The sequence below is a fragment of the Lutimaribacter degradans genome, from assembly GCF_023703375.1.
Taxonomy (GTDB): Bacteria; Pseudomonadota; Alphaproteobacteria; order Rhodobacterales; family Rhodobacteraceae; genus Lutimaribacter; species Lutimaribacter degradans.
Genome location: NZ_JAMQGO010000016.1, coordinates 1 through 56804 on the forward strand (window position 1 = coordinate 1; position 56804 = coordinate 56804).

The 56804-nt window shown below is 60.6% G+C and carries 38 protein-coding genes and 7 pseudogenes; 28 read left to right on the forward strand and 17 right to left on the reverse strand.

Going from position 1 to position 56804, the window contains the following annotated elements; translation table 11 throughout:
* The 13 genes and pseudogenes from M8744_RS16340 to M8744_RS16400 form a co-directional block, all read left to right on the forward strand.
* A partial coding sequence (locus tag M8744_RS16340; protein WP_251412376.1) for an adenosylhomocysteinase occupies window positions 1-211 on the forward strand: 211 nt, incomplete at its 5' end.
* Between the two features lie 11 nt (window positions 212-222).
* Window positions 223-1215: an adenosine kinase gene (locus M8744_RS16345; RefSeq protein WP_251419756.1), complete on the forward strand. Its 993-nt coding sequence runs from the start codon at window positions 223-225 to the stop codon at window positions 1213-1215.
* A gap of 87 nt (window positions 1216-1302) precedes the next feature.
* Window positions 1303-1548: pseudogene (gene glyA, locus M8744_RS16350) on the forward strand (serine hydroxymethyltransferase); the annotation flags it as partial.
* A 7-nt stretch (window positions 1549-1555) separates the two neighbouring features.
* Window positions 1556-2188 (forward strand): annotated as a pseudogene (locus tag M8744_RS16355) (IS6 family transposase); the annotation flags it as partial.
* 96 nt (window positions 2189-2284) lie between these two features.
* On the forward strand, window positions 2285-2539 hold the full coding sequence (locus M8744_RS16360; RefSeq protein WP_251419758.1) for an AAA family ATPase: 255 nt from the start codon (window positions 2285-2287) through the stop codon (window positions 2537-2539).
* A gap of 95 nt (window positions 2540-2634) precedes the next feature.
* Window positions 2635-5181 carry an MFS transporter gene (locus M8744_RS16365; protein ID WP_251419760.1) on the forward strand — a complete coding sequence of 849 codons (2547 nt, stop codon included), beginning with the start codon at window positions 2635-2637 and terminating at the stop codon, window positions 5179-5181.
* A gap of 20 nt (window positions 5182-5201) precedes the next feature.
* Window positions 5202-6722 carry a glutamate-cysteine ligase family protein gene (locus M8744_RS16370; RefSeq protein ID WP_251419762.1) on the forward strand — a complete coding sequence of 507 codons (1521 nt, stop codon included), beginning with the start codon at window positions 5202-5204 and terminating at the stop codon, window positions 6720-6722.
* A 114-nt stretch (window positions 6723-6836) separates the two neighbouring features.
* Window positions 6837-9065, forward strand: coding sequence for an ATP-binding cassette domain-containing protein (locus tag M8744_RS16375; RefSeq protein ID WP_251419764.1), 2229 nt, complete (start codon window positions 6837-6839; stop codon window positions 9063-9065).
* Window positions 9066-9217: 152 nt separating this feature from the next.
* Window positions 9218-9649 (forward strand): ATP-binding protein, encoded by a 432-nt coding sequence (locus M8744_RS16380; RefSeq protein WP_251419766.1) that lies wholly within the window; start codon window positions 9218-9220, stop codon window positions 9647-9649.
* 235 nt (window positions 9650-9884) lie between these two features.
* A pseudogene (locus tag M8744_RS16385) lies at window positions 9885-10594 on the forward strand (IS256 family transposase); the annotation flags it as partial.
* A 1-nt stretch (window position 10595) separates the two neighbouring features.
* Window positions 10596-11018: an STAS domain-containing protein gene (locus M8744_RS16390; protein ID WP_251419770.1), complete on the forward strand. Its 423-nt coding sequence runs from the start codon at window positions 10596-10598 to the stop codon at window positions 11016-11018.
* A 26-nt stretch (window positions 11019-11044) separates the two neighbouring features.
* The gene (locus M8744_RS16395) at window positions 11045-13102 is read left to right on the forward strand and encodes a SpoIIE family protein phosphatase (RefSeq protein WP_251419772.1); all 2058 of its coding nucleotides are present in this window, start codon (window positions 11045-11047) and stop codon (window positions 13100-13102) included.
* Window positions 13103-13193: 91 nt separating this feature from the next.
* Window positions 13194-14342, forward strand: coding sequence for an ABC transporter substrate-binding protein (locus M8744_RS16400; protein ID WP_251419773.1), 1149 nt, complete (start codon window positions 13194-13196; stop codon window positions 14340-14342).
* Between the two features lie 12 nt (window positions 14343-14354).
* Here the strand turns inward: M8744_RS16400 and M8744_RS16405 are convergent, their stop codons facing one another.
* The 3 genes and pseudogenes from M8744_RS16405 to M8744_RS16415 form a co-directional block, all read right to left on the reverse strand.
* Window positions 14355-15110, reverse strand: coding sequence for a hypothetical protein (locus M8744_RS16405; protein WP_251419775.1), 756 nt, complete (start codon window positions 15108-15110; stop codon window positions 14355-14357).
* 268 nt (window positions 15111-15378) lie between these two features.
* A pseudogene (locus M8744_RS16410) lies at window positions 15379-15559 on the reverse strand (IS6 family transposase); the annotation flags it as partial.
* Window positions 15560-15629: 70 nt separating this feature from the next.
* Window positions 15630-16211 (reverse strand): TetR/AcrR family transcriptional regulator, encoded by a 582-nt coding sequence (locus M8744_RS16415; RefSeq protein ID WP_251419777.1) that lies wholly within the window; start codon window positions 16209-16211, stop codon window positions 15630-15632.
* Window positions 16212-16380: 169 nt separating this feature from the next.
* Here M8744_RS16415 and M8744_RS16420 point away from each other — a divergent pair, with 169 nt between their 5' ends.
* The 5 genes from M8744_RS16420 to M8744_RS16435 all read left to right on the forward strand — a co-directional run bounded on the left by M8744_RS16420 (window position 16381) and on the right by M8744_RS16435 (window position 25582).
* Entirely contained in the window at window positions 16381-17481 is a 1101-nt protein-coding gene (locus tag M8744_RS16420; protein WP_251419779.1) for an efflux RND transporter periplasmic adaptor subunit, read from the forward strand.
* A complete protein-coding gene (locus M8744_RS16425; RefSeq protein WP_251419781.1) occupies window positions 17478-20567 on the forward strand; it encodes an efflux RND transporter permease subunit in 3090 nt (1029 codons plus the stop codon). The genes M8744_RS16420 and M8744_RS16425 overlap by 4 nt, the downstream gene beginning before the upstream one ends.
* A gap of 902 nt (window positions 20568-21469) precedes the next feature.
* Window positions 21470-23173 carry a circadian clock protein KaiC gene (gene kaiC / locus M8744_RS16430; RefSeq protein ID WP_251419782.1) on the forward strand — a complete coding sequence of 568 codons (1704 nt, stop codon included), beginning with the start codon at window positions 21470-21472 and terminating at the stop codon, window positions 23171-23173.
* Entirely contained in the window at window positions 23163-23444 is a 282-nt protein-coding gene (locus tag M8744_RS17840) for a circadian clock KaiB family protein (protein WP_252409475.1), read from the forward strand. Before kaiC ends, M8744_RS17840 begins: the two co-directional genes overlap by 11 nt.
* Window positions 23445-23446: 2 nt before the next feature.
* Window positions 23447-25582, forward strand: coding sequence for a hybrid sensor histidine kinase/response regulator (locus tag M8744_RS16435; protein WP_251419785.1), 2136 nt, complete (start codon window positions 23447-23449; stop codon window positions 25580-25582).
* A gap of 153 nt (window positions 25583-25735) precedes the next feature.
* Here the strand turns inward: M8744_RS16435 and M8744_RS16440 are convergent, their stop codons facing one another.
* From M8744_RS16440 to M8744_RS16450, 3 genes are all read right to left on the reverse strand, one after another.
* Window positions 25736-28750: a PAS domain S-box protein gene (locus M8744_RS16440; protein WP_251419788.1), complete on the reverse strand. Its 3015-nt coding sequence runs from the start codon at window positions 28748-28750 to the stop codon at window positions 25736-25738.
* 468 nt (window positions 28751-29218) lie between these two features.
* On the reverse strand, window positions 29219-29551 hold the full coding sequence (locus M8744_RS16445) for an EF-hand domain-containing protein (RefSeq protein ID WP_251419791.1): 333 nt from the start codon (window positions 29549-29551) through the stop codon (window positions 29219-29221).
* A gap of 719 nt (window positions 29552-30270) precedes the next feature.
* Window positions 30271-31608, reverse strand: a complete 1338-nt coding sequence (locus M8744_RS16450) for an ATP-grasp domain-containing protein (RefSeq protein WP_251419793.1) — start codon at window positions 31606-31608, stop codon at window positions 30271-30273.
* Between the two features lie 250 nt (window positions 31609-31858).
* Between M8744_RS16450 and M8744_RS16455 the strand changes: the two are divergent.
* Both M8744_RS16455 and M8744_RS16460 read left to right on the forward strand, forming a co-directional pair.
* Window positions 31859-32254, forward strand: a pseudogene (locus M8744_RS16455) (ectoine synthase).
* 278 nt (window positions 32255-32532) lie between these two features.
* The gene (locus M8744_RS16460; protein ID WP_251419795.1) at window positions 32533-33423 is read left to right on the forward strand and encodes a zinc-binding metallopeptidase family protein; all 891 of its coding nucleotides are present in this window, start codon (window positions 32533-32535) and stop codon (window positions 33421-33423) included.
* 278 nt (window positions 33424-33701) lie between these two features.
* Here M8744_RS16460 and M8744_RS16465 read toward each other — a convergent pair.
* From M8744_RS16465 to M8744_RS16475, 3 genes and pseudogenes are all read right to left on the reverse strand, one after another.
* Window positions 33702-34022 (reverse strand): annotated as a pseudogene (locus M8744_RS16465) (DDE-type integrase/transposase/recombinase); the annotation flags it as partial.
* Window positions 34023-34052: 30 nt separating this feature from the next.
* A complete protein-coding gene (locus M8744_RS16470; protein ID WP_251419796.1) occupies window positions 34053-34595 on the reverse strand; it encodes a GAF domain-containing protein in 543 nt (180 codons plus the stop codon).
* Window positions 34596-34858: 263 nt separating this feature from the next.
* Window positions 34859-36235 (reverse strand): OmpA family protein, encoded by a 1377-nt coding sequence (locus M8744_RS16475; RefSeq protein WP_251419797.1) that lies wholly within the window; start codon window positions 36233-36235, stop codon window positions 34859-34861.
* Window positions 36236-36953: 718 nt separating this feature from the next.
* Here M8744_RS16475 and M8744_RS16480 point away from each other — a divergent pair.
* Window positions 36954-37958, forward strand: coding sequence for a hypothetical protein (locus M8744_RS16480; protein ID WP_251419799.1), 1005 nt, complete (start codon window positions 36954-36956; stop codon window positions 37956-37958).
* A gap of 266 nt (window positions 37959-38224) precedes the next feature.
* Here the strand turns inward: M8744_RS16480 and M8744_RS16485 are convergent, their stop codons facing one another.
* Window positions 38225-38884 carry a hypothetical protein gene (locus tag M8744_RS16485; protein ID WP_251419801.1) on the reverse strand — a complete coding sequence of 220 codons (660 nt, stop codon included), beginning with the start codon at window positions 38882-38884 and terminating at the stop codon, window positions 38225-38227.
* Between the two features lie 356 nt (window positions 38885-39240).
* Here M8744_RS16485 and M8744_RS16490 point away from each other — a divergent pair, with 356 nt between their 5' ends.
* Window positions 39241-40239 carry a hypothetical protein gene (locus tag M8744_RS16490; RefSeq protein WP_251419803.1) on the forward strand — a complete coding sequence of 333 codons (999 nt, stop codon included), beginning with the start codon at window positions 39241-39243 and terminating at the stop codon, window positions 40237-40239.
* A gap of 358 nt (window positions 40240-40597) precedes the next feature.
* Window positions 40598-42082 carry a phospholipase D-like domain-containing protein gene (locus tag M8744_RS16495; protein WP_251419805.1) on the forward strand — a complete coding sequence of 495 codons (1485 nt, stop codon included), beginning with the start codon at window positions 40598-40600 and terminating at the stop codon, window positions 42080-42082.
* Window positions 42083-42110: 28 nt separating this feature from the next.
* On the opposite strand, the gene M8744_RS16500 is transcribed toward M8744_RS16495, so the two are convergent.
* Both M8744_RS16500 and M8744_RS16505 read right to left on the reverse strand, forming a co-directional pair.
* On the reverse strand, window positions 42111-43775 hold the full coding sequence (locus M8744_RS16500; RefSeq protein ID WP_251419806.1) for a mechanosensitive ion channel family protein: 1665 nt from the start codon (window positions 43773-43775) through the stop codon (window positions 42111-42113).
* A gap of 212 nt (window positions 43776-43987) precedes the next feature.
* Window positions 43988-44185, reverse strand: coding sequence for a CsbD family protein (locus M8744_RS16505; protein ID WP_251419808.1), 198 nt, complete (start codon window positions 44183-44185; stop codon window positions 43988-43990).
* 350 nt (window positions 44186-44535) lie between these two features.
* Here M8744_RS16505 and M8744_RS16510 point away from each other — a divergent pair, with 350 nt between their 5' ends.
* Window positions 44536-45549, forward strand: coding sequence for a PRC-barrel domain-containing protein (locus M8744_RS16510; protein WP_251419809.1), 1014 nt, complete (start codon window positions 44536-44538; stop codon window positions 45547-45549).
* Window positions 45550-45681: 132 nt separating this feature from the next.
* Here M8744_RS16510 and M8744_RS16515 read toward each other — a convergent pair whose 3' ends face one another.
* The 3 genes from M8744_RS16515 to M8744_RS16525 all read right to left on the reverse strand — a co-directional run bounded on the left by M8744_RS16515 (window position 45682) and on the right by M8744_RS16525 (window position 51809).
* Window positions 45682-46041, reverse strand: a complete 360-nt coding sequence (locus M8744_RS16515) for a PRC-barrel domain-containing protein (RefSeq protein WP_251419810.1) — start codon at window positions 46039-46041, stop codon at window positions 45682-45684.
* A 184-nt stretch (window positions 46042-46225) separates the two neighbouring features.
* A complete protein-coding gene (locus M8744_RS16520) occupies window positions 46226-47371 on the reverse strand; it encodes an extracellular catalytic domain type 1 short-chain-length polyhydroxyalkanoate depolymerase (RefSeq protein ID WP_251419811.1) in 1146 nt (381 codons plus the stop codon).
* Between the two features lie 124 nt (window positions 47372-47495).
* Window positions 47496-51809 carry a CheR family methyltransferase gene (locus tag M8744_RS16525; RefSeq protein ID WP_251419813.1) on the reverse strand — a complete coding sequence of 1438 codons (4314 nt, stop codon included), beginning with the start codon at window positions 51807-51809 and terminating at the stop codon, window positions 47496-47498.
* A gap of 601 nt (window positions 51810-52410) precedes the next feature.
* Here M8744_RS16525 and M8744_RS16530 point away from each other — a divergent pair.
* The 4 genes from M8744_RS16530 (at window position 52411) to M8744_RS16545 (ending at window position 54965) form a co-directional block, all read left to right on the forward strand.
* Window positions 52411-53373: a hypothetical protein gene (locus tag M8744_RS16530; RefSeq protein WP_251419815.1), complete on the forward strand. Its 963-nt coding sequence runs from the start codon at window positions 52411-52413 to the stop codon at window positions 53371-53373.
* A 164-nt stretch (window positions 53374-53537) separates the two neighbouring features.
* On the forward strand, window positions 53538-53735 hold the full coding sequence (locus M8744_RS16535) for a hypothetical protein (protein ID WP_251419816.1): 198 nt from the start codon (window positions 53538-53540) through the stop codon (window positions 53733-53735).
* Window positions 53736-53811: 76 nt separating this feature from the next.
* A complete protein-coding gene (locus M8744_RS16540; protein ID WP_251419818.1) occupies window positions 53812-54300 on the forward strand; it encodes a YciE/YciF ferroxidase family protein in 489 nt (162 codons plus the stop codon).
* A 170-nt stretch (window positions 54301-54470) separates the two neighbouring features.
* On the forward strand, window positions 54471-54965 hold the full coding sequence (locus M8744_RS16545; protein WP_251419820.1) for a sigma-70 family RNA polymerase sigma factor: 495 nt from the start codon (window positions 54471-54473) through the stop codon (window positions 54963-54965).
* Window positions 54966-55153: 188 nt separating this feature from the next.
* Here the strand turns inward: M8744_RS16545 and M8744_RS16550 are convergent, their stop codons facing one another.
* Window positions 55154-56641: an SLC13 family permease gene (locus M8744_RS16550; protein ID WP_251419822.1), complete on the reverse strand. Its 1488-nt coding sequence runs from the start codon at window positions 56639-56641 to the stop codon at window positions 55154-55156.
* A 77-nt stretch (window positions 56642-56718) separates the two neighbouring features.
* Window positions 56719-56804: pseudogene (locus tag M8744_RS16555) on the reverse strand (IS5/IS1182 family transposase); the annotation flags it as partial.

Sequence of the window (56804 nt, forward strand, 5' to 3'; positions counted from 1 at the left end):
CAACCAGGTCCTGGCGCAGATCGAGTTGTGGACCAAGGGCGAGGACTACGGAAACAAGGTCTACATCCTGCCCAAGCACCTGGATGAAAAGGTTGCTCGCCTGCACCTGGATCGGATCGGGGTCAAGCTGTCGTCGCTCTCGGCCGAGCAGGCCGAGTATATCGGCGTAACGCCCGAGGGACCGTTCAAGCCTGAGCATTACCGCTATTGAGGGAGGCCAAGATGAGCAAACGCACACCGCATATCGTGGGACTGGGCAATGCCTTGGTCGATGTCGTCGCCGCCGTACCGCCCGAGGTGGTCACCCGCCACGGGCTGACGCCGGGCGGGATGCACCTGGTCGAGGCCGAGGCCGCCCATGCCCTGTTCGATGACGTCGGACCGGGCGTGCGTCAGTCTGGCGGCTCGGTGGCCAATACCATCGCGCATCTGGCCGAAACGCCGGTGCAGGGCACCTACATCGGCAAGGTTGCCGATGACGATCTTGGCAAGACGTTCCTCGAGGAAATGGTGGGGCTCGACCTGGCAGCACCGGTCGCGGTTGCCCGGAATGACGATCACGGGACCGGCCGCTGCGTGGTGCTTGTCACCCCCGACGGCGAACGCACGATGAGCACTTATCTCGGCGCGGCGACCACGTTGATGCCTTTTGAGGCGCGCGCGGCGCTGCCGGCGGATTTCGACATCCTTTTCATCGAGGGCTATATCTGGGACGCGCCGCATGGCGCGGCGGTGATCGAAACGCTGGCGCAAATGGCCAAGGCGGCCGGGGCCACCGTGGCGCTGACGCCATCGGATGCAGGTTGCGTGAAGCGAAACATCGAGGTGATGCGCAACACGGTCTCGCGCTATGTCGACGTCCTGATCGGCAATCATGTCGAGATCGGCGCGCTGGCAGGACGCGACGGCACCGAGGCAGCGCTGGACTGGGCCATGTCCAAGGTCGCCATCGCCGCGGTAACCGAGCACGAGAAGGGCTCCTGGGTTGCCGACGCCGATGGTCGGCACCACGTGCCCGCGGCACCCGTCGCGCGGGTGGTCGACACCACCGGCGCGGGCGACGCCTATGCCAGCGGCTTTCTGGCCGGGCTGGCCCAAGGGCATTCGGTGGACCGCGCCGGGGGAACGGGCGCGCGACTGGCGGCCAGCGTGCTGGGCCATTACGGCGCGCGCGACGGCGCAGCGGCCCGCGCCATAGCTCTTCCGGCTGCCTGAACCGACCGCGAGACTGGCCGGGGCGTTACCATTGCTCCGGCCCGCCGCCGCGCCCACACACAGCCGGCCCTGCGGGAGGATACAACCGTGACGTTGCAATCCCCTGCTGAAACCTTCTTCACCGAAAGCCTTTCCTCGTGCGACCCCGAGCTTTTCCAGTCGATAAACGACGAGCTGGTGCGCCAGCGCCACGAGATCGAGCTGATCGCCTCTGAAAACATCGTGAGCGCCGCCATGATGGAGGCGGGGATTTCGGTGATGACGAACAAGTATGCCGAAGGCTATCCCGGGCGGCGCTACCATGGCGGCTGCCAGTTCGTCGACGTGGCCGAAATCTGGCCATCGCTTTGCGCTCAGCACGGCGGATTCCGAGGATCTTCTCGCCGATCGGGGGGTGATGGTCAGCCGGGAGACCCTCCGGAAATGGGTGAACCGATTTGGCTGTCACTTTGCCGATTGGATCAGGCGCGACAGTCCGACGGCGGTCGACAAATGGCACCTGGATGAGGTCGTCATCCCGATCAACGGCAGAAAATACCGGCTCTGGCGGGCGGTCGACGCGAACGGCGACGTGCCTGATATTCTCGTTCAGCCACAACGCAACGCCAAGGCTGCAAAACGGTTTCCGGCAAGGCTGATCGGCCGGTTCGGTGTGCCCCGTGTCATGATCACGGACAAGTTGCGCAGCTATTTCAAGCCGATCCGGGACCTGGCACCGGGCGCGGATCATCGCGCGCACAAGGGCTTGAACAATCGGATCTAGGGATCACACAAGCCAACACGAAAACGCGAGAAATTGATGGGGCGGTTCAAATCGCCCCGACAGGCACAGAGATTTCTGGCAACACATGATCAAATGACATCGTTTTTCGCCCACGACGCTATCAACTCTCCGCCATCTCATACCGCCACGCCAGGGCCGATGCTTTCGACCTCTGTCTGGAGAGGCCATGCCGCCGAAATGACCGCCTGACAGGCAGAGGTCGCGCTCCTCTCAAATAGGTGAAAACAAGTTGGCAATCCCCGTAAAACTGCTGCTCGGTGCGCCTAAGGGTGATCGGCCGAGCTAATGTCCGAGGCCACCTACATGGAGGCCAAAACCATTCACCGGCTGCTCGAGTTCGATCCCACGGCCTTCCGATTCAAGCGTAACGATGAAAACCCGTTGGACTGTGATTTGGTGGTCAATGATGAAAGCTCGGTGATTGGCGTTGCTATTGCAATCGCTCCTGAAGGCGGTGACGAGCGCGGCGGCAATGCTGATCGTGGGCGACATCGGCCTGTTACCGGCTCGGCGCTTGAAAGGGGATGCGTCAGCCACTAATGTCTTGGGAATCAATAAAGTTCTTGTGAGATTATGGCCATCACAACCCTGATCATTGGTCTTCGGGGCGCGCGGTTACAAGGTGGGCCGGTGCGGTGCTGACCAATGTCCGCGGGTCATCGCGGCGCCTGTTGAATGGCGCTGCCATCGTGCTGGGCAGCCTTTTCCTGCTTCTTGTTTCGCTGACTGCCAGTGCGTTTCTCAGTTTTTCCGCGCTGGAGCGCGCGCAGATGGAGCTGTTGTCACAGGAATACAACATGGCCGGACGCGAGGCTGCGGCACAGATAGAGGAGGGCCTGCGGTTCGGGCGCCCCCTCGCGCAGTTTCTTGGGCTGGATACTATCCTTGACGACCTGCGCGCCATGCCCGGAGTGGCCGCCGCTGGCCTAACCGATGCGGATGGAGTGCCGCTGGGAGAGTGGGCGCTGAATCCTGTCGTGGAGCAGGACGCGAACTTACAGGCGGCGGTGCGCGAGCTTCGGGCTGCCGGCGCAGGGGCGACGGAACGCGCGCGCTCTGCTGAGCCGATCATCGCAGGTGCACGGCGCTACTTTCTGACACCATTGCATGGTCGGGATGATGCACTGGCGGGTGTCCTGATTGTTGCCGTACCGCTGGCAGAGCTTTCTGCGGCGCTCGACCGGGCCGTGAGCGATGCGGTGGGCGCGATGCTCGTCATTAGTGGTGTCGCGGCCGGTCTGCTGGCGGTCGCGGCGGGAAATTTGCGCAGCGCCATGCTTCGGCGCAGCTCGGGCCAAGCGGTGGCGCGGTGGCGCTGGATGCTGTTGCCTCTTGTCGTGCTTCTATCGGCGCAGACCGCCTATGCCGCCTTCATTTTGCAGATCATGCGTGCGGATCTGGCGGCGGCGGCCGAGACGGGCGCGGCGCGAATCGTTGAGCGCGGTGGTGATGATCTGGATCAGTTGCTGTCATTGGGTCTGACGTTCGACCGGATGCCCGGCCTGGAGGACCGGATGTCCGGGGAGCTGGCGCTCAACAGCGCGGTCGAAAGGCTCGTTCTTGAGGATGCTTCGGGGACCGTACGGATGCAGGTGGAGCGCGTGCCCGATGATGAGCCAGGTTGGCTGGCCGCAAGGATGCCGGTGCCGCAGGCCGGTGTTATCACCCGCGAACTGACAGGCCCTGACGGCAATCCGGCGGGCCGCCTGCGCGCGCGGATCGACAACAGGTCGATCGCCGCGGGTCTAGCCGAACAGGTGATCAGGATGCTGACGGTAGCGGCGACCTCCGCCTTCGTGATGATCGAGCTGTTCATCCTGCTGCAGATCGTGTTGCGTCCGGCAGTTGCCCCTCCCGGCGGCGCGTCGGCCATGCCCGGGGCCGCCGCGCGCGCCAGTCATGAACACGCATCGCCCGTCCCCGAGGCGCGGGACGCGGTTGATAAGGGGCCGCTGCATCTGGTGGCGCGGCCGGTGATGTTCGCCTTCGTGCTGTCCTGGGCGCTGCCATTGTCCTTTCTGCCGCTCAAGATGCGCAGCTTGGGTGGGCAGCTTTGGGGCCTGCCGGAAGATCTGGTGTTGGCGTTGCCCATCTCTGCCGAGATGGGCGCGGCCCTGGCAATGGCGATCCTGGCCGGTCGGCTGGCCGACCGTGTCGGTTGGTCTTGGCCGTTTCTGTTCGGTCTCGCCCTGTCGGTTCTGGGTGGTGTGGCAGCGGCGTTGGCGCCGGACAGCGCCAGCTTTATCCTTGCGCGCGCGGTGACTGGGCTGGGATACGGGTTGGCCTGGATGGGACTGCAGGCCTTCGTCGTGCAGAGTTGCGGCCCGCAGCGGCGCGGTCAGGCGCTGGCCAATTTGATGGCGGGGATCCTCGCGGGATTCATCGTTGGTACGGCTATCGGGGGCATCCTGGCGGAACAGTTCGGCCGCGATCTTGTGCTGCTGGCAACAGGTGTGGCGGTTCTGGCCCCTCTGGCCGTTGCGCTGGTGACGTTGCGCCCGTTTCTGCGCGTGGGAGCGCCCCGGAACGCCACACCATCGGCAGCTGCGGACGGTCCGGGAGGCGCAGCCACGCCGGGTGGCTGGACGCTGCTCCTCCGCAGTCCGGAATACATGGGGGTGCTCATGCTGTCGGTCGTACCGTTCTCCATTGCGCAGGTGGGGCTTTTGTATTTCGCGGTACCGCTGCATCTGGACCGTATCGGGGCTGCGGCGGCCGATGCCGGACGCATTCTGATGGTTTACGGCGTTGTCGTGATTCTTTTCGGCCCGATGTTGAGCCGGGTGATCGACCAGAGTCGGCTGAAGGCACCCATCGTCGTCGCGGGCGGTCTGGTCGGCGGTCTGGGCCTAACCCTGCTACTGGTCGATATGGGTCTGGTCGGGATCTTCCTGGCCGCCGCGCTGTTGAGCCTTTCCAGTACCCTGATCGAACCGGCGCGCGCCGCCCTCGTCATGCGGCTGCCGGCGGTGCAGGCGGCTGGTCCAGCCTCGGCACTGGGGCTGCAGCGCGCGGCGGACAAGCTGGGCCAGATGGTAGGGCCTGTGGCGATCGCGGTGATTCTGCCCGCTGCCGACATGATGGACCGGGTCGCGGGGCTGGGGCTCGGTTTCGCCGCCGCCAGCCTGCTATTGGCGGCGGTGGTCATGGTGCGCCATCCCAAGCGCAGCACAGGCACATGACTGACCCCAAGGCGCATCCCTTGCCCTCGCTCGGCGTCGAGATCGAAATGCCCGTGATCGACGACAGCGGTGCCACAGGCATGGTGGATGAACGGTACTTCACCGCCCTGCAGGCTCGGCGCGGCGCCGACGCAAGAGCGGAAGTCCTGGGCGCGCGCACCGTTGCGATCAGCTCCCCGCTGGCGGTGAACGGCGTGGACAATGGCTGGAACCTTCTGGAGACCGCGCATGCGCCGGTGCCGGCTGGACGGGGCGGATTGACGGTGTTGGCGCGGCGCATGCGTGATGACATGGTCGATGTCGGCGCCGCGCTGGCCGTGCAGGGGTTACGACTGACCTCGCTGGCACAGCATCCCACCGCAGGCTGCGGGGCGGAGTTGTATCGCAGGGCGGTAGCGCCCAAACCGGTTTACGACTATCTCACCGCGCGGCGCGGCTGGACTCATGCCGCCGGAATCGACGCCAAGGCCCAGAACGGCCCCACCACCGGCGCGCAGCCGGATGGCGCGGTGACGGCGCTGAATCTGATGCTGGCCGCGGCTCCCGCATTCATCGCGCTGTTCGCCAACAGCCCGTTCGAGAACGGTCGGCGCAGCGGGTTTATGGAAACGCGCATGACGCTGTGGCCCCGCATGGTCGCCAGCAGCCGCTTTCCCTCCGATGGCGCGCGGGTCGGGCTTCCCCCGCGCTGGTTCACGTCGCTGGGGGATTACTTCGCGTGGACCTTTGCGCCGGGTACCGTGATGCAGGCGGTTCCGGCCGGAAGCGGCAGCTACAAGGGCAGCACCGCGCTGTTCGAACCCGGCGACGGGCGGATGAATGCAATGCGTTTTCTTTCCGGGGGACCGGTTACGAGCAGGGCGGTAGAGGCCGGCAAAAGGATCCTGATCACGCCGACCGCGGCGCATTTCGAGTTTCTGCAGTGGTCGAACTTTCTGGATTTTCGGCTGCGCTTCGCCTTTGCTCCGCCCGGACCCCGCGCAGAGCAGATAAGCACAGCCCTTGCTGACCCTGTCCGCTTCCTGCCGCTTTTTCGTGACCATGCCAGCAATCTGTATATTGAGAACCGATGCGCCGGTGCCACTTTTGCCGACGCCGATCTGGCCGCCAGGGCGCCACACGCTGTGCAGGCGAGCTGCATGATCGCGCCTCTGGCTCTGCAGGCCGGGCTAATGGCCGCGGCGCCCCTTGAGGGCGCCGCGTTCTGCGCCCGCTGGCCGGTGGCGCGGGTGGCGCGGCTGCGCACACAGGCGATCCGCGCGGGCCTGACGCCGGATCCATCGGGGGATCGGTCAGGCTTGGCGACCACGCTGCGCGCCTTCTGCCGCGAGGTTCTGGACCTGGCCCGCGTAAACCTTCCCACCGCCGACCAAGGGCATCTAGCCTATGCTGACTGGGTGCTCGACACGGGTCTGACCGGCGCGCAGCGGGCGATAGATCATCGCGCGGAGCTGGGCCGCGCTGGCGAAGGGGCGGCGGGGCTTCAGCGGCTGGCCCGCGCCCGTGAGGCAGTGCCGCCGCCACCCCCGAATGACGGATGAACCGGTAATCGTGGCGGCGCCGACCGGGCGCGCGTGAAAAGATAGCTTGCCACGGGCCAGTAGTTGGCGGAAAAGTTGCGGAAAAACAGGGTAAAAAAGGAGCAGAAGAGCAGCATGGCGGCAGGTTCCACGGAGTCGGCGTTGCAGGCGGCAGATCTGCGTGGCACAGACCGCCCGCAGGAGCCGGGGCCGTTCACCATTCTCGCCGCATTGTGGCGCGTCCTGCGCCCGGAACTGCGTGTCCACAGGAAAGAGGTTCTGCAAGATCTTGGGCTGGCCCTCGCCGCCGGGGTGTCGGGGCTAGCCGGGCCCTATCTGATGTATCTGTTTCTACGGGCGGCGCTGCGCGACGATGCGGTGGCGCCGGTGCCGGCGCTCGCGCTTGGTGCAGTGGCATCCTATGCAATCTACGCCGTGCTGCGATCCGTCCACAACAACCACGCGCTGAAGACCGCCGAGGCGATTATCCTGACGCTAAAGCTGCGGCTGGTGCGTGCGGTAATGCGCAAGCCTCTGGCCTTCCTGGATGCGGCGCGGCAGGCGCAGCTGACGGCTATGCTGGCTACCGATCTCGACAAGTTGGCCACGAAGCTGCGCCAGAATGCAGGGCCGATGCTGACCGCCGCGCTTCTGGGGGTCGGCATACTGCTGGCGCTGATTGCGCTGGATTGGCGGCTGGGTCTGCTGGTCGCGGGGTTGAGCCTCGTCTACCTGGTTGGTGTGCTGTCGATCCATCGCGCGACCGTCCGCGCAGACTGGGTAGATTCCGAGGCCGACACCCGGCAGCAGCATATCCTGCGCGACATGCTGGACGGGGCGCGCGACATCCGGCTCTATCAAATCCAGCATCTGCACGAGGCGCGTTTTGCTGACTCCGCCGAAACCGTGCGACAGCGCGATGTTCGCTTGCATGAAACGCCCGTCTGGGGCTGGAATCCGCTGGTGGATTTCATCGCCGCGATGATCCTGCTGGGACCGGTGCTGATGGGGGCCTGGCTGCATGTCCGCCCGGATATCACCGTGCCGCTGGAACTGGTGCCGGCGGTGCTGACCTATGCCGCTCTGATGGCGTCGAACCTGCGTAGCTTCAGTCGCGGGCTGCAGGCGATAGGCTTCCTGGGACATGCTCTGGACCGGCTGGAAACGGTGATCGCCTATCCCGAGGAGCCGCCGCAAACGCCTCCGGCGCTGGACACGATGCCCGACGATCAGACGCTGCGGCTTGTCGGGGTGGGCCAGCGATACGGCAGCCGGAAGATCCTTGATAGCTTTGATTTGGCTGTGGCGCCGGGCGAGCGGATCGCCCTGACCGGTCCCAGCGGGACGGGAAAGACCACGCTGGCCAATCTGATCCTGCGGCTGGAAGAGCCGGATACCGGATGTGTGATGCTCGGTGGGCAGCCCGCGCAACGCTTTCCTCTGCCGCTGTATCTGAGCTATTTCGCACATGTCGGGCACCACACCCATCTGTTCCATACCAGCGTGCATGACAATATCGCGATGGGCTGGAGGCACGTTCCCTTCGCCGATATCGAGCGCGCGGCTCGGCTGGTGCGGCTGCATGATACGATCCAACGGCTACCGCAGGGCTATGACAGCGTGATCGGTGCGGACGATCTACATCTGTCTCAAGGACAGCGGCAACGGCTGGCGCTGGCCCGCGCGCTGATCCGCGAACCTGCGGTGCTGGTACTTGACGAATTCACCTCGGCGCTCGATTCCGAGACAAAGGCGGGCCTGCTGGATGATCTGTTCGCCGCGTTTCCCGGCACCACGATGATCTGCATGACCCATGATGCGCAAGTCATGGCGCGGATGGATCGGGTCGTGACACTGGAATCGGGGGGAGCGTTGCAGTCGGACGAGGCATCGGCGGAAACGTGCTCTGAAGAAGATGAACCGCCTCAGGTCACGCAGCACCTCGATGACATGAAGGCAACGCTGCGCCTGCCCGCGGATGCAGCCGCACTGGAACCCCTGGCGCAGTGGGTGGAGACTTGTGCAGAGCGTGGGCTGATTCCGGCCGAGATGGTGTTCCATGTCAACCTCGTATTGGATGAGTTGGTCAGCAACACCATCACCCACGGACATTGGGAGGGGGCAGGCGCGACAGCCATCGATATCGCTCTGGAACGCGCTGACAGGGCCGTGACCCTGACGGTTCAGGATGACGGCGCGCCCTTCGACCCGACCCGGGTGGACCCTGTCGATACCGACGCCCCGCTGGAGCAACGCGCTGTCGGTGGGCTCGGGCTACATTTCGTGCGAAGCTTTATGAATGATGTCGTTTATCACCGCAACGACGGGCGAAACCGGCTGACTCTGACCCGGCGCCTGGATTGACCCGCGCCGATGGCAGCACCGAAGTGCGGGCAACACGAGGTCAGATTACGGGTTGAATGGATCGTCTTGCAGTGTACCTTTGCCATTGCGACCATGGGCATAACGACGGGATGTGCAGGTCGTCGTGGCGGGCAACGCGACTGGGACGACCAATGACGCAAGCATACAAGCTGGTCTTGCGAAACAGGCTGGAAGAGATCCCGCGCATTGCCGAGACGGTGGAGCGTTTCTGCCTGAGGCACGAGCTGGCGCCGCGCATCGCGATGCACTTGACCTTAGCGCTGGATGAGTTGGCGACCAACGCCATCAGCCACGGTTTCGCGCCCGACATCGCGCACGCAGATGCAATCCGCCTGAGTCTGACGCTGGATGACGACGCCGTGCAGGCCGTGATCGAGGATCGTGGTCGTCCCTTCGATCCGCTTTCGGTGCCGCCTACCGATACCGGGCTGGGGCTGGAGGCGCGCGCGGTCGGAGGGCTGGGCGTGCATCTTGTGCGCGAGGTCATGGACGAGGTGCGGTATGAACGCACGAATGGCCTGAACCGCGTATATCTGCGCAAACGGTGCGACAACGAGAAATGAAACCGACCGACCCAAGGGGCCGGTTGCAGGTTGGAGGGGGATATCCCGGCAAATGGCGAAACTTTGAAAAAGGGTGCCGTTGCTTCACTCCGTCGTCTGCCTGATGGCAGGGACTGAAAGCTTGACGCAGATTTTGAACGAATGGCCGGCAACGCTGGCGGGGGGGGGGGGTAGCTATCAGCTTTGCTCTGATAAACCCGGCTATCGTAGAGGCGACACAAAATCCTAGGCGGGCTTTGATGAAGGCAAGATCCAGGTTGAGCGCCCGCGCGTGCGTAGCAAAGCCAAGGGCAAGGAAATGCCCCTCCCTCGTCGGGGGTAGATCTCTGCGCGGGTGTATCTCCACCAGCGGGTCATGAAACTGATTATGAACATGGCCACGCGCAAATTCGGCTGTCCCGTTCGGCTGCCCGAGGCTGGTGTACCTGCGGAAGCGAGCTGTGACCTGTCCAAATCCGCGGTCTCCCGGCGCTTCAAGGTGCTGCGCCGAACTTTTGGTGCAGACACCCGAAACCAGCGCTGTCAGGCGCGCAACATCAACAGCTGCCTCGCGCCGGCGTATCATGCCGCTGTACGCCGCGCCCTGAAGCAGGCCTGGGCGATTGACGATGCCGAGAAGGCCAAGCGCCTGATCCGCAATCTCGCACGGCGCTTCGATTGGGAAGCCACCAATGTCGCGGGCTCAATCCTGGCCGGTCTCGGCGAAATTCTCCCTTGGTCAGGATTGGGCTGTCGCTTGAGCTCTGGCGCTCATTGGCCAGCACCAATAATGTCGAGGCAAAGAGCAGTGTCACCCGACAGATTTGCCGGAACGTAAAACGTTGGCAGGATGCCAAGATGGCCTTGGGGCTCCTTAAGAGCTACAAGCAGCAGCCAATTCTTAAGCAGGTCCCTATCGGCTGTCGGCTGTACCGCGTCCTTGACCATATCAAGGACGCCGCATAACGTGCCGAAACGCACCGCCGCTCCGGCGAATTTCAACATCGATCGGGACATTCCCGTTGGAAAGGCGATACTATTGGTGGACAATCTCGGCGTCACACAGGAACGCGATGGCACTCTCGCGGTGGTCTGCGTGCGCGGACGCATAGATAGCGCGACATCTGTCCAGTTTGAGGCGGAGCTCGATATCGTATTCGCCGACCCGCCCGATGCCCTAATCATCGACCTGACGGATCTGAACTACATGAGCAGTGCCGGATTGCGCGTGCTCCTTGTGGTCGCCAAGCGCGCACGGGCCGAGGAGCGGCCGCTGATCCTGTGCAACTTGGCGCCAGGCATCCGCGAGGTCTTCGATATCAGTGGTTTCTCCACGATTTTCGAGATTGCTGCGACCCGCGCCGAGGCTGAGGCCCGGGTGCGCGGCTGACGCGCGCCGCCGTCAGGGAGACAGGGATGTTCCGCTCGCTCCGATTCCAGCTGTTCGCCGGCTTGATGGTCATATTGCTGGGGGCAGGACTGACGATCACGATTTCGACGCGTGAGCAGATGCGCGAGGCGCTTATTGGTGCGGAAACCCGCGCTGCACGCAACGTGCTGGGCCAGATCGAGCTGCAGGTTTCCAACCGCTACCGCGAATTGCTGGCCGAGAAATTGCGAATCGTGAATGAGCGGCGCGACGCGCTGGAACATATGGGCGCCGTCACGGTGGCCGCCGCCGAAGCGCATGACCGGCTAAGCGATCGCGGCCAGGCCAGCCGGGCGGAAGCCCGTGCGCTGACGCTGGATTTCGTCAACGCCGTCAGCCCAGGCGGGTCCGTGCAGGCGCTTGCGATGACACGCGAGGGGCGGGTACTGGCGCATTCCGATGGCAGCCAGAAGGGCCGTGACCTGAGCGCGCAGCCCGACATCAAGGGTCGCCCCCTACCCGTCGCGGTGCAGGAGGATATCGCCATTCATGGCCACGCCTATATCCTGTTTGATGACAGCGCGGTCGATGCCGGCGAGGATGGTGAGGATGACGGCGCCCGCGACGGCCGCCGCTTCGCCTATTTTCGCGAAGTGCCGGAGCTGGATCTCATTATCGGCGTGTCCGACCGCATCGGCGACGTCGAACGCTATGTCGAGACGGGCGTGGCCGCCACCGTCGAAGTGCTGGCCGAGACCCTGGCGCAGGTGCGGGTCGTCGATACGGGTTTCGTCTTCATCCTGGACGATGAGCTGAACGCCGTCACCCCGCCCGCTGACTGGGCAGCGCCCCTTATGCGCGAGCGCGATCCGGTCAGTGGTACCCCCATACCTGAACTCCTGGCCGCAGCCGCGCGAGGTGACGACCCTGCGACGCTCCGCTACGCGCTTCCCGGCGCGCAGGCGCCGATCGAGATGCAGGCCTATGTCAGCTATTTCCGGCCTCTGGGCTGGTATGTTGTCAGCACCGTTCCCTCCGCCGAGGTCAACCGCCCTGCCAATGCGCTGACCCGCCAGCAGGGCGTGATATTTGCCATGGTGCTGGGCGTAGCGTTGATGCTGGCCTGGCTGTTCGCGCTCAAGCTGACGGGACCGTTGCAGCGTCTGACGGGCTATGCGCGGCAGCTGCCCGGGCAGGATTTCACTCGTTCGGATGGCGCTCAAGGCGCGCTGGACCGGCTGGCGGATACCCGTTCCGAGGTTGGTGGGTTGGCGCGTGCCTTCCGCTTCATGGAAGGCGAGTTGCGCGAAAATATCCGCGTTCTTCTTGACACGACGCGCGACAAGGAGCGGATTGAGAGTGAGCTGAATATCGCGCGCGACATCCAGCGGGGCCTGCTGCCGAAGATTTTCCCGCCCTTTCCCGACAACCCGCAGATCGATCTGCACGCTTCGCTGACACCGGCGCGTCATGTCGGCGGTGATCTGTTCGATTTCTATTTTCTGGACGATCATCGTCTGCTGTTCGCAGTGGGCGACGTGGCCGACAAGGGCGTGCCGTCGGCGCTGTTCATGGCAATCACCAAGACCCTGGTGAAGTCAGCAAGCGGGCAGGAGACCGATCCCGCCCTTATGATGCGCCGCGTCAATGAAGCGCTGAGTGCCGACAATCCGCGCGCGATGTTCGTCACGCTCTTCATCGGCATCCTCGATATCCGCTCGGGCGAGGTGGATTACGTCAATGCTGGGCAGAATCCGCCGATCCTGCTGTCGACCGATGGCCATGCTGATCTGGTGCGCCCGATCAGCGGCCCGCCTGCCGGCGTTATGGAAGGCGTAGTTTATGACCGCCTGAAGCTCCGGCTTGCCTCGGGCGACAATCTGGTCGTGTATACTGACGGCGTGACCGAAGCGATGAATGACGACAACGCGGAATATGGGACCGGCCGCCTGTTGGCCCTCTTGCAGAGGTTGCGCGGGCAGCGCGCGACGCGGCTGGTCGATGGCGTGCTCGAGGACGTGCGTCGGCACTCCGACGGTGCGTTGCAATCGGACGACCTGACATTGCTGTGCCTGACCTGGCACGATACTTCACCAAGGGAATGATCCACCTATGCCACGCCTGAAACACACAGAACCGACCGTGACGATCGCGCCGCCTTCGCGCCTCTGGCATCGGGGACTGAACCGCGCATTGTTGGCGCCTTTTCTGTCGATCTTGCTGGTTCTGGCGCCGCCCGTGACCGCCGGGGACGACCTGACCACCGCGCCAACCCTGTCGCCGGAGGAAGAGCCCTGGCGAGTCGGTTATCTGGAAGGTGGGCAGTATGTCGATTACGAAACCATCACCAAGGCCATCGTCCGCGGGTTGATGGAGCTGGGTTGGGTCGAACCGGCTGATCTGCCCAACGCGCAGGGCGCGCAGGCGGGCGATTTCTGGCGCTGGTTCGGCGAAAATTTGGAAAGCGATTACATCGAGTTCGTGCCGGACGCGTATTACACCGCAGGGGATTTCGACAGTGATCAGCGTCCTGAAACTCGCACGGCCATCCTCGACCGGCTGACGCAGACCGGGGATATCGATCTTGTAATCGCCATGGGCACCTGGGCCGGCCAGGACCTGAGAGTCGAGGGGCTGGATGTGCCCGTGGTCGTCGGTTCGACCAGCGATCCGGTCGGAGCGGGCATCATCGACAGTTCTGCCGATAGCGGCATGGATCACCTGCACGCGAGGGTCGAGGTGGATCGCTATCAGCTGCAAATGCGCTTGTTCCACGACATCATCGATTTTGACCGGCTGGGCATCGTCTATTCCGACACCCGCGAGGGACGCACATATGGCGGGGTCAATGCCGTGGAAGAGGTCGCCGCAGAGCGTGACTTCGAGGTCGTTTCCTGCAACGCCCCGTATGCCGGCCTTCCCCAGAAGGAGGTCGAAGCGGGTGTGATCGCCTGCTACGATGAGATCGCCGCGCAGGTGGATGCGATCTATGTCACCGTGCATCGCGGTATCACCGAAAACTCACTGCCCGCGATCATGGACAGCATCAACCGCAACCTGGTGCCGACCTTCTCCATGCTGGGGTCCAGCGAAGTCCGGCGCGGTGTTTTAATGAGCATCGCGCAGGCGGATTTCTCGCATGTGGGGATGTTTCACGCAAAGACCATCGCACGAATCCTGAACGGTGCATCGCCGCGCGCATTGTCGCAGGAATGGAGCGCACCGCCCAAGATCGCGCTTAACCTCGCGGCCGCCGAGCGCATCGGTTTCGACCCGCCGGTCGATCTGCTTCTTGCCAGCGACGAGATCTACGAAACGATTTCGGCCCCCGATGCATCTCCCTGAGATCCGGCGCGTTCAGATCCCGCTGCGCGTCAGGAGCGCATGGCGGGCGGCGACCTTGGCGGCCAGGAACTCGGCGCTGCGCGGCTCCCATAGCGGACGGTTCCACATATAGCCATGCGCACGCAGGCTCGCCGGTTCACCGTTGAGCACCTGCTGGGGAAACACAGCCTGCATCAACGCCGCTTCGCCAGGGGAGCAGCGACGCAATGCACCGCTGCCCAGATTTACGATCTGACGCAGCCACAGCGCATTCAGCGCGATGCGCGGCGTCAGATGCTCTGGCGTTCCGGCGAACAGGAAAAAGCTGTCCCGCGATGGCGCGAACCCGGGATGCCGGCTGCGAATGGAGGCCGTCAGCCTGCGCAGATGCCAGCGCCGGTATCCCTGCAGCCGGTGCGTGCCCTCCAGCGCATCGCCGATTTCATACAGCGAAGTGTTGCGCAGCTCGCTCAGGCAAAGGCAGGCCATCGCCACCTGCTCCACCGAGAATCGGCGGATGCGGGGTATTCCGGCATCTCGAACCACCCGGCCTCCAGCATCTTTTTGGTATTTCGAGATCAGCGCGCCGCCGAAAGCTGCATATCCGATCACGCGCGCCTGCGGCAGCGCTCCATAGGCGCGGGGGGCCACATAGCGTCCGGCTGCGTCCGACCAAAAGGCATCAGTCACATCCAGCGGCACGGGATCGACGCGCAGCGCCGCAAAACGCTGCCGAAAGCTGTCCAGCACCCAGGGGAGGGCGGTTGTGGCCCCCTCCTGCACCGTCATGGCCACACCTTGGCAATGAAACCGTCCGACGGTTCCAACGTTCCCGACATATGCATCTGTTCCACCTGCCACTGCCACACACGCTGTTAGTTGGGTGGCATCTTAAAAATAACTAAAACTCTTTTTCAAAATCTTGCTCTGCTGATCGCGGTTTCACTACTAGGAGAGATGTCGAGGGTCAACGCGTGATAAGCGATGCATAACTCCGACGGGATTGCCACCTTGTTTTCGCTTATTTGAGAGGCGCGAGACCTCTGCCTGTCAGGCAGCCAAATCGGTTCACCCATTTCCGGATGGTCTCCCGGCCGACCATCCCCCCGATCGGCGAGAAGGCCCTAGACATCCGCCGTGCTGAGCGCGAAGCGAAGTTAGAACCAGACGGCATATGAAACGATTTCACAGGGAAAACGATAGCCTTTCAGGCGCGGCAAGGAGGAAGGTATGTTCATACCCAACGCCTGACCAAGCGCCGCACTGCAAACAAGTTGGCAATCCCGCGACAGTCTCGGGGACCGCCCGTCAGGCTGTGTTGCCCAGGCGGGCCTTGATCCATTCCAGCAGAACCTCTTCTTCTTGATGATCCAGAACCTGGGTATTGAGCAGTTCCATCCCGCGGATGCCTTGGATCGCAAGAAAGATGAGTGTGGCCATATGCGGGTCCGATGCGTTGGCCCTTATGCGAGCCAGGAAATCGCTTTCCTGGCGGCGGACTGGAGTCAGCATGCCCGGATCTTCGGCCAGCGCCGCCAGCAGGCCCGAGGGGGGCGGCGTGCCGCCCTGACGTTCGGACCGGAACTGATCAATATAGGCGCGGATGGCGGAATCCGGCTGTCCGGTGCGTTCCTCGGCGCTGATGGCCGCATCAAAGCGCGCCAGATAATCCTCGACCAAAGCCGTCATCAGGCGGCTTTTTGACGGGAAATGATACAGCAGCCCGCCTTTTGACACCCCCGCCTTGGCCGCAACCGCTTCAAGGGACAGATTGCCCGGCCCGGTGCATTGTGCGACGGCTTGCGCGGCGTCAAGGATGCGGCGGCGCGTATCAGATCGGGGCGCGCGGTTTTCGTTGTGCTGTGATATGGCTGACACCCTGAGTGGCATGTTGACTTTACCGTCCAGACGGTATAGCCGACAGCCTCGAAGATCAAGCCCAGCCTTTGCGTGACGGTGCGTGGCTTGACGCGCCTACATTGTCCACGTTTGCGGCGCAAAGGTCGTGCATTGTCCTGTCGCATGCAGGGCGCAACAGTTGCAAATCAGGATAGAGTCCATGGTCAAACGTCTGGTGATTGCTGTGATAGTGCTGGCGTTGGTCGGCGGTGGTCTGATCGGCTTTAACCTGTTTCGTGACCGCATGATCGAACAGGTGTTCGCAAACCTGCCCGTGCAGTCTCTTACCGTGGAAACGGTCGTGGCAGAGCCAGTGACATGGCAGCCGGTGCTGAATGCCATCGGCACGGTCAATGCGAACCAGGGCGTTGAACTGACAGTAGAATCCGCGGGCATCCTGCGCGAAATCCTGTTCGAACCGAACACGCAGGTCGAAGAGGGCCAGCTTTTGATCCGACTCGACAACGTGGTGCAACAGGCCGATCTGGAGGCCGCGCGCACGCAGCTTGAGTTGGAGCGCGCGAACCTGACCCGCCAGCAGGAACTGCAAAGCCGCGGCATCGCAACCAGCGCCACGCTTGAGGCAACGCAGGCCGCGTTCCGGGCCGCCGAGGCGCAGGTGGCGCGCGCCGAGGCCGTCGCCGACCAACGCGAGGTGCGCGCGCCGTTCGAAGGCACGATCGGGCTTTTGCGCGTCGATCTGGGGCAGTATGTGCAGCCCGGCACGATCATCGCCACGTTGCAGGATCTGGACACCATGCGGGTGGATTTCAGCCTGCCCGAGCAAAGCTTACCGGACCTGTTCATCGGGCAAACCCTGCATCTGAGCAGCGATGACGATCAGCAGACTTTTGAAGGACAGGTCAGCGGCATCGATCCGCGTGTCGATCCGTCCAGCCGCCTGGCGGCTGCGCGGGGCACGGTGGAACCGTCCGATGGCACCCTGACGCCCGGGCAGTTCGTGCGCCTTCGGCTGGATCTGCCGCAAGAGGATGGCGTGATCGCGCTGGATCAGACCGCTGTCGTCAGCAGCCTTTACGGCGATTTCGTCTACGTCGTGCGCCCGCAAGAGGATGACCCCGACGCGCTGGCCGCGCGGCAGGTGTTCGTGGAAACCGGTCGCCGCTCGGGCGGGAAGATCGAAATCCGCGACGGTGTTGCAGCCGGTGACCGGATCGTGATCAGTGGCCAGAACCGGCTGTCCAACAACACGCCTGTGGTTCTGGCCGATGCGCAGGCCGATGACGGGGTGACCGAATGAACCTGTCTGATGTGTTCATCAAGCGGCCCGTCGCCTCGACCGTTCTGGGGTTGCTGATAATCCTGCTGGGCCTTCAGGGGATGTTCAACCTTCAGACTCGCCAGTACCCCGAGGTAGATGAGACCGTGATCACGGTCACTACCGTATATCCCGGCGCGGCGGCTGATCTGATCCAGGGCTTTGTCACCTCGCCCATCGCGGCTGCTGTGGCCACGGCCGAAGGCGTGGATTATGTCACAACTGCTTCGCGGCCCTCGGCCTCGGTCGTGACGGTGCAGATGCGGCTGGGCGAGAACCCGGACACCGCCCTGACCGAGGTGATGTCCAAGGTGCAGGAAGTCCGCTCGCGCCTGCCACAGGGCGCCGAAGACCCCAGCATCGTCAAGGGCACCGGGCAGACCTTTGCCACAATGTACCTGAGCGTTCAGAACCCGGCCATGACGCCCGAGCAGGTCACTGAGTATATCGAACGGGTGATGGTGCCGCGCATGTCCACGATCGATGGTGTGGCGGAATCGCAGGTGCTGGGCGGCGCAAGCTATGCCATGCGCGTCTGGGTCGATCCGATCCGACTGGCGGGTCAGGGGCTGACCGCGTCCGATGTCGCATCGGCGATCAATGGTGCGAACTTTCTTGCTGCACCCGGACGCACCAGAAACGAACTGGTCACCTATGCGATCACGATGGAGTCCACCCTTCAGACGCCCGAGCAATTCGGACTATTGCCGATATCAGGCAGCGGGGACGAACTGGTCCGCCTGCATGACGTGGCGCGGATCGAACTGGCCGCCGAAAGCACCGACACGATCGTGAATTTCAACGGTGAGCCTGGCACTTTCATCGGCGTGTTCCCGACGCCTTCGGCCAACCCATTGGACACCTCGGCGAACGTTCTGGCCGAACTGCCCGCGATTCAGGAGAGCCTGCCCGAGGGCATGACAGTGACCCTGATGTACGATGCGACCGAGCAGATCGCGGCCTCCATAAACGAAGTGTTGCGCACAATCATTGAGGCGACGCTGATCGTCGGCGTGATCATCCTGCTGTTTTTGGGGTCGGTCCGGTCGGTTCTGATGCCTCTGGTTGCCATCCCGCTGTCGCTGGTCGGTGTCCTGTTCATACTGTTCCTGATGGGATATTCCATCAACCTGCTGACCTTGCTGGCGATGGTTCTGGCCATTGGCCTGGTGGTGGATGATGCCATCATCGTGGTCGAGAACGTGCAACGCCACATCGACGACGGGACAAGCCCGATGCAGGCCGCCTTCAGGTCGATGCGCGAGTTGTCGACCGCTATCATCGCCATGATGCTGACGCTGATCGCGGTTTTTCTGCCGCTGCTGTTCACCGGCGGCCTGACCGGCGCGCTGTTTCGGGAATTTGCCGTCACGCTGGCCGGGGCCGTGTTCATCTCGGGGATCGTTGCGTTGACCATCTCGCCGATGATGGCGGCGCGGTTGCTGAAAAAGGGCGGCGAGAACCGGTTTCAGAAGCGACTGAACAGTGGCTTCACCCGGTTCGAAGGGTGGTATGAAAGGCGTCTGTCCTCGTCTCTGGACTATCTGCCGGTGACGGCGCTGATCGTGGTCGTGCTGATCGGAGTCACCGGATACTTGTTCGTCAAGACTTCCTCGGAATTGGCCCCGGAAGAGGATTCCGGCGCGCTGTTTTCATTCGTGAACGCCCCCAGCTATGCCACCAGCACCTACACCCAGCGATATGTCGACCAGATGCGCGAGTTGACAAAGGACCTGCCCGAGCTTGATGCCAATTTCTCGATCACCGGCTTTGGCGGTCAGACCAATTCGGCCATCATGCTCTGGGCTTTTGATGACTGGGCAGACCGTGACCGGTCACAGGCCGAGATCCAGGCCGATCTTCAGGCGCGTCTGGCCCCCGTTGCCGGGTTGGAGGCTTTTGTCTTTGCGCCCCCTTCGCTGCCAGGTGCGGGCGGCGGTCTGCCGATTTCCTTCGTGTTGCAATCCACCGGCGATCCCTCGCAGGTCTACGAGGTGGCAGAACAAATCCGGCGGGAGGCGCAGGCCTCGGGTCGCTTTATCGTGGTGCAGAATTCGCTGAACTTCGACACAACGCAACTGGTTGTCCGCATCGACCGTGACAGGGCGGCGGCGCTGAACCTGCCCGCCAGCCAGATCGGCACGACGCTTGCGCTGCTGGTGGGCGACGGGCCGGTGTCGCAGTTCGACCGCGATAGCAACAGCTATGATGTGATCCTTCAGGTGCCGCAGGAATACCGCGACAACCCCGAGCGCCTGGGCGAGGTCTATGTGCGGTCCACGACCGGCGAAATGGTGCCCCTATCAGCGGTGATTGAGGTTGAAACCCGCGCGGCCCCGGCCAGTATCGAGCAGTTCAATCAGCTCAACTCGGCGACCATCACCGCTCTGCCGATACCGGGTGTATCCACGGGCGATGGCCTTGCCGTGATCGAAGGGATCGCGGCACCGCTTTTGCCCGCCGGATTCTTTGTCGAATATTCCGGCCAGTCGCGGCTGGAAAAGACCGAAGGCAACACGATTGCCGTGGCCTTTGCGCTGGCCATCGTGGTGATCTACCTGGTGCTGGCGGCGCAGTTCGAAAGCTTCCGCGACCCGCTGATCATCCTGATGTCGGTGCCGCTTTCGATCTTCGGGGTGATCGTGCCCCTGAACCTCGGGCTTGGGACGCTGAATATCTATACGCAGGTGGGGCTGATCACGTTGATCGGGCTGATCACCAAACACGGGATCCTGCTGGTCGAATTCGCCAACCAGCTGCGCCACGAAAAGGGGCTGTCACGCGCGGAGGGCATAGTCGCCTCCGCCCGCCAGCGTCTACGCCCGATCTTGATGACCACGGCCGCCACGGCGCTTGGCGTGGTGCCCTTGATGACAGCGGACGGCGCAGGTGCGGCGGCGCGGTTTGCCATGGGTCTGGTAATCTTTGCCGGGATCACCGTGGGCACGTTCTTTACGCTGTTCGTGGTGCCTGCGTTCTACGCGATGATGTCGCGCAGGGAACTGGCCCGCACCGCCGAAGAGGCTGTTGGGGACGACACGGTTGCAGCAGCCCTGGGCCAGAACTGATCGGCTGTTCCGTCGGACAAGCGATCCTGCGCAAGGCGGGGTGTGCGATCTGGGAAACGGGCCTCGCCGCAGCAAAGGGATTGCCCAGCAGACCAAAGCACAGCAATTCGTCAAACCGACCCACACTAAGCGGCTTGCCCCGGCGGATGGCAATTTTGAGAACATCCAGCTCGGCATATTAGCCCGAAGCGAAGCGCGACTATCCTCTCCGGGCATCGTGGTCACGCTCCAGAAGCCGAGCGCGAGGGAGGCCCAGGACTAAATCCTCTCACGAGAATCGGCCGCCATCAGGCGGCCCTATCCCTGTTCCAGGGACGCCGTCACCGGCGGGGGTGATCGCCGACAACGACCTTCCCCTTGGTGCCGGTCTTTGCGCGTTCACAGGACGACCGCCGCTCCGTATGATCAGGTCGGCCTTCGCTTACTCCAAGGCGCGCATTGCGCGGTGAATGGCCAAGAGAAAGTCCACCTCATGGCCGTGCATCGCAAAAGCATCAGCTATGCGCAATTGTAGCCCAGCAGTGTCCTTTCTTGGCCCGTCAGCTGCGCGTTGATAGGCCATCAGTGCGTCTCGGTGAAACGTCGCATGTCTTGAAATCGGGTCATTCGAAGCGCTCACTTGAGATGTCGCACTTGACCATGGCGAACAGCCCAAAGATGCGGACGTTTTCTCCATCACCGTTCGTGGCACTTCTGCGCCAGCCTGTGCACTGAAGGTAAGCGATAGACATCTGTCCGATCTTGGCAACTGAGTCACTTGAGCTTCTCCTGACCCCATGAGTCGAACAAGACAACGCCCATGGTTTTTCTGGATGTAACTGTTCCGTGAACTCTCTCACAAGGGCCGGAAAATACTCAGAGAAGCCTTTCAACACCTTGGAACCTGAGGTATTCAGGTTTGTGTGAAGGTAGCGACTGGCATCACGGGGTTCGATGAAATGACCGCCGGCGGGCTGCCGGTGGGTCGTGCATCCCTTATTGAAGGTGGGGCGGGGTCAGGCAAAACAGTCTTTGCGTTGCAGACCCTTGTAAATTCGGCGCGTGACCATCAATTGCCCGGTATTTTTGTAGCGTTCGAGGAAGCGTCCCCACAGATCCTTGCCAACTGCAAGCAGTTTGCCTGGGCAGAGGGCGATCTTCAGCGGCACGGCGTGTCCTTCGTGGATGCTCAGCCCAGCGTCGATCTTGTGCAATCGGGCGATTTCGACATCGCCGGATTGCTAGCAATCGTCGAGGCGAAGGCGCGTGGTAGTGGAGCGCGGCATATCGTTTTCGACGCGATCGATATTGTCCTGTCCTTGATGCGAGACAGCGCGACGATGCGCCGGGAAATCTACCGACTGCACAACTGGTTGCTCGAGCATGAATTCACCACCCTGATCACGTCTAAGCTGCATGACGGACACTTGGGCGGACAGGCATTGCCCGCGTTCGACGCGTTGCAGTTCATGGCCGACTGTGCAATTCGCCTCGATCACCGTGTTTACGATGGCGTGTCACAACGTAACCTAAGGGTGCGAAAGTATCGCGGTTCGGGGTTCGAGCAGAACCCAACGCCAATGGTGATTGACCGCAACGGCATCGACGTGGCGTTTTCGCGCCCGGACCGTAATCACAGGGTGCCAGTTACCACGGAGCGTGTCTCGTCCGGGGTTGCAGCACTGGATTCGATGATGGGTGGGGGGTATTTCCGGGGTGCTAGCATTCTCGTGACCGGCTCGCCCGGCACTGCCAAGACAACATTGTGCGGGGCTTTCGCGGATGCGGCGTGCACACGAGACGAGCCGACACTGTTTGTGAGTTTCGACTCGCGACCTGACGAGATCGTCCGAAACCTGTCATCGGTCGGTATTGATCTCGGGCAGCATTTGAAATCAGGGCTCTTGCGCCTGGAAAGCATGCGCGCCCTCGAAGGCAACGCCGAAACCCATCTCATGCGGATCCGGCAGTCTGCCGAGGCCCATGGGGCGCGCTGCGTGGTTATTGACCCGCTTTCGGCACTTTCAAAAGCCGGTAACCGCGGTATGGCCCCAAGCGTGGCCGAACGCCTGATTGACAGCGCAAAAGCGCAGGGCCAGACGGTTTTGTGCACCAGTCTTTTGGCGGACACGTCCGACATTGCCGAGGGAACACCTCTTCAGATTTCGACGATCGCCGATACATGGATCCACCTGAGCTACCTCGTGCTGGGTGGAGAGCGCAATCGCGCCCTGTCGATCATCAAGTCACGCGGTACAAGCCATTCCAACCAGGTGCGCGAAATGCATCTTGATGCGAATGGCATCCGCCTCAGCGAAGTTTACTCCGCCGGCGGGGACGTGCTGATGGGCACACTGCGATGGGAGCGCGAGCGGGCAGACGAAATTGCAGAACGCGAACGTCGCGAGAACAGTGAACGGGCGCAAGAGCGGCTGGATGCCGAAGCGCGCGAAATAGAAGCCCAGATCGAAGTCCTGCAACGCCGCTTGTCGGCGACGCAAACTGCGCACAAGACGCAAGAGTTCAATGAAGCCGAGCGATCGCGGAGAGACAGAACAACGCGTCGGAAGACTGCTGCGCAACGCGGCGGGTCGGCAATCGAAGACAGTGATCCAGATGGCAGTTGAGCAGGTTGTAACGTTTCGGCTTTATGTTGCCGGGCACTTGCCGAATTCGTCAAGGGCGGTGTCAAATCTCCGAGCATTCTGCGAAACGCAATTGTCTTCGGGCTACTCGATCGACGTATTGGACGTCCTTGAGAATCCCGACGCAGCGCTCTCTGAATCGATCTTCATGACCCCACAGCTTGTCGTGCAATCGGGAACCGGAAAACACGTCTTGATCGGCGATTTGTCCGACGCGTCCCGACTTGCTCAACTGCTTGCGGATGGCCCCTGACCATGGCCGACGAGAAGCAGCCCAGAGATCCTGATCAAGCGGCGAAAATTTCGCAATTGATCAAGACATTACATGAAACTCATGAAGAGCTTCGCCAGCTGATTGGGGATGGTGTCGATACTTTGCTCCATCCCGATGGTGCGATCTACATGATGCCGACTGCGCAAGCCGATCTGACCCAGTCCGAACGCATCCAGCGGCACTTTGCAGAAGAGCGTGCTGCGATCCTCGATTCGCTGCCTGCAAATATCGCGCTTCTCGATGAAAGCGGCGCAATCCTTGCCGTCAATGACAAATGGCGCGAGTTTGCGATTGCCAACGATTACCCGGGCAACCCCGACATGATCGGGCAAAATTACATATCCGCGTGCAGCCACGCGCTTGGAGAAGCTGCAGAGGAGACGCCCAAAATCGAGCGTGAAATTCGGGCTGTTCTGGACGGAACGCGCGACAAGTTCACTACGCAGTATCCGTGTCATTCACCGCAGCAAAAGCGGTGGTTCGAGATGGCCGTCACACCGGTCAGAATGGGTGCGCGCAGCGGTGCTGTTGTCATGCATTTCGACATCACCGACCGCATCATGGCCGATGAGCGCGCGCGCGTATACAAAGCCAGGCTGGAACGGATTGTCGAGCAGTCGAATGTCGGAATCCTGGTGGAGCGCGATGGCAAACCACTTCTGGCAAATCCGGGGCTTGCAAAAATGCTCGGCTACGACAGCCCGGACAATATATTGGCGCAGGCCGATACTCTGCAGCTCTTTGATCCCGGCGAGCACGAGAGGCTCTCTGGCTATGCGGCTGCGCGCCTCACCGGCGGCTCAGCCCCCGACAGCTATCGCGTCCTTGCCAACAAAACCAGCACGGGCACCCCGATGACCCTGGAGGCAAGTGCCTTTGTCATTAACTGGGATGACGGAGTTGCCACATGTTCGATGTTCACGGATGTGACCCGGCAGATCGCGAACGAGGAGAAGGTTCGACAGTCTGAAAGACTTCAGGCCGTCGGGCAGCTTACAGGCGGTGTTGCGCATGACTTCAACAATCTGCTGACCATCGTTCTCGGAAATGCCGAAGTACTGTCAGAGGAACTGGATGATCAATACCATCTGAAATCCTTGGCCGAGATGATCGCGAATGCCGCTGTGCGAGGGGCCGAATTAACCAACCGCTTACTGGCCTTTGCGCGCAAACAGCCTTTGGAGCCAAAAGTCCTGGATGTCGCACATTTGATCCAGGGCATGGATGGCCTTTTGCGACGCACACTGCCCGAGAACATCGATATCGAGATTATCCGTGCCGGCGGATTGTGGCAGATCGAGGCCGATGCGGCCCAACTCGAGTCGGCTCTGCTCAACATCGCTGTGAACGCGCGCGACGCAATGCCGGACGGGGGAGCCCTGACCATCGAGGTGGCCAATGCCATGCTCGATGACGACTACGTCGCCACAGAGCCGGATGTAAGGCCCGGGCAATATGTGGTCATCGTGGTCTCCGACACGGGCCACGGAATTCCTGCTGACGTCTTGAACCTGGTTTTCGAACCGTTCTTTACCACCAAGGAGGTCGGCAAGGGCTCAGGCCTCGGGCTGAGCATGGTCTTTGGCTTCGTCAAGCAGTCTGGGGGGCATATCCGGGTTTATTCGGAAGTGGATGAAGGAACTTCGGTGAAGATGTATTTCCCGCGTTCAAGAGCAAAATCAGAGCATGCCGCAACTGACCGAGCAGGACGGAGGATCACCGGAGGCAGCGAGACCATTCTGGTGGTCGAGGATGATGCCGCGGTGCGTGAGTTTGTTGCCGCTCAGCTCAAGGGGCTGGGCTATCACGTGCTGGACGCGTCGAACGGTCGCGAAGCATTGGACATATTGAGCCAGGCTTCGATCGACCTGCTTTTCACCGATGTTGTGATGCCCGGTGGCATGGGCGGGCATGAGCTTGCAAACGCGGCGCGCGAGTTGCTTCCGGGCGTGAAAATACTGTTCACTTCAGGCTATACGGAAAACTCGATCGTTCACCATGGAAGGTTGGATCAGGGCGTCAAACTTTTGAGCAAACCGTACCGCCGCGAGCAACTGGCCACGAAAATTCGTGAAGTGCTGGATGAAGTGCCTCCGAACAGTTCCGGCGCCAGCTGATCCTGCCACCGTCTTACGTGACGCACCGCTTTTGCGTTTTGATCTCTGGCCAATTCGCGTGGCGAGTGCTGTTGAAATCGAGTTCAGAGAGTGGCTGCGGAGGGGCAATCACAGGCTTTGGTATCGAACACCGGAGGTCTTCCCTGCTCATTCTCAACCCAGCACCTTGCGCAACTTCATGGCAAGCTGCTCACGCCGATAGGGCTTGCTCAGGAGTTCTACACCGGGATCAAGCTTGCCGTTGTGAACAATAGAATTCTCTGTGTAGCCCGATGTGAAGAGGACCTTGATTCCGGGGTGCAGTTGTCGCGCGGCATCGGCCACAGCGCGCCCGCCCATACCGCCGGGTATGACCACGTCTGTGAAGAGAAGGTCTATCTCAGGAACCTGTTGCAGAATTTCGAGTGCTTCGGGCCCTGCTGACGCTTGGAAAACCCGATATCCAAGCCCCTTGAGCTGCGCCACAACATGTTCGCGCACGAGCCCGTCGTCTTCAACGACAAGGATCGTTTCCTCGCCTCCGATGATCTGCCGGTCCGTATTTTTGAGCAGAACCCCGCCTTCCTTGGCCTGAGAACGTGGAAAGTAGAGCTTGAAGGCGGTGCCTTCACCAATTTCGGAATAGATCCGGATATGGCCGCCCGATTGCTTCACGAAACCGTAGACCATGCTGAGCCCGAGCCCCGTGCCATTGCCGACATCCTTGGTGGTGAAGAACGGTTCGAAAATTCGCCCCAAGGTCTCGGGTGGAATACCATGGCCTGTATCGGTGACCACGATCAGCACATACTGCCCAGCCTCGATTTCCAGTTCGCTGGCAACATACTCGTCATCCAGCGCGGCATTGGCGATCTCGATGGTCAATGCACCACCTTCTGGCATCGCATCGCGGGCATTCAGGGCGAGGTTCAGAACCGCAGCTTCAAGCTGACCGGGATCAATTTCGGCTTTCCACAAGCCGCCAGAGCGCACGATCTCGATCCCGATGTTCTCGGGCAAGGTGCGCCGCAACAAGCTGTCCATCCCCTGGATCAACTGGCTGACATCCAAAACTTGCGGCTCCAGGGTTTGCTGGCGCGCAAAGGCAAGCAGGCGGTTGGTCAGCTCGGCCCCCCTTAGAGCAGCATTTGCGGTCATCTCCGCCATTGCGTGAAGACGCGGCTGTTTTTCCAGTTCTTCTGACAAGGCTTCGGCATTGCCCAGAATTACGGTCAGCAAGTTGTTGAAGTCATGCGCGACACCGCCGGTCAGCTGGCCCACGGCCTCCATTTTCTGGGCCTGACGCAACCGCTCCTCCAGTTGCAGGCGTTCGGTGATATCGAGCATGCTGCCAAGCGCCTTGGTCACGCGACCGTATTCATTGCGAACGACAAACCCGCGGTCCTCGACTGTTGCCCAACTGCCATCGGCGCGCTGAAACCGGAATATCTCTTGCAAGACGTCTTTCTGCTCGGTTCGCAGGGCCTCGAAGGCTTGGGTTGCGCGTGCTCGGTCATCGGGGTGAATTAGCTCACGCCACGCGGTCGGTGTGCCGTCGCCCTGGAGTGCCGCATGCCCGTATATCTCCTGCATGCCGTCGCTCCACCAGAGGCTGTCGCTGTCGATGTCCCATTCCCAGACAGCGGTGCCAGTGGCCCTGGCGACGAGGCGAAAGCGCGCTTCATTGGCGCGCAGCGCGTGTTCGGCATTTTTTCGCTCGGTAATGTCGCGCTGGATAGAGACCCAATGCGTGACCGATCCCGCTTCATTGGGCACTGGCACGATCTCCAGTTCCAGCCAGAATTCCTCGCCCGATTTGGTGTAGTTGATCAGCTCAGACCGCACAGGCTCAAATTTCTCCATGGCGTGCCGGATACGGTCGAGCTCGTCACGCTGCGTCTTTGGGCCCTGCAGGGTGCGCGGCGTTTTGCCAATCACTTCCTCGCGGGAGTAACCCGTGCGTCGTTCGAACGCATCGTTCACATACACGATCTTCGGCCCATCCGGAGCGTCAATCGGTTCTGCCTCGGTGATAAGCAAGATGTCGTTCAGGTTTGACGTGGCAACATCCAGCAGTCGCAGTTGTTCGTCGCGGGCGCGCTGCTCGGTGACATCCCGGAAGTAGATCGCCAGCCCGCGGGGGGTTGGTTCCGCGTCGATCTCGAACCATGTCCGAAGCGTAGGATAGTATTCCAGAAACTGAACTTCCCGTCCTTCAGCGATCGCGAGTTCGAATTGCTGTTTGATGTTTCCGGCAGCTTCAGGAAACTCTTCCCAGGCTATCTTGCCAAGAATGTCCTCTCGTTTGCGTTGAAGAAGACGCTCGGCCTGACCGTTCACGAAAATGAAGCGCCAGTCGCTATCGAGCAGATAGAAGGCATCGCTGATACTTTCGAGAGTTTCCACGAGATTGTTGCTCAGTTCGTTCGCCTTCTGCTGCGCGGCAACGTGTTCAGAGATATCCTGAAAAGATCCTTGAATGGCGACGATGCGGTCAGCTTCATCAAATTCCGGTTCGCCGATCGCGCGCACCCATAGCCTGCGCCCCTTGGCACTGATGATTTCAAGCTTCTCGGAAAAAGGTTTGCCGTCGTCGAGGCAGGCCCGGAAAAGGGTAGCAATTCGGTCTCTGTGTTCCGGCGCATAATATGAGATGCCTTGCTCTACGCTTGGCGAGAACCCCTCCGGTTCATCGTGGATTCGGGCGGTCTCGGGTGACCACTCCAGTCGATCAGAACTTACGTCGTATCGCCATGCGCCAAACTTTGCCGATGTTCCCGCGATCTCGAGTAGCCGTTTCGTCCGCCTCATGTCACGGGAGGCCGCTTCTTCGCGCGCGAGCGCGGCCTGCGCGGTTTGCTCGGCAACGACGAGGCGAGAGACGTCGCGTGCAGCAATGAGTTCGGCACGACGACCATCATAGGTGATTGTGTGCCCGGTAATGTCCACGTGGATTACCCGGCCGGACTTCAGGCGATGCCGCCACACCCCAGCCTCATCGCGGCCTTCGGTTACCGCAGCGACGTTCTTTTCCAGCGCGGCGCGCTCCTCCGCAGGGCGAATATCAGCGATTGTCATCGCCAAAAATTCCTCGCGGGAATATCCGTATTTAACGATTGCCGAGTTGTTGACTTCAAGGAAGCGCAACGTTTCCAGATCATATACCCACATCGGGTCCGGATTGGACATGAAGAGGCTATCTGGGGCGAAGTTCAATTTCCAGTTCCTCGGGTGGATATGAAGAGGGCCAAGGCGTAATCACAGTGGTTCGTCACCTCGTCTGTGCCGTCGCCACGATAAACATTGTGAAATTTCATTGAAATACGATCGTGGGTTTTCCGTCAACCAACGAATACGGGCAACACCTGGGTAATCCCTCCCGATCTTGAGGGGATGCGATAGTAGAATTTTCTCGGCAGAATGAACGGAGAGATTCTGACATGCCCCCCAAGAGTCCTGGTTTATGAGTCAGCTCTGTTCAGGTGTTGGTCCGCTTCTGACCGTTGGCAATATTCCCGCGGGGTCAGCCCCTCGAGGCTCGAACGCGGGCAGCAGCTACAATCGCCCGGCTGGTCCGAATGTGCGCTGACATGCCTGACAGGGATAGGTCAAGACGAAGGGGTGACCAATGTCACCCCTCCCATCGCATCAAAAGGATCAATGCTCCCAGTAACCGCCTTGACGGTCCCGGCTGAAGTGCTCGAACTCCTGATCGTCCATCGCGCCGTCGCGGTTCCGATCATAATAGTTGAAAACGCCGGAGTTGTATTCGCGCTCTGTGATCATGCCGTCATTGTCGGCATCCAACGCGCTGAATGGCGTTCCGGACTCCTCGAATGCCGAAGTCCAGGTCTGGGTGAACTCGTCCTGGTTCAGCGCATTGTCTTTGTCGAGATCCCATCCGGTAAGGCCTTGCGCGACCGCCGGCCCTGCGGCTAGCGCGGTGACGACCGCACTGAGGCCGGCAAGTTTCTTGAGGTTGATAAGCATGTGGTTTCTCCTTTGTTTCGGTGTCGACGCAACGCCGACTACTTACTCAACGAAGATATTCGATAGATGTTCCATTTTCGTCAGAAGCGGCAAGCAGGCACCTGCATAATCGCCGGGGTCCTGAGGGGCTCGTCCGCGCTGCAGTCACAGGTCTGTGGCTGCGAAACTTCGTCAAGCGCTGCCCGAGTGGCGCAATCGCCGCCACCGGGTTTCGCAGTTGATAAAGCTCCTCGGGGTCACCGCCTCACAAGCGCCTTTCGCCTGCCCCAGATACAACCTGATCAACGGGGACAAGGCTCACCGGGTTGGAAATGCGGGCCCAGAAAGTGGTCGAACGTGACGAAGGATCGAAGCGTTATGAAGAGTGACGATTGGCGTAGGCACTACAGCGAGGACAGACCCCACAGCGCGATCGGATACAACATCCCGATTGTCATGCGTTGCCCCGATAGCGCTACCAGCCCGTCATCGTGAAAAGAGCCGGAAAAAAGCAGCTCCCTGCGATCCAAGGTTGGGTGGCAGTGCACAAACCCGTGGACTTCGTTATAGATGAGGGGCCGCTGGGCGGTGACCTGCCCCCTCCACAGCGGAAGCCGCCTGTTAGGAGACAGCTACAAATTCCGGGCCATGTCAGGCGACCTATGCGATCAGGAAAACAAGCATTTCAAGGCATTGACTGGCCGGCGCTGGCGGCGCCAGCGCCGCCGACAGCGACCTTGTCAGACATAAAAGTCCAAGTCTTCCTGCGCCTTTAGGAGATCGCGCAAGGTGATCGGATCGTCTCCGAAGAAGAACACCAGTCCCCAGTGGGTCCCGAAGGCTGACCGATCAGGCACTGTTTCCTCCACGGGTGCAACCAGTTCGTGCCCGTCAAAATAGGGGTGTTCCGTTGTTTCCTTCGGGATTTCCAGTTTGCTGACGACACGACGTCGGGGATACACACCAAAGCAGCCCGCGTAGCCTTTTGCGTCTTCCACCGCACGCGGAAAGAAGGCGTCGACCTCCTCCTTGGTGCTCTTGGGGTCGAAGACGAGGATCGAGGCCTGGTAGGCACTGAAGCCGTAAGCCCTTTCGATCAGCTCGAACGCTTTGAAGCCCGGTGGACGGTAGGCAACCTCGCCGAAGTACATTTCCCCATCGGAGGTCACGAAATACTCTGGATGGATCTGGCCGAACTTGATGTCGAAGGTCTTGATCAGCTTTTCGATCTGCTTGGTGATCGCCTCGCGCCAGCTTTCCAGCTCGCGGGTGGCAGGCACGAAGACGGAATACCCCAGCGTCACATACTCCGAGATGTTCAGAAACTTTATCTCGCCGTCGTGTATCCAGGCCTCGACCGCAAACTCCCACCCATCAAGATGGCTTTCCATCAATAGCGGATACTCTTCTTCTGGAATTTTATCGATATCTTCGATGTCACGGATCATCCTGTGACCGAGACACCCGGCCTTGTCGAAGGCCTTTACGTGGATCGGATCATCCGGGTCGCCGTCAAGCTTCAACAGCGTCTGGTTCACCCGCTTCATGAAGCGCACGATGTCGTCCTTTTCGTAGGCTTCTTCGAAAATGCCTACACGGATACCCCCCAGTTGGGCGCGCCGCTTCATCAATGCCTTGTCTCGGAACAGGATCGACTGGCCGTACATGCGCGGCTGATCCATCAGGACCGAGTTGATCGCGCCGGACCATTCGACGGTTTCCTCGAACAGCGGAATCGCCACATCCACACCCAGGTCCTTGAGCCGTTGGGCAATCTCCATGGACCGGTCGTTCAACCGCGCGAAATCCCAGGGAATAATCGGGATGTTGTTGGCCTCGCAAAAGTCTATGGCCCAATCGGGCGCGACCACGATATAGCGACGGTCAAATTTCTGGGCAGCCTTGATGGCATTGATGCTCCAGCCCAGCAAGGCGACGTAGCCCTTGTTCGGATCCTTGGGCGTTTCCGTTCCCTTGACGGAATCAAGGTTCGGATCCGTCCAGTTCGAGATGTCCTTTGCGATCGGGGCTTCTGAAGATTTCAAAATGGCTTTTCTCCTGAGGGATGTCTTTTCCAACACTGGCGACACGTGCAATGACCCGCCATAGTCGATAGATGCTTAGCTAATTTAAGTATAATGCAAGGTTGCGGAGTCGTCAAATCAGCCTTTGCTGGCGCTCCCGAAAACGGGAGTATGGAAAATATTTCCACAAAATAAGTTATCTACAACCTTTAAAGTTGTTTCTCTGGGGCTTGCAGGATGGTGGTTGCTCTCGTTGCGCAGCGATGTTCATCTCAAGACTGATAAAAATGATTAGAACTTCAAAATTAAAGTTGTTCGAGTTCAGGACATCATCGGCACCTATCGTGAAGTCAGCGGCCCGGGTTGGACAAGTCGCCGGATGTTGCTCAAGCAAGACGGCATGGGGTTTTCTATGCATGAAACCATCATCCCCGCTGGCGCAGAGATGGACCTATGGTATAAGCCCCATCTGGAAGCGGTTTAGTGCGTGGCTGGCAACGGAAGCATCCTGGACAAGGCCACCGGAGAAGCGCACGAGATCACCGACGGAACGCTTTATGCGCTGGACAACCATGATCAGCACACATTGCGCGGCGGCACCGAAGACATGCGGCTTATCTGCGCCTTCAATCCTCCGGTCAAGGGACGGAGAGTGCACGAAGAAGATGGCGCTTACCTGCCGGATGACGGCGAATCGTAAGGCGTAAAACGTCGTTTCCTTCCGGCAGCCCAAACGTGAGGGCCGGTGTCGATACGGCCTTTGGTGTTTGGGGTGTTGCCAAACCGCCGGAAATTGGGTGAAGCACTTTTCGGAAACTCGTGAACACTCGGTTCACTGTTTGGTCCTTAACCTTCGGCTTGGCTTTTCGAGCCGCAGCAAGAAATATCGGGAGCCCATCCTGCATGTACGTCTTTTTCAACCCCGTTGGGGCAGGCTCGCTCTGGTTTCACAATCTTGCCACCGCGGATGGAACCCGAGTGGCCTATGATCCGCAGGCCCGCGCGTTCATCCCGACGCCGCCCTTTTGCGTCAACCGCGAGATCATCGGATGCAACTGGATCGCACCCGAAGACGGAGCGCCCTGCCGATCCTGCGCCATGACCGCAGTCTATCCCGATACGTCCAATCCCGAAACGCGGGCGAACTGGGCCCAAACCGAAGCCGCAAAACGTTGGGTGCTGGACAATCTTGGGCGCTGGCACTGGTTTCGCCCGGAGGATCGCGGGACACCGCCGTATTTTCACATGCTTGATGACGGACCGACCCCTGCGGCGATGGGGCACGTGAATGGCGTTGTCACGATCAGCGTGGCCGAAGCCGATCCGGTTCTCCGCACGACGCGGCGCGAAGCGCTCGACGAGCCATATCGTACAATGATCGGCCATTTCCGCCATGAGATCGCGCATATGCTCTGGTGGCGCCTCAGCTTGCGCACCGACTTCCTGGAGGCGTTTCGCAGCGTCTTCGGCGACGAACGGGCCGACTATGCCGCCGCGCTGCAGCGGCATTACAATTATGGTCCGCCGGACGACTGGAGCCAGACCTACTTGACGACCTATGCGTCGGCCCATCCTCACGAGGATTGGGCGGAAACCGCTGCGCATCTGCTGCATCTGACCGATATCGCGGATAGCGCTATTTCGGCGGGGCTCATTCTGCCGGGTATACCGCAGACCGGCTGGGATGCTTACGCTGAGGCGGACACCATGTCGTTAATTCGAACTGCGATCAAGGTCGTCACGATCATCAATCACGCCAATCGCTCCATGGGCTTGGATGATGTGTATCCATTTGTGGTGTCTCACGGCGCTCAGAAAAAGCTCGCCTTTGTCCATGAGTGGCTGCGCAGAGGCGCCTTGGGCAGATGATGGACAAGCCCCTGTTCCGACAACCGTGTCTGATTTTTCGGATGATCTGATTTGGCGCCTCTAATTTCGGACATAGGGATTCTGGAAAAACCGGAGCGGTTCAAGCGGGGTCGATGAAGTCATGTTCGATGGAACCGGCCTCGGTTTCGTAGACCTGATCTTCACGGATACTGCGGAGGGGGGCTAGGTGGGCTTTGCCAGGTTGGTCTGTCACGACGGGACCAAGAGCCGTGCTCCGTTCAGGCAGCCATTAGCCGCATAGTTGTTCCACGGGCTGAACGCGTCAGCCCGAGATTGGCAGCATAGGCATTTCTGCGGCTTTGAAGCTGTATCTCCAGCACGTCTCTGTTTGCGCCGACCGCTCGCCAAAGCCAATGGTTTCGTCCTCGAATTGAAATCACGACCTCGTCCAGGTGCCGTTTGTCGGCAGGAACCGGGCGATCGCGACCGATGTTGGCCGCTATCTGCGTTCCAAACCGCGGGCACCAAACCCGGATGCTTTCATACGAGACGATTTCGCCCCGTTGGGTCAACAGATCCTCGACATCGCGCAGGCTCAGGTCAAACCGATGGTACGTCCAGATGGCATAGGAAATGATGGGACGAGGGCATCGGAAGCAGTTCGGACTCTAACTGGTTTTCGCTAGACGAGCATGACGCAAGGCAATGTAATCGGTGACACAGTCAGCGAGGTCAGTAATCGCACGCTTCTGGTTGTCGCTCCAGTCCCGCGGTACCCGGTCCAGCGCACAGAGTGACCCGAGTGTCTCGCCTGACGGCCCCGAGATCGGCGCCCCAAGATATGCGATTACGCCCATTTCATCGATAATGGGATTGTTCCTGATCCGCTCGTCAGTCCGCGCGTCGGACACGGCAAGCATTTCGCCGGTTCGGGTCACGATCTTGCAAAAGGAACGATCCAGATCCGTCTGGCTCAATCCAGCAGGCAGGCCTTTCGCGGATTTGAAATACTGTCGATAGGCACTCTCCTCAACGAAGGAGACGAGCGCGATCGGAACCTCGGCCGCATGACACACCAACCGGGTGAACCGATTGAACTCAGGCTCGGGCGGGCTGTCGACCAGCGACAGGTGACGCAGCACGTTTGCTACGACGTCATCCGCGCTCTTGCCGGATTTTTCAGGGAGGTCCGCGGTCCGCTGTTCCTGCATCTTCGCTATCCTTGATGTTTAGGCCGAACTCATGATCACGGGACAGGAGAATGCTGACCCGGATGTATGATCGGCAAACTGTCAGCAAAAAATGGCGAGGGGATGGCATACCAAGGGCGACAGTTAGGTCTCGTCAGGCAAAAACGCTTGCCGTTGGTGTGCGTGGAACAAAACAACCTGTTGACCACGTTTTGTTGAAACATTTAGTCCGCCCCTTTCGGGACGGACCATGATGCTTCTTTTGCTGACAAGAATAGAATGGATCAGTCTGCAGAAGCTTGCTGCAGCAGCGGAGTGATCTGCCGTACGGTTGCGCGACGGTTGGCCAAACTTGCGTCCTCGGTTTCGACTTTGAGGAACTGCTCACCATAGCCTTGCACCAAGAGGTTTTCTGGCGCGATCGTAAAATTCTCCGACAGTGCGAGCGCTATTGTTTCGGCCCGGCGGTCCGACAGGGCGAGGTTGGACGCCGCGTCGCCCACGGGGTCTGTATGACCTTCGATCAGAAAGACTTCGCGCGGATTGGCGGATAGAATTTCTTCCATCGTGGTGCCAATGTCACTCAGGTTGTCGACCTGATCCTTGAAGATCGCCGCTGACCCGGTGGCGAAGTTGATGGTATCAAGGTCAATGCTGGGCACAAGGTTGCGGACTTCTTCATGCTCGCGGATCTGGCGCAGGCTGAAGCGCCGGTCCGGCTTGGTGTCGGCCTGCAGGGCTGCGCGCAGCGCCGCTTGACCGGCGGTACTGACAAGAATGCTATCGACCCCGGTGTAGGTGTTCAGTAGCGCCGCGTCGATGGACTCAGCCCGCACCGTATCGTCGAAAAGCTTCACTTCGGTGCCGTCCGCAGCTACCTGCGTTCGGCTCAGAACACGGCCTTCACCGTCGCGGACGGTGACAACATGGTCGCCGGCAGCACGGGCCACCAAAGTCCGTGTCGAGCCGTCAGAGAACGTCTCGGTGCGCACATTCACACCCTCGCGAAGCAGTAATGCGTTGTCGTCCTTATAGACGACAAGCTGTCCGTCACGGTTCACGACGACGCGGTCTCCGATGTTGGCGACAACCTCGCTGCCATCATCAAGCAAAGACCCCACGGCGGCGGAACCATGCTGACGCATGAATGACTTCTCGAAAGGGCTCATTTCGCCGTCTTTGGCCGCCGTCGCCTCGGCACCCTCTTCGCCAGCAAGTGTAGTGGAACCGTCAACCTGTGTCCCGAACTCTTGGTTGCTCTTACGTGCGCCACCGGCGCCAATGGTGGTCTCGGTCACTTCAGTCGGCTCGGCATCGTCGCTTGCGCCTGCAACGGCCCCGGGATTGGCGCCATTACTTGCGTCTGCGGCGGAACCGGCGTTGGCGCCATCGCTTTTGCCTTCAGAGGACCCGGATGAGGTGCCAACGCTTGCGTCTGCGGCGGAACCGGTGTTGGCGCCATCGCTTTTGCCTTCAGAGGACCCGGATGAGGTGCCAACGCTTGCGTCTGCGGCGGAACCGGTGTTGGCGCCATCGCTTTTGCCTGCAGAGGATCCGGATGAGGTGCCAACGCTCGCATTCTGCGCTGGCGAAACCTGCGGAAAGCTCAGGGCAAGTACGGCCACAAGAGCTGTTGTCGTGTAATAGTTTTTCCTTAACATTTCGATTTTCCTATTTTTAAGAAGCAACGGGATTCTAAATCTAAACGCCGCAGGGCTGGTTTGGTTCCGCCGTCGACCGCTGAAACACCAACCTATTGAGTCACCTGGACGTGACTGTTCTTCTGGGTGGCGATCCACTTCAGCTTTGCGCAAGATGCTGCTTTGGATGAACCATCGTCCGTCTGATGTCGCTTCACGCGTTATGGACGACGCGAAGCTAATCGAGGTTCAGTATCGCGCGGGACGGGGGGCATGTCGGGGCTCTGAACGTGGCGGCCAGCTTTTCGCTGCGACCGCGCGGTTCGAGATCGAATTCCGCGATCCGCTCTCCGGACCAGTAAAGCACGTAGGCAAACTAGAGGCATCCCGCCGCGATCCCAGGATCGCAAGCAGGATTCCGAGCCGACTGACCGCGCCCCATCGTTCGTCCATGTGACGCCCGCTCTCCATTTTCAGCGATACACGCGGGATCTGCTGGCCCTGGGTTGTGCCGGCGCGATGCCATCCCGTGTTTGGCGATTGACCCCTCGAGTGGCGTGCCTCGGTCACATCGGTTTCGGTCAATAAATTCTGATCAGTCCCGATGCCCGGGTCGAGCCTAGCCCCGGACTGCCGCGGAACCGCCGGTCGTCCACCACCTTGATGGGTTGAGGATTTTCGGCGAGGGTCCACGCACAGGGGGCACTAGACCCTGACACTGGAAAAGGGGGTAAAAGCCATGACACGATTTCGAAAGCCGGGTCTGAGCGAGCGCTTTTCGCAACTGGGCTATCTGCTCAAGCACACGGCGACCATCGTTGGCCGCGACCGGGACATCCTCACGCCGGTGATGCGCATCATCCTCTTCTCGGTGATCCTGGTGACGCTCTTCTTCGCGATGATTTTTTCCTATGTTGTCGAGGCGAACGGGACCGGTACGTTGCTCTTGTTGGCGTGGCTCGGCGCGGCCTTTTACCATTTCTTCTACTTCAACCGCCAGGAACTAGCGTTGAGCTGGCTCGTCTTCGAAACGGCGGCCGGTCGGGATCGCAGCTTTTCCGAAGCGACCGACCATGCAGGTAAACTCGGCGGGCAGATACGCATACTGGCCTTTCTGGACATGGCGGCAGCCTGGATCGCGTGGCGGCGCGGCAACTCGAACAACAACGGCCTTCTGACCAACCTTGTGCTCGGCGCGATGACGGAAGGCTGGGACCTCGTGAATCATTTCCTCCTGCCTGCCTTCGCCGTGGACGGTGTGGGGTTTCGGGACGGCATGGGCAAGCTGCGCGCAACGCGCGAGAACGTCCCCGAAACCCTGGTGGGTGTCTTCGGGATTGACGTGATCGGCCGCGTCGTCGCCACCATCGTGGCGCCGCTTTACATCCTGCTGATCCTTGTCGGCCTGATCGTCGGCGTCTGGGCCAGCGGCACGATGCCCGCGGCCTTCGAGGCCGGTCGCTTGGGCGACGTCCTGCCGCCAGCAGCATTCGACTATCTGCCGGTATCGGCGGCCAGCGTGTTCAACTGGCTTCCGCTCTTCGTCTGCATATTTCTCGGCAAGTTCGTATCCTCCGTCTTCAAACGCGTGGTCACGGCGGTGAAGGTGATCTACTTCACGCTGTTTTACGCCCGCATCCTACACTCCGAGGATCTGGCTCCCGATATCCGGGACGAGTTGGAAAGCTATCTGTCTTTCGGCGGCAAGGATGACGACGACGCGCCCGGCGCCGTCCCGACCTGACAGTTGCGTGCACGCGCCATGGCCCGCAGGGTTTGCCGCTGCGGGCCATCGCCAGAAGCGTTTAGAGAGTTCAGGGCGCGCGCTATTTGTCGCAGCGAATTCCACGTGACTGTTGAGGGTTCGCCGGCTGGCACGAGCCAAGCGCCTGGGAGGCCAAGGACACTTAAAGAGACGTTGATCTGGCCGTCCCCGGACACGCTCATGGCAATGGGTCGCGACAATGGACTCCAGCAGATCTGGTGCTGATTGAGAGTGGAGTCGCAGGGTCAGTTCAGCGGTGTGAGATCCAGCGCGGCTCTGATCGACGTGATTGCGGACTCGACCATTTCGGGGTTGGCGCTTGCGCCTTCAGCCAAAGCGCGCAATGTCGAGCGTTGGTCGTCACTCAGCGTCTCGCTGTTGTCGATCAGGGCGAGGATCTCGTCACGATCAAAATTCGCCGGGGTCAGCCATTCTTCTGGTTCGGTTCCGCTCGCAACGGTATTGTCAGTTTCGGTTTCCGCCGTCGCGTTAAGCGCCCCGGTAGAACCGTCGGAACTGGCATCATCAATGACCCGGACCGTTGTCGTGATCTCATTCGGATCGAGTATGGTCGGCTCCCCATTTTCGGATGTCACCACGATTGCGCCTTCGGTGATTTCATCGCCGACCACGGTGCGATCATCATCGACACCTTCGGCCTCACGCGATTGCTCATCGGTGCTTTCGCCAGGCAAGGATTCAGCCTTTTGCGTCTCGCGAGCCTTCTGATCGGCGGCCCTGTCTTTATCTTCGCGCGCGGCTTTTTCTTTTCGCTCTGATTCTGCCGCCTGTTCGATGCGTTGCTCCTCCAGCCGGGCATTCTCGGACTGGGCGCTGAACCAGAAGGCGCCGCCGATAACGACAGCGGCTGCGACGACGATGGATATGATAATACCTGGGCGCATGGGTTGACCTACTCTTGTTCTTTGTCCCGGCAGTGGCTTCTGGCCGCTGATCGAGCAGTTGCGGTGGTCGCGTCGCGGAATGCCGCGAGGCGGATATTATCATAACTGCCGACGGTCGTTTTCGTTCCTTCCGCGGTTTCCGTACGCGTTGGCGCATCATCGCCCTCGGTCAAGATATGGGACCGGAGTATGGAATACGGCTCCATCGGCGGGTGCGCTGCATTCCCGCCCATCAGGGGGAGTATGTTTTGCAAACAATACCAGTGCCTTAACGAATGCCTAAAATGAATTCCGGAACGAATGGCGCAATTTCCTGTTGTCAAAGGTGATCGAACCGAAACATTAGGAGACTCACCATGTTGAAAAAAACCACTCGCGTCGCGCTTCTGGGTTCAGTCGCTGCACTCGCATTCAGCACTGCCCACGCCCAGACCAATGACCCGTCCGAAAGCAATATTGACACCGAAGCCTGTGTCACCCTGGCCGAACGCCTTGCGAGCGACGTAGACGTTGATGCGGAAGTGCGCACCGAAGTCGAAGATGTCATCGCCACAGGAGACGTGACACAATGTCAGGTGCTTTTCACCGCATGGGAGAGAGAAGGCACGGTGACCCGAGAGTCACTTGAGATGGTGGGCACTGACACGGTAACCCAGCGCATGGTCGTGCAGCAGGAAATCGAGGTCGACGCAGACGTTGCGGTTTATCAGCCGCCCGCCGAAGTTGATGTCGATACCGGCACGCCCGAGGTCAGCTGGTCCATGCCGCGCCAGACCCTTACCATTGATGAGCAGGCGCCGCAGATCATCGTCCGTCAGGGCCGGGCCACCGTGAATGTTGAGGTTCCCCAGCCGCGCGTTTCGGTCATGTTTCCGGAGCCTGAAATCATCGTCACCTGGCCTGATTCAACAATCGACATGTCTGAAATCAGCCCGAAGATCGAGGTTCGTATCCCCGAGCCGAAGGTCACCGTCAACATGCCGGATCCGGTAATCGAATTGACCATCGGCGGCTCTGAGCCGGCCGACCTGGTCGAACTCGATGACGGACGGTTTGCCCCGAAAGGCGCAACGAAAGAGGACCTACAGCCTCGTATCTCGATCCAGCAGCGCGAAGCGAAGGTTACCCCGAACCAAGAGGCCAAAGCGCCTGAAATCGTCGTCAACCGGGGTGAACCGAAGGTTACGTACGAAGGCGAAGAGCCCGAAGTGTCCGTGGAAATCATCGGTGAGCCCGAGATCCGTGTCTCCCCAGGGCAGCGCGACGGCGAGGCGAATGTGACAATCCGTAGCGACGCCGCTGAACGTGAGGAACGGACCAGATTGTCCCAGGAAGACGATCAGATCAGCGACTGATCAGGCTGCCCCAGCCGGACCACGTGCCCGGCCATGCGACAACCAGGAAAACGGCATCTCCATCTCACAATGGAGGTGCCGCTTGACCTGGGGCTTGCGTCATGACCAAGCCGATTTGCCTTTTCGACGGGGGGGTCGACGTTGAAGCTTGTCTCGGAAGCATGGGTTTCATGGCAGCGGTCGCGGTCGGCGCGGTTCAAGCACGCGCAAAACCACTGGGCGCCGGGCTGCGTTCCGAAGAACCGACTTTTCCGGACAGCCTGCCCGAAGGGCACGTCAAAAGGTCTTGGCGCCTTTCCGGCCTTGCGCGGAAATTGGAAGCAACTGGCCCAGAAAAACCATCCACAGGAGTCCGGGCATGGAAGAAAGAACACCCATTCTGCGACCGGGCGAGACGTGCTGGCGCATCGAGACGGCCGACCGCTTGGCGGTGATCGTTGACGCCGCTGACTACTTTACCACTTTGCACGAAGTCATGCAGAAGGCGCAGCACAGTGTCATCATGATCGGCTGGGAGTTCGACACAAGGATCGACCTTGATCCGCGAAAGGAAGCGGACGATGTGCCCAAGCGCATGGGCAGGTTTCTCAGCTGGCTGGCGTGTCGCCGCCCCGACCTGAATATCTATCTTCTGCAATGGGATGTGGGCCTTCTGTCGACGCTCTGGCGCGGGTCGACACCCCTCAGGCTCGTCGATTGGATCCTGCGGCGGCGCATTCGCCTGAAGCTTGACCACGCGCACCCCTCAGGCTCGGCGCATCATCAAAAGATCATTGTTATCGACGATGCGCTTGCGTTCTGTGGTGGAATAGACGCCACCGCAGACAGGTGGGACACACCCGAGCATTTGGATGATAGCCCGTTCCGAAGACGCCCCACCACGAAACGCCCCTATGATCCGTGGCACGATGCAACGACCGCCGTCGATGGCGACGCTGCGCGGGCGTTGGGTGAACTCGCACGTACAAGGTGGGAACGTGCGACCGGCGAGCGGATCCCGCCAACGCGTGCAGCAACGCCCCTCTGGCCGTCGAGCCTGGTTCCCATGATAAAGAACGCCCGAGTGGCGATTTCCCGCACCGAACCAGCCTATGCCGGGCATGGAGAAATCCACGAGATCGAGGCGCTCTATCTTGCGATCATTTCAGCGACGCGCCGCGTGCTCTACATCGAAAGCCAATACTTTGCGTCGCGGGTTCTGGCCGAGGCGATTGCCGCCCGGCTGGGGGAGCCGGACGGGCCGGAATTCATCGTGATCAATCCAGAAACGAGCGATGGCTGGCTCGAGGAAAATACGATGGGGTCAGCCCGGGCCCGGTTGCTCGAACTTGTGCGCAAGGCCGATATTCATGGCCGATTCCGGCTCTATACGCCCGTGACACGGCACGGGGCACCGATCTATGTGCATGCCAAGATCGTCATCATGGATGATACGCTCATGCGCGTCGGATCGTCCAACCTCAACAATCGGTCGCTGGGGTTCGACACCGAGTGTGATTTGTCCGTCGAGGCCAGACCGGGGATGCCGGGTGAGGATCGGCTCAGGATGAAGATCGCGGGGCTGCGCAACGGGCTGCTTGCCGAGCACCTGGAAGTTGACGTGCAAGTGGTGGATCAGGCCGTGGATGCCGCGGAGGGGTCGTTGATCGGGGCCGTTGAGGCGCTGCGCGGTACTGGCCGGTCACTGGTTGCTTTTGTGCCGCCGGATTTCGGCTACGTCGGGGACAAAGTCCTGCGGGAGAACAACCTGCTGGATCCTGAGCGTCCCGCGCGCCGCCGGTGGCGCAGACTTCGGCAAGGTATGTGCCTTCCCCTGGGCCAAGCCGGCAAGAAAATCACCTGACCGATGAGAGGGCCGCGCCCTCACCGGGCTATAGATTGATGCGCTCGCGCCACCACCACTCGGGGTGTTCGCGGCGAACGAAATTTACCAGTTCTTCGCGTAGGCGCATTTCGATTGTCCAAGCCTTCCAAGGGTTCGGGGCCATCGCATAGAACTCAATGGTCAGGCCATTTGACGAATGACCCGTCAGGTAGGCGAATAGCTGGTCGTGCTCGATCACTTCAGGATCGGCCTTGCCGAGGGCCACGAATTTCTTGCGCAGGACATCCACATCGGCCATCGGGTCAAGGACCATCTGGATGGTGCAGATCATGCGCTCATTTATGACCGACCAGTTCCTGAATGGATAAGACAGGAAATACTTGACCGGCACGATGATACGTCGCTCGTCCCAGGTGCGCAGCCGGATGAAGGTAAAGAAAATCGCTTCGACAATACACCAGTCGCCCTCGTAATGTATGCTGTCGCCAATCCGGACAGGCTTTGCGATCGCGATCTGCAAGGACGCGACCATGTTGCCGAGCGTGGCCTGCCCGGCAATGCCAAGGATCACCGTCAACACACCCGCCGAGGCAAGCAGTGTAACGCCGATATCGGCGAAAAGGTTGAATTGCATCAGTACGAAAACGATCGAGAAACCAACCGTGGCAACCAGCACCACCCGACGCAAAGCATACATGGAGGTATAGAACTCGCGTTCGGACGAACTTGGCGTATCGTAAGCGTTGCCCAGATGTCTTCGGGTCAAGTGGTCAAGCAACGCATCGATGCTGCGCAGGGCGGCAAGGCAGAAGCCGACGACAGCCAGCATCACCAGCGCAAGTCCGATGATCATGGTCGCCTGTCCGGAAAAGGAAACTGCGAATCCCAAAAGCCACTTCGCCGTCACCGAGGCTGTGACCAGCGAAAGCGGCAGCGCCGCGCGTTCGAATACGCGATGCTGTATGCGATCTGATGACATGTACCTCCCAAGGCCGACAAGCCAGGAGGTCAAAAAGCCCACAAGGATTACGACGGAAATCAGCAGGGGCAGGGCGATCCATTCCCAAAGCTGCAGCCCGCCGAATTCGCCTTTCAAGGATCTAGGAATATGGGATTCCAGGGCCGTTGGGCCGAAAGCATCGTGGAGCATGTCGATATTGGCGACCGTGTCGGTCGAGATCAACCAGACTGGAACATGCGCTTCGCCCTCCGGCGTTTTCTCAGCGTAACGACCAAGCCGTATGGCGTAGGTGTCACCGGCGACCTCAAGCTCTTCGAGAAGGAAATCCCGCCTCGGTTCCGAATGCTGTTGATCAGTGGTGCTGTCGGGCGACCGCGCGTCCGCCTCGGGCGGAATGTCCGCCCAATCGATCAGGAGTTTTCGGTCGATCGTCGAGGCGAGTTTGGCTGCGAGGTCGTGACCGCGCGATTTCTGTTCTTCTTCGGGCAGTTTTGAAAGGTTCAGGAAATGCATGGCGGTTTCGAAATCGCCCGTTTCCGCAAGCTCAAGAAAGCTTCTGAGCGCGACACGGGGCGAGCTCCGGTCCATTTCACTCGGCGGCGCGTCAAGGCCCGGATTGATCGCCTCGGTTTCGTACCAGAGCTCCGGGTTGTCCTGTGCTGCAAGCGGCGCAGTTATGGCAAGCATCGCGACCATGCATGCACACAGCAGCAGAAGATATCGTTTGGCTGGGGTGGCCTCAGCGTTCATCGAACGGGGCCGAATGGGGCGGACATGCATAACTCTTCATTTGAAAAACGCGTGATTTGATCTTCCTGCCACGACACCGATGAATGTGTGACGCGGCCAGAAAGGCAGTTGACCGGCGACTTCTGTCGTAAGCTCTTGCAAGGTAGGAAAAAACGCAAGAAACGGCCGGAGATCGTCGGCCGCTTCCGCGCAGGCGTAATCGGTCAAGGGTATCAGGCGGTTTTCGCCCAATCGTCGACCTGCTTTTCGGCCTCTTCCTTGCCCAGGGCGTATTTTTCCTGAACCTTGCCGACCAGTTTCTCGCGCTCACCGTTGACCTGTTGCAGATCGTCGTCGGTCAGTTCGCCCCACTTGGCCTTTGCGCTGCCAGTGGTCTGTTTCCATTTACCTTTGATGCTATCCCAGTTCATCGGTCTCTCCATGTGTTGGTTGCGGACAGTGTGATAACGCCACGGCCGCCAGATAGTTCCATCGTCCAGTGAGATACCCGCCCGCGTGGTGGGGCAGCCCAACAGTCGGGTCTGCGGCCGCTTCAGGTTCAGCACATGCTGCCACGATCCCGCCAACAACGGTACGGTCGTCGGTCGTGGTAGATGTGCCTGCTGTCGCTTGGGAGTTCTTCCGCCAGTTGGCGCAGGCAAACGGATCAATGCGGGGGATTTCGGAACGGACCACTCGGTCAGACGTTCTTTTACTGATGGGTGAGCAAGCGGTCGGTTCTCGATCCGCCCCTCGCCTGCTGCTATAGGAGAATTCCCGAATGAAGACGCTTCTTTCAACAACCGCCCTTGTGATGACGCTTGGGTTCCCGACCATGACGCTGGCTCAGTCGACCGACACAGCCTCCACCACCAATTCCGGAACTCAGCAACACGCAGGGAAAATGTCCGGCTTTCTGTCACAGCGTGGCCAGGCCGACCTCTACGCTTCGGATCTGATCGGACGCGATGTTCATGCACGCAGCTCGTCGGACGGAAAAGTCGCGGCCACCGAACGAGACACCGGCAAGGCCAATGGCAAGAACCGCATGTCGACGATGAACCGCGCCGATCTGGACGAGATGGAAACGATCGGTCAGATCAACGAGATCGTACTGTCGAGTGACGGGCAGGTTCGCGCCTTCGTGATTGGTGTTGGCGGATTCCTCGGCGTTGGCGAACAAGATATCGCCGTGACGATGGACCAGGTCACTTTCGCATCCGATGCCGATGACCAGTCGCATACCTACATCGTCATGAATACCGGGGCAGATATGCTGAAGGACGCCCCTGCCTATGCCGGCATGTCGGTGCAGGGCGATGCTGCGGATGGGAGCCGCGAAACCGTTCGTCCGAAAGCTCGGGAAGATGTTGCGGGTGACGACGACCAGAAGCGAGCCGATCGCACCACGCAAAGCGATGATGCCGAACGTGGCGATGAAAAGACGCGCACCAACGACCGGACCGCGTTTACAGCTCCCGATATGGAGCGAGAAGGCTATGATCGGGTCGAAGCCCGGGACGTCTCGACCGAAATGTTGATGGGAATGACCGTCTACGATGTGAACGACAACAATGTCGGCGACGTTCAGGACATGATTCTTGATGACAAGGGCGCGATCTCCAACGTCGTTATCGACTTTGGCGGGTTTCTTGGTATCGGCAGCAGCCAAGCCTCGCTTGGCTTTGGCGAACTGACCATCCTGACGAACGAAGGCTACGATGACGTGCGCATCTATGTTGATGCGACCAAGGAGCAGATCCAGGAACTGCCGCGGTACATGGCCTCGAAGTGACACCTCGAGAGGTTACGGCATCGTCATCGCGGCCGATCCGGCGATGACATGACCGGCCCATCCTGAACCTTCCCACAAAAGAGGCCGCACAATCGCTTGTGCGGCCTCTTTTCGTTTAGCGCCTGTGCCGGTTCAGCCGGTGTGCTGCGGCATCGCCTTGAGCTTTTCCTTCGTGGTGTCCAGGTGTACGCGCAGGTCGGATCCGTCGGTTTCCCGAAGAACGGTCAGCTGCTCGAACGGCAACAGAACGGAATGTGCCCCCAGGCCAAGAAATCCGCCGACCTCGATCACGGCGTCGGAGATCTTGCCGTCAGAGGTGATCTCAAGCGAACTGATCGTTCCGATGGTCTCGTCGTTTCGGCCATAGATAGTCGCGTTCTCGACATCGGTTGTCGTCAGATCATGCGGCTCTGCACGGTCGTAGCCATTGCGAACGAACCCGAATGCGCCGCCGGTTCCGGTTTTTTGTGGCGTTTCTGCGATATGTGTCATTTTAATTCTCCCATATCCCGTTGTGCGGGATGTCTGGCAACAGGTGCCCCCTGCAGGGGTGTGGCTGGTACCGTAACTTTCGTTGGGTTGCCTGGCGCGTCTGCGCCTTGCAAGCCCGTGTCAAACGGGTTCAGCCACATGGAAAGAACCCGAAAGTGGGCCTTGCGTTCCGAAGGGGCCAGCCTCAGGTGGAGTTCTCCAGAAAAAACCGGACCATCTGCGCGGAGGCATCGGGCCCTTTGGTGTCGGTATAAGATCCTGCTGCATGGCCGCCCGACCAGCCGTGGCTCGCCCCTTCGATCATCCAGAGCTCCAGCAGAACGGCACCGTTTGGTCCGGCGTATTCGCTACGCGCGTATCCGCGTCCACGAACAGACCTTTTTATCTCTTTCGTTGGAACAGCCTCGTCCCCCATCGCCGCCGCGACGATGATCGGCGCATTGGAAGGATGCACCGTGCTGTCGGTATCGCCATGAAAGATGATCCGGCGGGTCGGATTTGGCCCTGCCGGGGTGGCGGGCGCGATATCACCGGGGGTTCCGCCACTGCGCATCGCCGACATTGCCGAGATCACGTTGCGCGCTGTGCCGCGGCTCAGGCCGGAGTGAATCCCTGCTGCCGAAAAGACATCCGGATAGACGTCTGCCAGGATCGCCGCCATCGCGCCGCCAGAGGACAGGCCGGCCACGAAGACCGACTCGCGGCCCAAGCCGAATTCCTTCATGAGCTTTCGTGTCAGCGAGGCCAAAATGGCAGGCTCGCCGGCACCGCGCGCCTGGTGGTCCGGCTTGAACCAGTTCCAGCAGGACGCGCTGTTGTGGCCCTCGGTCTGCGCCGGGTAGGCGATAGCGAGGCCATGCTTCTCGGCAAGCAGGTTCATCCGTGTTCCGACAGCAAAATCATCCGGGGTCTGGTCGCAGCCGTGCAACATGAGGATCAGACCCTTGGGTTGCTTCGGCCGACTGGCGGGAAGGTAGAGTTTGAACGCACGCGATCCGGTGGTGCCGTTGTGCTTTCGAGTGATGTAGCGCGCTCCCGTCGGGATGCGGGGCGAAGCCTCATCTCCGGGTGATCGGGCTGTTTCGTTCGGCTTGAGCGATTTCGCCTTGAGCCGTTGCTTAGCCACGCTGCCGCGCTTGCGGCTCGTCTGCGACACGTCGGCCTTGCGCGGCTTGGCCGCGTTCGGAATGAATGCGGCAAACGGGGCGAGTGCTGAATCCACCATGAAACCGGTCATCGCGTCTTGGAAAGAACGGGTTTTCCTGGTCAGCGTGGTAGGGCCCATCAGCCGGTTCATCCTTCGCACTTTGGCCGTGAGGGAACGTTTCATGTGAATGTCCTTTGATTGGAAGACCTCCCTTCGTCCTGTACAATGACCAAAACCGATTTACGTTCCCGAGAGGCCACCGGTTGCGCAGCAATTTCCGCGCGGCAGCCCTGTGGTGTGCGCCTTGTCACGCACTTTGCAAATCGGCGGCAATCGCAAGCCGGACCAACGCCGGAAGCGATTCCACCCCGGTCTTGCGCATCACCGACGCGCGATGGTTTTCGACTGTGCGCTGGTTGATCCCGAGATCGTGGGCGATGATCTTGTTGGGCTTGCCGTCCAGAACCCGCTCAAGAATCTCGTGCTCGCGCGCGGTCAGGTTAGAAAACCGCTCCTGTGCGGCCTTGCGGGTGTCTGCCTGCGCATGTCCGTCATCGATTTGTGCCATTGCGGCCCGCACACTGGCCAGAAGCTCGGCGGCGCTTGTCGGTTTCTCGATAAGGTCCGAGGCGCCGGCCTTCAGCGCGGCCACGGCCATGGCGGCGTCGCCGTGGCCGGTCAGCATGACGGTGGGCAACTGAGATTCCTGTGTTCGCAAACGGTCTATCAATGCCACCCCGTCCATGCCGGGCAGCAGGTTGTCGACCAGAAGACAGGCGCCGCTACCGGGTCGCGGCGCCGAAAGGAACTCCTCTGCTGACGCATAGGTGACGACCACCCATCCTTCAGCTTCGAAAAGGCGCCGCATGGTTTCACGAATGATCGGATCGTCGTCGATGACATGCACGGACGTGCCGGATGGCTCCGCTCGCCATGCGGCCTCGGCCTTGGCCAAGCGGGCCATGAGCATGAGATCGGATATCTGGGCCAGAAGCACTTCGGGCAGCACCGGCTTGGTGACCTGACTAAAGGGTGATGCGGCGATGCTTTTCATCGTGGCGGAGGTAATGTCGCCGGTCAGGATGATGGTCGGCACCGTGACGCCCAGGATATCCGGCAGATCCTGCGCCAAGGTCAGGCCGTTCGCATCCCCGTGCAAGTCGAAATCCGTCAGCAGGAGGTCGGGCCGCGCCACGTCGCCGCTGGCCCATGCCAGCGCATCCTTCGCACCGGCCCTGGGAATGACCTTGTGACCCTCTTTGGTGAGAACGTCGGCCAGCAGATCCCGCAGCGGCTCTTCATCCTCAACCAGAAGAATCGTCCCGGTCTGTCGCTCCGAGACGCACGGTTCGGGTTCCACTTTCGGCGGTGCCAAGGCCTCGGGATCCGCGTCGACAACTGGTAGCGAGATCATGAATGTCGACCCCTTTCCAGGGGTGGAGCGCATGGAAACCGGATGCTCCATAAGCTCTGCAAGACGTTGCACGATCGACAGCCCCAGCCCGAGGCCCTGACCGGCAAACATGTCGGCTTTTTCGACCTGGTGATAGGCATCGAAAATCGCCGACTTGTCCGACTCGGCCACGCCAATGCCGCTGTCGCAGACATGAATGTTCAGGGTCTCGCCCTTGTGGCGACAGCCGATCAGGATACCGCCCTTCGGCGTGTATTTCAGCGCGTTGGACACGAGGTTGCGCAGCATCTGCTCCAGAAGTTGCGGATCGGTCCGCACCCAGGCCCTGGACGGCACCGACCGGAGTTTCAAATGCTTGAGTTTGCATTGCGGGCCGAATTCATCGACCAGGCGCTGTATCAACGGGGCGATTGGTACGGGTCGCATGTCGGGCCGGACGATACCGGACTCGATTCGGTTCACATCCAGCATGGAATCCAGCATTGCCGTCATGGAATTCAATGTTTGATCAAGAAGCGCGGCCAGCCGTGCCCCCTCGGTCGATCGCTTGCGCGGGGCGAGAAGCTTGTGCAGCAGCGCCATGGATTGCAGCGGTTGGCGCAGATCGTGGCTGGCCGAGGCCAGAAAGCGCGACTTGGCCCGGGTTGCCCGGTCGGCCTCTTCTATCGCGGCGAGCAGCGCTGCGTGGTTGCGCTTGCGTTCGGTGATGTCGACATAGGTAATCACGACGCCTTCAACCCTGTCAGCCTCGGCGCGGTAGGGTTGAATACGTCGCTGGAACCACTGACCGTCGGAGCCTTCGGTTTCCTGTTCGATCGGGTCGCCGGATGCGAGCACGGCGCGCGTGTCTGCGGCGAGATCGTCATCTCTGGACACGGCGGCCAGGTCCGACAGCGGTCGGCCGATATCGGTCGGGATCACGTGAAAGATTGCGCGCGCGGCGGGGGTGAAGAACCGGATGTTCAGGTCCAGGTCCAAGAACAGCGTAGCGACATCGGTGCTGTATAGCACGTTCTGCAGGTCGTTGGCCGTGGTGCGGTGGCGTTCGAGGGTTTCTTGCAATTGGCTGTTCAGTGCGGTCAGCTCTTCGTTCAGCGATTGCAGTTCCTCTTTCGATGCCAGCAGTTCCTCGTTGGTAGATTGGAACTCCTCGTTGACCGACAGCGCCTCGGCGGCGTCTGCGGCATGTGCCTCGACCTCGCGGTCCAGATCGCGCAGGGCATCCCGCAGGTCGTGACGGGTGGCAACAAGTTCGGCCTCGAGATTCGCAGTTTGGCCCTTGGGTGACCTGTCGGATGATCCCGCTGCCGCAGGTTGGCCCGGGTACGGAGTTTCGAGAAAGCAGGCCAGCAACAAAGGCTCGCCCCCGGCCGAGACCGCGTGCAAGGCGATATCATAGCTGCCGGAACTGCCGATGCGCCCGCCGGAAATGGTTACGACCGGGTTTTGGGAGTCGCAGGTTGCCGCCGCGTCCCGAAACCTTGCGCGCAGGGCCTTGGGCAACATTCCGACAAATCCGGGGTCGGGGTGGCCCTGCGTGATCTTGAGGTACTTCTCGGTCGGGCCAAGAAGATAAAGGCATTCAAGCCGGACATTAAGCAACGCCGCAGCAGGCGCATAGTTTTCCAGCAATATCTTGCGGCAAAGATCAACCAGCGCGGTTCGTTTTACCGGGGGTTGGGCGGGAGAGCGCGGCTCGACCTCGCCCCTGCCCGCGGCGAATTGCAGATCGCCGGGCAAGCTCTTGCCGACCCGGCGCCAAAGCCGCGAGGCCTTGTCCTCAAGCGCAAAACAGCTATTGCTTTGCCCCGGCATTTCGGCTGAACCCAGCAACAACAGCCCGTCCTGGCGCAGCGCAAAGCAGCAGCGCGCGACAACACGTTTTTGCGCCTCGGGCCCCAGATAGATCAGCACGTTGCGGCACGAGACCAAGTCGATCCTGGAAAACGGTGGGTCAGACAGCAGATCGGCAACGGTGAAGACGATCACGTCACGGAGCGTCGAGGTGACGCGCCAGCCGTTGTCTTCGGCCACGAAGAACCGGGCCAACCGTTCGGGGGAAACATCTGCTTCAATATCCTTGGAATAGAACCCCGTTCGTGCTGTGGCGATGGCTTCGGGGTCGACATCCGAGGCAAGGATCTGCAGCCGGGCTTCAGCCCCGGCGGCCTCCATCGCCTCTATACAGGTGATGGCAAGGCTATACGCCTCTTCGCCGGTGCTGCACCCCGCCACCCAGACCCGCAATGGCCGTTCGGGCGGCAAGGCCTTCAGCAGGCTGGGGACAGCCTTGGTTGACAGGTGCTTGAACACGGCGGCGTCGCGGAAAAAGCTGGTGACATGGATCAGCAAGTCGGATGCCAGGCGCGTGCGTTCTTCGGCGTCGGATTGCAGGATGTCCAGATAGCGTGCTGTCTCGTTCGGTCCGAGCCCGATATTGGACATTCGGCCTGCTATGCGACGTTCGATGGTCCCCCGTTTGTAAAGCGAGATATCCTGCGGAGCATACTCGTCTACAAGGGCAATCAATGCGTCGTAATCCACGGTGTCCGTTTGACCCGTACAGTCGCCGTCATCCTTGCCATGCCTAGGTGTGTCGGTTGCGGGGTCCGAAGCTGGTGTCACGGCCCCCAGAAAATCATTAAGCGCGCCGACCATGTCTTTCGTAGCGAGGGTCCGGTCGACGAAACCGGTCTCGATGGCGCTTTCGGGCATGCCCGGATAGGCGGCCTCTTCGGGGTCTTGCGCTATCACCAGGCCGCCCGCGGCATGTATGTCGCCGACACCGATGCTGCCATCAGTGCCGGTGCCCGACATGACGATGCATCCCGACAACGCGCGCGCATCGATGGCAAGCGAGCGCAGCAGGACATCAAATGGCAGCCGCACCCCCTTGCCGCCCTCCGGTTCGGAGAGATGCAGGACACGCTGCGCGACCGTGAGGAAAAGGCCCGGCGGAATGACATGCAGGCACCCTGACCGCAGGGCCATGCCTTCGGACGCCTGTAGAACCTCGAGCCCCGTGTCGCGGGCTAGAAGATCGACCATCATGCTTTCATGCGTCGGATCGAGATGCAGGACCAGAATGAACGCTGCATACATGTCATTCGGCATGTTCTTGAGCAGGGCGCGGCATGCCTCAAGCCCGCCGGCAGAGGCCCCGATGGCAATCACGGGCAAGTGTTGTTGCGGTTTGTCGTCCGACATGGGCTTTCCAGACAGGTCACAGGGCAAGGCTGCAGATACAAGCAAGGTCACTGGATACGTGTCGGATGCCATGCAGTCTCTGACACGGAACAATTTCGGGACGCCTCTGGACGCATATCAGATTTCGGCATTTCCTGAAACGGTCGTTGATCATGGCCCCGGCGGGCAGATTGGCCAGCCCTGAACGAACGGCCTGAGTAGATTCCGATCCTACTGCCACGCCCCCCCGAAAAAGTAGTGTTCGTACGTAACGAGTTGAGTTTGACAAGTGAGCATGAAGGCTGGGCAGCCAGTGAGACGGATATCCGAAAGCAGAATCCCTCTCCACTCGCATCTCCAGGCTTCACACGCGGGTTGCCCAGCCCGTTCCGAAGGGCGCGGTACGTTCGCGGCGCGCCCCACAGGCATTTGCATCATTCCGACCCGCGACGCCCGTAGGCTGCGAATTCAGCCCGATCAATCGAAAGGAAACCACATGAGTCAGATCGTTTATATCGTCGGCGCAATCGTCATCGTCCTTGCCGTGCTGAGCTTTGTCGGCCTGGCCTGACGGTATTCCGATGCGCTCGAACCTTTCCACCAAAGTCCAAGGAATATCATAATGCCATCCGCAATCATGCCTCCCGGCCAAACCTCCCCAAACGGGTCCTATCTGGATTGGCCCGCCATTCTTGCGGGTGGCGTGTTCGCGCTCGCAATCTCGTTTCTGCTGATCAGCTTCGGTGCGAGCCTTGGGCTTTCGCTGAGTTCGCCCTATCGCGGCGAGGGGATGTCGGCCTTCTGGTTCGCCATTGCTGCGGGCATCTGGTTCGCATGGGTGATGGTCACCAGCTTTGGTGCCGGCGGATATCTTGCCGGGCGGATGCGTCGCCACGCAGGTGACGCGACCGAAGACGAGGTCGAGACGCGCGATGGCGCCCACGGCTTGATCGTCTGGGCCACCGGCGCTCTGGTCAGCATCATCCTTGCCGCATCAGGCGTTGGCGGGCTGGTAAGTGCGGGCGCGTCTGCCGTGGGTTCGGCTGCCAGCACTGCGGTGAATGTCGCGTCCGAGGCGGCGTCTTCCGACTATTTCGCCAATGTCATGCTGCGCAGCGGTGCCCAGGATGCGGGCGCAGGGGCCACCGATACGGATGTGGCTTCGGGCAACGATGGTGACCCGGCCATGACCCCGGGCAGCCAGTCGGCCCGGCAAACCACCGAAATTGCGGGAGTCGATCCCGATGTTCAGCAAGAGATTGCCGGCATCCTCATGCGTAGTGCCGCCAATGGCGAAGTCGTCGAACGCGATCGCAGGTATCTGGCCTTGCTCGTCGCCGCGAACAGCGACCTTGACCAGAATGCTGCCCGCACCCGTGTCGATGAGGTTGTCGCCGAGATCGACGGAGCCCGAAACGCGGCGCTTGCAGCTGTCGAAAAGGTGCGCGTTGCCGGAGTGGTGTTCGGCTTTATCGTCGCCGCCACCTTGCTGGTCGGTGCCGTCGCGGCCTTCTTCGCCGCCGTTGCCGGTGGGCATCACCGTGATGAAGGGCTGGGCCTGGATGTGCTGACGGTGCGCCGATGATGCACCTGTGTTTCCCCAACTCTGAAAGGATAGACCCATGCCCGCCATTATCGCCTGGCTTCTCGGAGCGCCGCTCCTTGTCGTGATCATCATCGCCTTGCTGCTCTGAGCGATCGACCCACAGAGCCCGAGCACACCTTCAAAGCCTGGAAAGGAGCTTCCCCATGCCCCAGCAAACACAAGCCGAGATGTTCATTCAGACGCTTACAGAAATGCGGGATGCAGAACGCAAAAGTCGAGATGTCGGGTTGCGTCTTGACGTCAATCCGCAAGTCCAACGGATCATGCATGCCTTTTGGACGGATCCGAACGACGACGGCCACCCTTTGAATCGGACCCTGCGAAACCAATGGGTGGAATAAAACCCGTTGGCCCGAACCAAGGCAGATGAGCCTACCTTTTTCGTAACCCGTGACCAAGAGTTCAAGGAATGACCCGATGACGATTGAAACACTCGACGACCTGTTCCTGCACACGCTGAAGGACGTGCTCTATGCCGAGCGCAAGATTCTCAAGGCGCTGCCCAAGATGGAGCGCAAGGCGACCGACCCGAAGCTGAAAAAGGCCCTTTCGTCGCATTGCGACGAAACCGAAGACCACATCGTGCGGCTGGAAGAGGTGTTCGATGGTCTCGACAAGGCAGCGCGCGGTGCGAAATGCGACGCGATGGTTGGGCTGCTTGAAGAGGCCGAGGGCCTGATGGCCGAAATCGACGACGCTGAAACGATGGATGCCGCGCTTATATCGCTGGCCCAGGCGGTCGAGCACTACGAGATCGCCCGCTATGGGACGCTGGTCGCTTGGGCCCTGCAACTTGGGAATCCGAAGGCGGCAAAGCTCCTGCAAGCGACGCTCGACCAGGAATACGGTGCTGACAAGGCCCTGTCCAAATTGGCCGAAAAACGCCTGAACGCTCTCTCCGCCTGAGATGGAGGTGACGCTTGTTCGTGCGTGGGTTTGCGGCGCGCGGCGCGGCCTGACCCGCAGTCATTCGCTTCATTGGCAGTCATGACCTCCAGATTCGACCTCCTGGCGGTCGGTCTCATGTCTGCGACGCTTTCGTCGCGCGGGTCTCAACCAAGAAGGAAACATAACCGATGATCGAACAACATGCATTCCACGCTCTTCTCCCGCAGCAGGTGCCAATCCTTCGTCGCCGTGCGCTCAAGCTAACGGCCAACGAGCATCGTGCCGAGGACCTGGTTCAGGACACGCTACTAAAGGCCTGGACCAAACGCGACAGCTATCGGCCGAATACAAACCTGCGCGCCTGGTTGTTCACTATCCTGCGCAACACGTTCTTCTCGGATCTGCGAAAGTTGCGCCGCGAAGTCGAAGATGTCGATGGGGCCTGCGCGCGTACCCTGTTCGAGGAACCGTGCCAGCATCACGCACTTGCCCTGAAAGAGCTGATATCGGCCATCGCCAATTTGCCCGATGCCCAACGTCAGCCAATCGTGCTGATGGGTGCATATGGGTATTCGCAGCTCGAGGCTGCCAATGCCTGCAAGTGCACGGTTGGCACGATCAAGAGCCGGGTCAGCCGGGGGCGCAGCACTCTCAACCACGCCCTGGTCTACGAATTGGCGTGAACCACGGTCATCACCTCGCAGAGTGTTCGCGACTAGTTGCAGCTTCGTATTGATGCCGCTGACTGGCTATCCAAATTGCAGTGATTGTTGAGCGCCGCAAGCGCTCGTTCAGAATGAGAAATTGCGGCATCCGGCGATAGGATGCCTAACAGGTCACCAACTGGGCGGGGATTGCAGTGACGATATGCTTAAAAAGCAATGCCGAACACCATGGGCCCCAGCAGGATGAAGGTTCCAAAGGCCACGGCGATAGCGATGATGTTCATAAGCAGCCCCGCGCGCACCATGTCCGACATTTGCATCCTTTCATACGCAAAGACGATCGCATTGGGCGGTGTTGCCACGGGCATCATGAAGGCCATGGACGCGCCGAGGGCGACCGGCACTGTCAGGATCAGGGGGTTCAACTCCAAGCCCATCGCGACAGCCCCGAGAATCGGCAGGAACGTGGCCGTCGAAGCGGTGTTGGAGGTGATCTCGGTCAGGTAGACAATGGCGACAAGCACGGCCAGCACCAGCAACACCGTGGAAATGTCGAACCCGGCCACACCTTCGCCGATTATCCGTGCCAGTCCCGAAGACGAAAACCCACTGGCCAGCGCCAGCCCGCCGCCAAACAGCAACAGGACACCCCAGGGCAGGTCACGCGTGGCGGTCCAATCCAGCGCGTAACGCCCGGTGCCGCGCGACACGGGCAGGCCGAACAGAACCAGGGCTGCCGTGATGCCGATCATCGCATCATCCAGCGGTAAGCCCGTCAGCCGGACCAGCGGATCGCGCAGCATCCAGCCCAGGGCGGCAGTGCCGAACACGATCGCCACCAGCCGTTCACCGCGATCCATCGGCCCCAATGACTTGACCTCTTGACGCACCAGCTCATCCGCATTGCCCACCGCGATGCTGCTTGCCGGGAAAAGGAAACGCGTGAGCAAGAGCCATGTCAGGGGCAACATCACGGTGACGACTGGCAAACCGATCATCATCCAGCGGGCAAAGCTGATCTCGACCCCGTAGGTTTGCTGAACGAAACTGGCCAGCATCGCATTGGGCGGTGACCCGATCAGCGTGCCGACCCCCCCGATCGAGGCGCTGTAGGCCACCGCCAGCATCAAGGCGATTCCGAAGTTGCGCACCATCCGGTCATCTTGGCTCTGCCGACCGACGAAGTCGATCACCGACAAGGCGACCGCGAACATCATGATCGCGGTGGCTGTATTCGAGATCCACATGGACAGCAAAGCGGTAGCCAGCATGAACCCCAGCACGATCCTGGCAGGCGCAGCCCCCACAATCGATACGATCCGCAGCGCAATGCGGCGGTGCAACCCCACCCGCTGCATTGCGGCCGCCAGAAGAAACCCGCCCAGGAACAGAAAGATCAGCGGGTTGGCATAGCGCGCCGCGGTATCGGACATGTCCTGCACACCCAGAAGCGGCATCAGGACCAGCGGCAAAAGCGCCGTGGCGGGAATCGGCAAGGCCTCGGACAGCCACCAGACCACCATCCAAAGCGTAATGGCCAACATGCGCCATGCCTCGACCGGCATTTCCTCGGGCGGGCTGAGCCAGATCAGCAGCGCGGCCCCGGCGGGCCCGGCAATCAACCCGGCGATCCGCAGCGCTGGGGCCCGCTGAACGCTTCGCTTGGCAGGGTGGACATTTCTGTCTGCTGGCATTGGAACCTCGTGTTCAATCGACATCGGCATGCGCGGTAATCTTTGAAGACCGGATACGGACAGCTTAGGCTCAGGACTCATAGCCAATAAATGACGAGCGCCGCGAGTGCGATGGCGGAGAGGAAGACCTTTGGGCATCTGTCGTATCGGGTCGCCACACGTC

Excerpts from the sequence above, each read along its gene's own strand:
- M8744_RS16415 (WP_251419777.1), bottom strand. The coding sequence starts at position 16,211 with ATGCCACTCAGGGTGTCAGCCATATCACAGCACAACGAAAACCGCGCG.
- M8744_RS16505 (WP_251419808.1), bottom strand. The coding sequence starts at position 44,185 with ATGAACTGGGATAGCATCAAAGGTAAATGGAAACAGACCACTGGCAGC.
- M8744_RS16485 (WP_251419801.1), bottom strand. The coding sequence starts at position 38,884 with ATGCGCCCAGGTATTATCATATCCATCGTCGTCGCAGCCGCTGTCGTT.
- M8744_RS16495 (WP_251419805.1), top strand. The coding sequence starts at position 40,598 with ATGGAAGAAAGAACACCCATTCTGCGACCGGGCGAGACGTGCTGGCGC.
- M8744_RS16490 (WP_251419803.1), top strand. The coding sequence starts at position 39,241 with ATGTTGAAAAAAACCACTCGCGTCGCGCTTCTGGGTTCAGTCGCTGCA.
- M8744_RS16405 (WP_251419775.1), bottom strand. The coding sequence starts at position 15,110 with ATGACGGTGCAGGAGGGGGCCACAACCGCCCTCCCCTGGGTGCTGGAC.
- M8744_RS16425 (WP_251419781.1), top strand. The coding sequence starts at position 17,478 with ATGAACCTGTCTGATGTGTTCATCAAGCGGCCCGTCGCCTCGACCGTT.
- M8744_RS16550 (WP_251419822.1), bottom strand. The coding sequence starts at position 56,641 with ATGCCAGCAGACAGAAATGTCCACCCTGCCAAGCGAAGCGTTCAGCGG.
- M8744_RS16345 (WP_251419756.1), top strand. The coding sequence starts at position 223 with ATGAGCAAACGCACACCGCATATCGTGGGACTGGGCAATGCCTTGGTC.
- M8744_RS16440 (WP_251419788.1), bottom strand. The coding sequence starts at position 28,750 with ATGTCCAATCCGGACCCGATGTGGGTATATGATCTGGAAACGTTGCGC.
- M8744_RS16510 (WP_251419809.1), top strand. The coding sequence starts at position 44,536 with ATGAAGACGCTTCTTTCAACAACCGCCCTTGTGATGACGCTTGGGTTC.
- M8744_RS16530 (WP_251419815.1), top strand. The coding sequence starts at position 52,411 with ATGCCATCCGCAATCATGCCTCCCGGCCAAACCTCCCCAAACGGGTCC.
- M8744_RS16475 (WP_251419797.1), bottom strand. The coding sequence starts at position 36,235 with ATGTTAAGGAAAAACTATTACACGACAACAGCTCTTGTGGCCGTACTT.
- M8744_RS16375 (WP_251419764.1), top strand. The coding sequence starts at position 6,837 with ATGGCGGCAGGTTCCACGGAGTCGGCGTTGCAGGCGGCAGATCTGCGT.
- M8744_RS16520 (WP_251419811.1), bottom strand. The coding sequence starts at position 47,371 with ATGAAACGTTCCCTCACGGCCAAAGTGCGAAGGATGAACCGGCTGATG.
- M8744_RS16470 (WP_251419796.1), bottom strand. The coding sequence starts at position 34,595 with ATGCAGGAACAGCGGACCGCGGACCTCCCTGAAAAATCCGGCAAGAGC.
- M8744_RS16435 (WP_251419785.1), top strand. The coding sequence starts at position 23,447 with ATGGCCGACGAGAAGCAGCCCAGAGATCCTGATCAAGCGGCGAAAATT.
- M8744_RS16545 (WP_251419820.1), top strand. The coding sequence starts at position 54,471 with ATGATCGAACAACATGCATTCCACGCTCTTCTCCCGCAGCAGGTGCCA.
- M8744_RS16480 (WP_251419799.1), top strand. The coding sequence starts at position 36,954 with ATGACACGATTTCGAAAGCCGGGTCTGAGCGAGCGCTTTTCGCAACTG.
- M8744_RS17840 (WP_252409475.1), top strand. The coding sequence starts at position 23,163 with ATGGCAGTTGAGCAGGTTGTAACGTTTCGGCTTTATGTTGCCGGGCAC.
- M8744_RS16515 (WP_251419810.1), bottom strand. The coding sequence starts at position 46,041 with ATGACACATATCGCAGAAACGCCACAAAAAACCGGAACCGGCGGCGCA.
- M8744_RS16540 (WP_251419818.1), top strand. The coding sequence starts at position 53,812 with ATGACGATTGAAACACTCGACGACCTGTTCCTGCACACGCTGAAGGAC.
- M8744_RS16395 (WP_251419772.1), top strand. The coding sequence starts at position 11,045 with ATGTTCCGCTCGCTCCGATTCCAGCTGTTCGCCGGCTTGATGGTCATA.
- M8744_RS16500 (WP_251419806.1), bottom strand. The coding sequence starts at position 43,775 with ATGAACGCTGAGGCCACCCCAGCCAAACGATATCTTCTGCTGCTGTGT.
- M8744_RS16525 (WP_251419813.1), bottom strand. The coding sequence starts at position 51,809 with ATGTCGGACGACAAACCGCAACAACACTTGCCCGTGATTGCCATCGGG.
- M8744_RS16535 (WP_251419816.1), top strand. The coding sequence starts at position 53,538 with ATGCCCCAGCAAACACAAGCCGAGATGTTCATTCAGACGCTTACAGAA.
- M8744_RS16360 (WP_251419758.1), top strand. The coding sequence starts at position 2,285 with ATGTCCGAGGCCACCTACATGGAGGCCAAAACCATTCACCGGCTGCTC.
- M8744_RS16380 (WP_251419766.1), top strand. The coding sequence starts at position 9,218 with ATGACGCAAGCATACAAGCTGGTCTTGCGAAACAGGCTGGAAGAGATC.
- M8744_RS16445 (WP_251419791.1), bottom strand. The coding sequence starts at position 29,551 with ATGCTTATCAACCTCAAGAAACTTGCCGGCCTCAGTGCGGTCGTCACC.
- M8744_RS16420 (WP_251419779.1), top strand. The coding sequence starts at position 16,381 with ATGGTCAAACGTCTGGTGATTGCTGTGATAGTGCTGGCGTTGGTCGGC.